The organism is Ciceribacter thiooxidans (assembly GCF_014126615.1).
GTDB lineage: Bacteria > Pseudomonadota > Alphaproteobacteria > Rhizobiales > Rhizobiaceae > Allorhizobium > Allorhizobium thiooxidans.
Genome location: NZ_CP059896.1, coordinates 170,764 through 225,000 on the forward strand (window position 1 = coordinate 170,764; position 54,237 = coordinate 225,000).

General features: G+C 61.4%; 56 protein-coding genes and 1 tRNA gene (2 of these 57 cut by a window edge). 30 read left to right on the forward strand and 27 right to left on the reverse strand.

Annotated elements, in window-relative coordinates:
* Positions 1-649 carry the 5' portion of a hydroxyacylglutathione hydrolase gene (gloB, locus tag H4I97_RS00755; RefSeq protein WP_182306079.1) on the reverse strand. It extends 122 nt beyond the left edge of the window, so only the first 649 of its 771 coding nucleotides appear in the window; its start codon is at positions 647-649; its stop codon lies beyond the left edge, outside the window.
* Positions 650-732: 83 nt separating this feature from the next.
* On the opposite strand from gloB, the gene H4I97_RS00760 reads away from it, so the two are divergent.
* From H4I97_RS00760 to H4I97_RS00770, 3 genes are all read left to right on the forward strand, one after another.
* Positions 733-1,482: a class I SAM-dependent methyltransferase gene (locus H4I97_RS00760; RefSeq protein WP_182306080.1), complete on the forward strand. Its 750-nt coding sequence runs from the start codon at positions 733-735 to the stop codon at positions 1,480-1,482.
* 123 nt (positions 1,483-1,605) lie between these two features.
* Positions 1,606-2,700, forward strand: a complete 1,095-nt coding sequence (gene hisC, locus H4I97_RS00765; RefSeq protein ID WP_182306081.1) for a histidinol-phosphate transaminase — start codon at positions 1,606-1,608, stop codon at positions 2,698-2,700.
* Positions 2,700-3,632, forward strand: coding sequence for a prephenate/arogenate dehydrogenase family protein (locus H4I97_RS00770; protein WP_182306082.1), 933 nt, complete (start codon positions 2,700-2,702; stop codon positions 3,630-3,632). Before hisC ends, H4I97_RS00770 begins: the two co-directional genes overlap by 1 nt.
* Before the next feature lie 3 nt (positions 3,633-3,635).
* On the opposite strand, the gene H4I97_RS00775 is transcribed toward H4I97_RS00770, so the two are convergent.
* Positions 3,636-4,655 (reverse strand): DUF2125 domain-containing protein, encoded by a 1,020-nt coding sequence (locus H4I97_RS00775; RefSeq protein WP_182306083.1) that lies wholly within the window; start codon positions 4,653-4,655, stop codon positions 3,636-3,638.
* Between the two features lie 38 nt (positions 4,656-4,693).
* Between H4I97_RS00775 and H4I97_RS00780 the strand changes: the two genes are divergently transcribed.
* Positions 4,694-5,233, forward strand: coding sequence for a gamma-glutamylcyclotransferase (locus tag H4I97_RS00780; protein ID WP_182306084.1), 540 nt, complete (start codon positions 4,694-4,696; stop codon positions 5,231-5,233).
* 26 nt (positions 5,234-5,259) lie between these two features.
* Here H4I97_RS00780 and H4I97_RS00785 read toward each other — a convergent pair whose 3' ends face one another.
* The 4 genes from H4I97_RS00785 to ftsE all read right to left on the reverse strand — a co-directional run bounded on the left by H4I97_RS00785 (position 5,260) and on the right by ftsE (position 8,592).
* Entirely contained in the window at positions 5,260-6,066 is an 807-nt protein-coding gene (locus tag H4I97_RS00785) for a lysophospholipid acyltransferase family protein (protein WP_182306085.1), read from the reverse strand.
* Between the two features lie 74 nt (positions 6,067-6,140).
* Entirely contained in the window at positions 6,141-6,851 is a 711-nt protein-coding gene (locus H4I97_RS00790; protein WP_244658686.1) for a YdcF family protein, read from the reverse strand.
* Positions 6,852-6,932: 81 nt separating this feature from the next.
* Positions 6,933-7,940, reverse strand: coding sequence for a cell division protein FtsX (locus H4I97_RS00795; protein WP_182306087.1), 1,008 nt, complete (start codon positions 7,938-7,940; stop codon positions 6,933-6,935).
* The gene (gene ftsE / locus H4I97_RS00800) at positions 7,933-8,592 is read right to left on the reverse strand and encodes a cell division ATP-binding protein FtsE (RefSeq protein WP_129333825.1); all 660 of its coding nucleotides are present in this window, start codon (positions 8,590-8,592) and stop codon (positions 7,933-7,935) included. Before ftsE ends, H4I97_RS00795 begins: the two co-directional genes overlap by 8 nt.
* A 198-nt stretch (positions 8,593-8,790) precedes the next feature.
* Between ftsE and H4I97_RS00805 the strand changes: the two genes are divergently transcribed.
* The 3 genes from H4I97_RS00805 (at position 8,791) to H4I97_RS00815 (ending at position 10,583) form a co-directional block, all read left to right on the forward strand.
* Positions 8,791-9,477, forward strand: a complete 687-nt coding sequence (locus H4I97_RS00805; protein WP_182306088.1) for a hypothetical protein — start codon at positions 8,791-8,793, stop codon at positions 9,475-9,477.
* Between the two features lie 74 nt (positions 9,478-9,551).
* A complete protein-coding gene (gene hpt / locus H4I97_RS00810; RefSeq protein ID WP_182306089.1) occupies positions 9,552-10,106 on the forward strand; it encodes a hypoxanthine phosphoribosyltransferase in 555 nt (184 codons plus the stop codon).
* A gap of 117 nt (positions 10,107-10,223) precedes the next feature.
* Positions 10,224-10,583 carry a response regulator gene (locus H4I97_RS00815; protein WP_182306090.1) on the forward strand — a complete coding sequence of 120 codons (360 nt, stop codon included), beginning with the start codon at positions 10,224-10,226 and terminating at the stop codon, positions 10,581-10,583.
* Positions 10,584-10,601: 18 nt separating this feature from the next.
* Here H4I97_RS00815 and H4I97_RS00820 read toward each other — a convergent pair whose 3' ends face one another.
* From H4I97_RS00820 to argH, 4 genes are all read right to left on the reverse strand, one after another.
* Positions 10,602-13,199, reverse strand: coding sequence for a TIGR02302 family protein (locus H4I97_RS00820; RefSeq protein ID WP_182306091.1), 2,598 nt, complete (start codon positions 13,197-13,199; stop codon positions 10,602-10,604).
* A 148-nt stretch (positions 13,200-13,347) separates the two neighbouring features.
* Positions 13,348-14,616, reverse strand: coding sequence for a diaminopimelate decarboxylase (lysA, locus tag H4I97_RS00825; RefSeq protein WP_182306092.1), 1,269 nt, complete (start codon positions 14,614-14,616; stop codon positions 13,348-13,350).
* A gap of 12 nt (positions 14,617-14,628) precedes the next feature.
* Positions 14,629-14,787: an LPS translocon maturation chaperone LptM gene (gene lptM, locus H4I97_RS00830; RefSeq protein ID WP_244658811.1), complete on the reverse strand. Its 159-nt coding sequence runs from the start codon at positions 14,785-14,787 to the stop codon at positions 14,629-14,631.
* Positions 14,788-14,917: 130 nt separating this feature from the next.
* A complete protein-coding gene (gene argH, locus H4I97_RS00835; RefSeq protein WP_182306094.1) occupies positions 14,918-16,321 on the reverse strand; it encodes an argininosuccinate lyase in 1,404 nt (467 codons plus the stop codon).
* Between the two features lie 24 nt (positions 16,322-16,345).
* Between argH and tlpA the strand changes: the two genes are divergently transcribed.
* Positions 16,346-17,008, forward strand: a complete 663-nt coding sequence (tlpA, locus tag H4I97_RS00840; RefSeq protein ID WP_182306095.1) for a thiol:disulfide interchange protein TlpA — start codon at positions 16,346-16,348, stop codon at positions 17,006-17,008.
* A 26-nt stretch (positions 17,009-17,034) separates the two neighbouring features.
* Here tlpA and H4I97_RS00845 read toward each other — a convergent pair whose 3' ends face one another.
* From H4I97_RS00845 to H4I97_RS00875, 7 genes are all read right to left on the reverse strand, one after another.
* Complete coding sequence (locus H4I97_RS00845; RefSeq protein WP_182306096.1) at positions 17,035-17,916, reverse strand: 3-hydroxybutyryl-CoA dehydrogenase; 882 nt, start codon at positions 17,914-17,916, stop codon at positions 17,035-17,037.
* A 129-nt stretch (positions 17,917-18,045) separates the two neighbouring features.
* The gene (locus tag H4I97_RS00850) at positions 18,046-18,975 is read right to left on the reverse strand and encodes an electron transfer flavoprotein subunit alpha/FixB family protein (protein WP_182306097.1); all 930 of its coding nucleotides are present in this window, start codon (positions 18,973-18,975) and stop codon (positions 18,046-18,048) included.
* A 25-nt stretch (positions 18,976-19,000) separates the two neighbouring features.
* On the reverse strand, positions 19,001-19,750 hold the full coding sequence (locus H4I97_RS00855; RefSeq protein ID WP_182306098.1) for an electron transfer flavoprotein subunit beta/FixA family protein: 750 nt from the start codon (positions 19,748-19,750) through the stop codon (positions 19,001-19,003).
* Positions 19,751-19,941: 191 nt separating this feature from the next.
* Positions 19,942-20,706: a rhomboid family intramembrane serine protease gene (locus H4I97_RS00860; RefSeq protein ID WP_182306099.1), complete on the reverse strand. Its 765-nt coding sequence runs from the start codon at positions 20,704-20,706 to the stop codon at positions 19,942-19,944.
* Positions 20,707-20,723: 17 nt separating this feature from the next.
* Positions 20,724-21,302, reverse strand: a complete 579-nt coding sequence (locus H4I97_RS00865; RefSeq protein WP_182306100.1) for a cob(I)yrinic acid a,c-diamide adenosyltransferase — start codon at positions 21,300-21,302, stop codon at positions 20,724-20,726.
* A 14-nt stretch (positions 21,303-21,316) separates the two neighbouring features.
* The gene (locus tag H4I97_RS00870) at positions 21,317-21,514 is read right to left on the reverse strand and encodes a twin transmembrane helix small protein (protein WP_182306101.1); all 198 of its coding nucleotides are present in this window, start codon (positions 21,512-21,514) and stop codon (positions 21,317-21,319) included.
* Between the two features lie 28 nt (positions 21,515-21,542).
* On the reverse strand, positions 21,543-22,376 hold the full coding sequence (locus tag H4I97_RS00875; protein ID WP_182306102.1) for an SDR family oxidoreductase: 834 nt from the start codon (positions 22,374-22,376) through the stop codon (positions 21,543-21,545).
* An 81-nt stretch (positions 22,377-22,457) separates the two neighbouring features.
* On the opposite strand from H4I97_RS00875, the gene H4I97_RS00880 reads away from it, so the two are divergent.
* Positions 22,458-23,357, forward strand: a complete 900-nt coding sequence (locus tag H4I97_RS00880; RefSeq protein ID WP_182306103.1) for a YihY/virulence factor BrkB family protein — start codon at positions 22,458-22,460, stop codon at positions 23,355-23,357.
* On the opposite strand, the gene gluQRS is transcribed toward H4I97_RS00880, so the two are convergent.
* Positions 23,322-24,206 (reverse strand): tRNA glutamyl-Q(34) synthetase GluQRS, encoded by an 885-nt coding sequence (gluQRS, locus tag H4I97_RS00885; RefSeq protein ID WP_182306104.1) that lies wholly within the window; start codon positions 24,204-24,206, stop codon positions 23,322-23,324. The two genes, H4I97_RS00880 and gluQRS, sit on opposite strands and share 36 nt — an antisense overlap.
* Before the next feature lie 53 nt (positions 24,207-24,259).
* Here gluQRS and H4I97_RS00890 point away from each other — a divergent pair, with 53 nt between their 5' ends.
* Positions 24,260-24,910: a DNA-3-methyladenine glycosylase family protein gene (locus H4I97_RS00890; protein ID WP_182306105.1), complete on the forward strand. Its 651-nt coding sequence runs from the start codon at positions 24,260-24,262 to the stop codon at positions 24,908-24,910.
* A 136-nt stretch (positions 24,911-25,046) separates the two neighbouring features.
* A complete protein-coding gene (locus H4I97_RS00895) occupies positions 25,047-25,604 on the forward strand; it encodes an HNH endonuclease (RefSeq protein ID WP_182306106.1) in 558 nt (185 codons plus the stop codon).
* 3 nt (positions 25,605-25,607) lie between these two features.
* Here H4I97_RS00895 and H4I97_RS00900 read toward each other — a convergent pair whose 3' ends face one another.
* Positions 25,608-26,123, reverse strand: a complete 516-nt coding sequence (locus tag H4I97_RS00900) for a disulfide bond formation protein B (protein ID WP_182306107.1) — start codon at positions 26,121-26,123, stop codon at positions 25,608-25,610.
* Positions 26,124-26,135: 12 nt separating this feature from the next.
* Positions 26,136-26,717, reverse strand: a complete 582-nt coding sequence (locus H4I97_RS00905; RefSeq protein WP_182306108.1) for a YqaA family protein — start codon at positions 26,715-26,717, stop codon at positions 26,136-26,138.
* A gap of 188 nt (positions 26,718-26,905) precedes the next feature.
* Between H4I97_RS00905 and H4I97_RS00910 the strand changes: the two genes are divergently transcribed.
* Together H4I97_RS00910 and H4I97_RS00915 are read left to right on the forward strand one after the other, a co-directional pair.
* Positions 26,906-26,990 (forward strand) — tRNA-Leu (locus tag H4I97_RS00910).
* Between the two features lie 180 nt (positions 26,991-27,170).
* Positions 27,171-28,811, forward strand: a complete 1,641-nt coding sequence (locus H4I97_RS00915) for an AMP-binding protein (RefSeq protein WP_182306109.1) — start codon at positions 27,171-27,173, stop codon at positions 28,809-28,811.
* Positions 28,812-28,817: 6 nt separating this feature from the next.
* Here H4I97_RS00915 and H4I97_RS00920 read toward each other — a convergent pair whose 3' ends face one another.
* From H4I97_RS00920 to secA, 3 genes are all read right to left on the reverse strand, one after another.
* Positions 28,818-30,098, reverse strand: coding sequence for a GNAT family N-acetyltransferase (locus H4I97_RS00920; RefSeq protein ID WP_182306110.1), 1,281 nt, complete (start codon positions 30,096-30,098; stop codon positions 28,818-28,820).
* Positions 30,095-31,513 carry a lipopolysaccharide biosynthesis protein gene (locus H4I97_RS00925; RefSeq protein WP_182306111.1) on the reverse strand — a complete coding sequence of 473 codons (1,419 nt, stop codon included), beginning with the start codon at positions 31,511-31,513 and terminating at the stop codon, positions 30,095-30,097. The genes H4I97_RS00920 and H4I97_RS00925 overlap by 4 nt, the downstream gene beginning before the upstream one ends.
* Before the next feature lie 145 nt (positions 31,514-31,658).
* On the reverse strand, positions 31,659-34,385 hold the full coding sequence (secA, locus tag H4I97_RS00930; protein WP_182306112.1) for a preprotein translocase subunit SecA: 2,727 nt from the start codon (positions 34,383-34,385) through the stop codon (positions 31,659-31,661).
* A 243-nt stretch (positions 34,386-34,628) separates the two neighbouring features.
* Here secA and H4I97_RS00935 point away from each other — a divergent pair, with 243 nt between their 5' ends.
* From H4I97_RS00935 to H4I97_RS00960, 6 genes are all read left to right on the forward strand, one after another.
* The gene (locus H4I97_RS00935) at positions 34,629-35,471 is read left to right on the forward strand and encodes a peptidylprolyl isomerase (protein WP_182306113.1); all 843 of its coding nucleotides are present in this window, start codon (positions 34,629-34,631) and stop codon (positions 35,469-35,471) included.
* A gap of 79 nt (positions 35,472-35,550) precedes the next feature.
* Positions 35,551-36,792: a bifunctional glutamate N-acetyltransferase/amino-acid acetyltransferase ArgJ gene (gene argJ, locus H4I97_RS00940; RefSeq protein WP_182306114.1), complete on the forward strand. Its 1,242-nt coding sequence runs from the start codon at positions 35,551-35,553 to the stop codon at positions 36,790-36,792.
* Positions 36,793-36,800: 8 nt separating this feature from the next.
* On the forward strand, positions 36,801-37,580 hold the full coding sequence (locus tag H4I97_RS00945; RefSeq protein WP_182306115.1) for a GNAT family N-acetyltransferase: 780 nt from the start codon (positions 36,801-36,803) through the stop codon (positions 37,578-37,580).
* Positions 37,577-37,990: an 8-oxo-dGTP diphosphatase MutT gene (gene mutT / locus H4I97_RS00950; RefSeq protein WP_182306116.1), complete on the forward strand. Its 414-nt coding sequence runs from the start codon at positions 37,577-37,579 to the stop codon at positions 37,988-37,990. The genes H4I97_RS00945 and mutT overlap by 4 nt, the downstream gene beginning before the upstream one ends.
* A 96-nt stretch (positions 37,991-38,086) precedes the next feature.
* Positions 38,087-38,407, forward strand: a complete 321-nt coding sequence (locus H4I97_RS00955) for a hypothetical protein (RefSeq protein WP_182306117.1) — start codon at positions 38,087-38,089, stop codon at positions 38,405-38,407.
* Between the two features lie 41 nt (positions 38,408-38,448).
* A complete protein-coding gene (locus H4I97_RS00960; protein ID WP_182306118.1) occupies positions 38,449-38,622 on the forward strand; it encodes a Flp family type IVb pilin in 174 nt (57 codons plus the stop codon).
* A 5-nt stretch (positions 38,623-38,627) separates the two neighbouring features.
* Here H4I97_RS00960 and H4I97_RS00965 read toward each other — a convergent pair whose 3' ends face one another.
* A complete protein-coding gene (locus H4I97_RS00965) occupies positions 38,628-39,503 on the reverse strand; it encodes a methyltransferase domain-containing protein (protein WP_182306119.1) in 876 nt (291 codons plus the stop codon).
* Between the two features lie 62 nt (positions 39,504-39,565).
* On the opposite strand from H4I97_RS00965, the gene H4I97_RS00970 reads away from it, so the two are divergent.
* From H4I97_RS00970 to H4I97_RS00985, 4 genes are read left to right on the forward strand one after another with little or no spacing between them, the layout of a single operon-like run.
* On the forward strand, positions 39,566-40,342 hold the full coding sequence (locus tag H4I97_RS00970) for a ComF family protein (RefSeq protein ID WP_182306120.1): 777 nt from the start codon (positions 39,566-39,568) through the stop codon (positions 40,340-40,342).
* A 46-nt stretch (positions 40,343-40,388) separates the two neighbouring features.
* Complete coding sequence (gene grxC, locus H4I97_RS00975) at positions 40,389-40,646, forward strand: glutaredoxin 3 (protein WP_182306121.1); 258 nt, start codon at positions 40,389-40,391, stop codon at positions 40,644-40,646.
* Between the two features lie 13 nt (positions 40,647-40,659).
* Positions 40,660-41,517, forward strand: a complete 858-nt coding sequence (locus H4I97_RS00980; protein WP_182307502.1) for a carbon-nitrogen hydrolase family protein — start codon at positions 40,660-40,662, stop codon at positions 41,515-41,517.
* The gene (locus H4I97_RS00985) at positions 41,514-41,942 is read left to right on the forward strand and encodes a DUF1178 family protein (protein ID WP_182306122.1); all 429 of its coding nucleotides are present in this window, start codon (positions 41,514-41,516) and stop codon (positions 41,940-41,942) included. The genes H4I97_RS00980 and H4I97_RS00985 overlap by 4 nt, the downstream gene beginning before the upstream one ends.
* Positions 41,943-42,007: 65 nt before the next feature.
* On the opposite strand, the gene H4I97_RS00990 is transcribed toward H4I97_RS00985, so the two are convergent.
* Both H4I97_RS00990 and ubiG read right to left on the reverse strand, forming a co-directional pair.
* Positions 42,008-42,559 (reverse strand): DUF924 family protein, encoded by a 552-nt coding sequence (locus H4I97_RS00990; RefSeq protein WP_182306123.1) that lies wholly within the window; start codon positions 42,557-42,559, stop codon positions 42,008-42,010.
* The gene (gene ubiG / locus H4I97_RS00995) at positions 42,556-43,320 is read right to left on the reverse strand and encodes a bifunctional 2-polyprenyl-6-hydroxyphenol methylase/3-demethylubiquinol 3-O-methyltransferase UbiG (RefSeq protein ID WP_182306124.1); all 765 of its coding nucleotides are present in this window, start codon (positions 43,318-43,320) and stop codon (positions 42,556-42,558) included. The genes H4I97_RS00990 and ubiG overlap by 4 nt, the downstream gene beginning before the upstream one ends.
* 187 nt (positions 43,321-43,507) lie before the next feature.
* On the opposite strand from ubiG, the gene H4I97_RS01000 reads away from it, so the two are divergent.
* From H4I97_RS01000 to clpB, 7 genes are all read left to right on the forward strand, one after another.
* On the forward strand, positions 43,508-44,224 hold the full coding sequence (locus H4I97_RS01000; RefSeq protein ID WP_182306125.1) for an SH3 domain-containing protein: 717 nt from the start codon (positions 43,508-43,510) through the stop codon (positions 44,222-44,224).
* A 397-nt stretch (positions 44,225-44,621) separates the two neighbouring features.
* A complete protein-coding gene (locus tag H4I97_RS01005) occupies positions 44,622-45,896 on the forward strand; it encodes an aspartate kinase (protein ID WP_182306126.1) in 1,275 nt (424 codons plus the stop codon).
* Between the two features lie 87 nt (positions 45,897-45,983).
* On the forward strand, positions 45,984-48,251 hold the full coding sequence (gene ptsP / locus H4I97_RS01010) for a phosphoenolpyruvate--protein phosphotransferase (protein ID WP_182306127.1): 2,268 nt from the start codon (positions 45,984-45,986) through the stop codon (positions 48,249-48,251).
* 21 nt (positions 48,252-48,272) lie between these two features.
* Positions 48,273-49,352, forward strand: coding sequence for a peptide chain release factor 1 (gene prfA, locus H4I97_RS01015; RefSeq protein ID WP_182306128.1), 1,080 nt, complete (start codon positions 48,273-48,275; stop codon positions 49,350-49,352).
* Positions 49,349-50,233: a peptide chain release factor N(5)-glutamine methyltransferase gene (prmC, locus tag H4I97_RS01020; protein ID WP_182306129.1), complete on the forward strand. Its 885-nt coding sequence runs from the start codon at positions 49,349-49,351 to the stop codon at positions 50,231-50,233. Before prfA ends, prmC begins: the two co-directional genes overlap by 4 nt.
* Positions 50,234-50,539: 306 nt before the next feature.
* On the forward strand, positions 50,540-51,181 hold the full coding sequence (locus H4I97_RS01025; protein ID WP_182306130.1) for a DUF4167 domain-containing protein: 642 nt from the start codon (positions 50,540-50,542) through the stop codon (positions 51,179-51,181).
* A gap of 207 nt (positions 51,182-51,388) precedes the next feature.
* The gene (clpB, locus tag H4I97_RS01030) at positions 51,389-53,992 is read left to right on the forward strand and encodes an ATP-dependent chaperone ClpB (RefSeq protein ID WP_182306131.1); all 2,604 of its coding nucleotides are present in this window, start codon (positions 51,389-51,391) and stop codon (positions 53,990-53,992) included.
* A gap of 80 nt (positions 53,993-54,072) precedes the next feature.
* Here the strand turns inward: clpB and H4I97_RS01035 are convergent, their stop codons facing one another.
* Positions 54,073-54,237 carry the 3' end of a M23 family metallopeptidase gene (locus tag H4I97_RS01035; RefSeq protein WP_182306132.1) on the reverse strand. Its footprint extends 1,773 nt past the window's final position, so the window shows 165 of its 1,938 coding nt (coding positions 1,774-1,938); its start codon lies beyond the right edge, outside the window; the stop codon is at positions 54,073-54,075.

Below are 54,237 nucleotides of genomic sequence, written 5' to 3' on the forward strand. Positions count from 1 at the left end.
CCAGCCCCATGGTCGTCGGAATCGTAAATTTGCCTTCAGCGCGCAGCCTCTCGATCTCGCTGGCTCGCGCTTTCAGGCGCTCGTTGTCTGGATCGATCGTAAGTGCAAACCGGGCGTTCGCCAGTGTGTACTCGTGGCCGAAGTAGACAGCTGTTTCGTCGGGCAACGCTGCAAGCTTCTGCAGAGAGTGCCACATGTCGGCCGCCGGGCGTTCGAAGAGCCGGCCACAGCCGAGCGCAAACAGGGTGTCTGCAGCGAACAGCAGCTTGCTGTCGGGAAGATGATAGCAGACATGGCCGGCCGTGTGGCCAGGCGTTTCGATCACCTGAACGACATGGCCTCCGAAATCGAACGAATCGCCATCACCCACCGCACGGTCTATGCCAGGGATGGCCACGGCTTCGTCGCGCGGCCCTATGATCTCGCAGTGATAGCGGTCCTTGAGTGCGAGATTGGCCTCGACATGATCTCCGTGGTGATGCGTTGTCAAAATGTGAGTGATGTTCCAGCCTCGCCGATCCGCCATGGCGACGATCGGAGCATACTCGGGGGCGTCGATCGACGCCGTCAGATTGCTCTCGTGGCAGTGGAGAAGGGCACCGAAATTATCGCTGCGGCAAAGAAAGATTTCGAGTTCCAACGCTTTCATGGGATCCGCCCGTCTCTGCTTCGTCGCGCGGAATGTAACGTCTTTGGCCTTGAAGTCCAATCAGCGGCTGATATCAATTGCGCATGCACGTCGATATCGTCGATCTCCGCCAGTTCTATCATTCGCGCCTCGGGCGGATGGCCGAGCATTCGATCGCGATGGCGCTCGCGTCGCTCTGGAGCCGCCTGCCGCAGGAGCGGCTCGTGGGGCTCGGCTACTGCGTCCCGTTCCTGGACCGTTTCCGGGCCGATACGGAACGGACCTTTGCCTTCATGCCGGCTGGACAAGGGGCGGTAAACTGGCCCGTCGGTGAACCGTCCGCTACAGCGCTTGTCTTCGAAGAGGAGTTACCGCTTCCGGATTCCTCCGTCGATCGCGTGCTGATGGTGCACTCTCTCGAATTCGTCGAGGATCCGCGCGAGACGCTCAAGGAGATCTGGCGCGTGCTGGCGCCGGGCGGTCGGCTGGTGATCGTGGTGCCGAACCGCCGTGGCGTCTGGGCGCGGATGGAACATACGCCGTTCGGCTCCGGGCGCCCGTATTCGCGCGGCCAGCTGACGACCTTGCTGCGAGAGACGAACTTCACCCCCGGAGCGAGCGCGGAGGCCTTGTTCTTCCCGCCGTCGAAGATAAGAGCCGTCCTGCGCCTCAGGCGGAACTTCGAACGGGTCGGTCGCTTCATCTGGCCGGCCTTCTCCGGGGTCATCATCGTCGAGGCTCAGAAGCGACTGTACCAGGGCCTTCCGGTGAAGGCGCGTGTCTCTCGCCGTGTCTTTGCTCCCGCGCTGGCGCCGCGCGGCGTACCCACCGCCCGGATGCCGGCAGACATCTAGGCGCTCGGTGACGGGCGTCAAACCCTCGACAAACGCTGGTTTCCGTTCTAATGGCTCTGAACCCGAAGACCACGCCTCCGCGCGGTATTTTTCACCTTTGCCAGCAGTCTGACGAGCAGCGACATGACCAAGCCTACGCCGCGTCCCGGAATCCTCGATATTGCCGCCTATGTGCCGGGCAAGGAGCATGCGCCGGGAGTCGAGCGTGTGTTCAAGCTTTCGTCCAACGAGACGCCTCTCGGGCCTAGCCCGAGGGCGATCGAAGCCTTCAAGGAAAGCGCCGGCCATCTCGAGCTTTATCCTGACGGGCAGGCAACGGCGCTGCGCGAGGCGATCGCCGAGGTCCATGGCCTGAACATGGCGAACATTCTCTGCGGCAACGGCTCGGATGAGTTGCTCGGGCTTCTCTGCCATGTCTATCTCGGTCCCGGCGACGAGGGCATCATCACAGAGCACGGTTTTCTCGTCTACAAGATCCAGATCATGGGCGCCGGCGCGACCCCGGTGGTCGTCAAGGAGCGGGATTGCACCGTTGACGTGGACGCCATCCTAGCTGCCGTCACCGAGAAGACGAAGATCGTCTTTATCGCCAATCCCGGCAATCCGACAGGAACCTATGTTCCGGTCAGCGAAATCCGACGCCTTCAGGCGGCATTGCCGGCGCATGTCATTCTGGTCCTTGACGCAGCGTATGCGGAGTATGTGCGCCGCAACGATTACGAAGCCGGCATAGAGCTTGTTTCGGGCAATCGAAACGTCGTCATGACCCGCACCTTTTCGAAGGTCTACGGGCTTGCAGCACTGCGCATCGGCTGGATATACGCCCCGACGGAGATCATCGATGCGATGAACCGCGTGCGTGGTCCCTTCAATCTGAATGCCCCGGCGATCGCCGCAGGCGCTGCCGCGATCAGAGACCAGGCGTTCGTGGAAACGGCCGTGACCTACAATCGGCTCTGGCTGGAGAAGGTGGCGGTGGCTCTGACGGAGATTGGCCTTGATGTCACGCCTTCAGTCGCCAATTTCGTGCTCATTCATTTCCCGGATGTGGACGGCAAGCGGGCGACAGAGGCAGATAACTTCCTTACCCGCCGTGGCTACATCCTGCGTGCCGTCCGAGGGTACGGGTTTGCGAATTCGCTCAGGATGACGATCGGCAGCGAAGAAGCCAATCTCGGTGTGATCGACGCACTCCGTGAGTTCATGGGGCGCGCTTGATGACTGACGTGCATTTCGACAAAATCGCGCTCATCGGCATAGGTCTCATCGGCTCCTCCATCGCACGGGACGTGAAGGATCAAGGATTGGCCCGCGAGATCGTGATCTCGACGCGCTCGGCGGAGACGCTGAAGCGGGCCGAGGAACTGGCACTTGGTGACAATTACACGCTTTCCGCCGCCGAAGCGGTCGAGGGTGCAGACCTCGTTGTCGTCTCCGTTCCGGTAGGAGCCTCGGAGAGCGTTGCAAGGCAGATCGCGCAGCACCTGAAGCCCGGCGCGATGGTCACCGATGTAGGGTCGACAAAGGCGTCAGTCATCGCGCAGATGGCCCCACACATGCCGTCGGGTATCCACTTCATACCCGGACATCCGATCGCCGGCACCGAAAAATCCGGTCCTGACGCGGGGTTCCTCGGCCTTTTCAAGGGACGCTGGTGCATCCTGACCCCAATTCCGGAAACGGACGCCGGCGCTCTCGCGCGTCTCAGGGCCTTTTGGGAGGCGCTGGGATCCAGGGTGGACGAGATGGACCCGCAGCACCATGACAAGGTGCTCGCAATCGTTTCCCATCTGCCGCACATCATCGCCTACAACATCGTCGGCACGGCGGACGACCTGGAGACGGTTACGGAATCGGAAGTGATCAAGTATTCCGCGTCGGGTTTCCGCGATTTTACCCGCCTTGCTGCATCCGATCCCACCATGTGGCGCGACGTCTGCCTGCATAACCGCGACGCCATCCTCGAAATGCTTGCGCGGTTTTCGGAAGACCTCGCCTACCTGCAGCGAGCCATCCGTTGGGGCGAAGGCGACAAGCTGTTCGAGCTCTTCACCCGCACGCGGGCAATCCGTCGTTCGATCGTGGAGGCGGGGCAAGACGTCGACGCACCCGACTTCGGCCGACACGCCCTGGACGAGAAGAAGAGCTGATCTTCAGAGCGCCGGCAGGACACCGATCGGTATGATCCCGACGGAAACGACGCCCTCACGCAGGGTCAATTCGACGGATCCGGAATCCTTGCCTCCAAAAACGGCCGTCAGCACCTTTGCTGCATTGTCGAAATCGTTCGTGGACTCGGGGAAGGCGACCGTGAGTGCGTCTTTCCAGCCCTCGACCTTCTCAAGCTCGAGGTGAAGCTTTCCCGAGAGATTGCCATCGTCGCCGATAGACAAAGGGCCGTTGGCAGTCATTACGCGCCCTTCTCCGAGGTCGATCACAAGTCGGCGGATTTCGCCCTTGCTCCCGTAAAGTTCGGCCGCAGTCGTATCCCGTACCGGATCGAGAAGGGCGGCCTTGCCGAGCATCGTCACGTCGAAGCTGGCGGAGACGGGCGGCAGAGCAAGTGGTGTTGCGTTCGGCATGAGAATGCTTGTGTTCTTCACCAGTGCGGCGGCATCAAGATCTTCTCCATTACGCCGGATATGGAACTCACCATGGTCGCTTCGTATGGTGGCGGTATTACCGTTCGCCACCGTCGTGACATCGACCTTCAAGCCCTCTGTGACCAGCGACGAGCGAGACAGGCCGTCAAACCAGGCGCTGACGCTGGAGTGTAGCCTCTCCCATTCCGCTGAGAAGGAGAAGCCGAGGGCTGATCGCAGTTCTGCCGGGCCATCCATCTCCCAGACGAAGTGACTGGGCGCGTAGACCTGGGCTGCGGAGCGGAACGCGCCGAGAGACGCGGAGACACCGTTGAAACGGTCGTCGACGGTAACGGACGAGCAGAAGAGGCCAATTCGAAAGGGATAGCCACGGATATCCATGTCGTTGCAACGAACCTCGGCGCCTGCGGCGTTGTGACCGTCGAGGAGTTCCGAAACGCGCTGTCGCATCACGGTTGCGGCGAGCATCCAGCCTCCGCTATAGACGGCTGCCGCGATGACGACGAGTACGCCGAGCAGGACGACTTTTCGCGTCACAGCTGTCTGACCGGATCGGGTTGACGATGCCATCGGGCACTCCATGATGGGAAGAGTTCGAACACAATGAGATGATGCCGGATATGGACGAATTTTGGGTCTTTGGCTACGGATCGCTGATGTGGAATCCGGGCTTCCCTTTCGAGGAGCGAGTGCAGGGTCGCGCCTTCGGCTATCGGCGCTCGCTCTGCGTCCGTTCATGGGTGCACCGGGGAACCGAAGAGCGCCCCGGTCTGGTGCTGGGGCTCGATCGTGGCGGCTCCTGCCGCGGCGTGGCCTTTCGTGTCGCGCCGCCGGAGTGGAGCGCTACGCTCGAATATCTACGCGAACGTGAACTCGTCACCCATGTCTACCGCGAGCGTTCGATGCCAATAGCGCTTGATGATGGTCGCGCCATCTCGGCAGTCACCTATGTAGTGGACCGCAGCCATCGGCAATATGCCGGTGCGATGACGGTCGCCGAGGCCGCGGACACTGTGCGCCACGCAGTCGGGCAATCCGGTCCCAATCAGGTCTACGTCGCAAATACTGTTGCCCATCTGCAGGAAATGGGCATTCGGGACCACTGGTTGGAGCAGGTTTTGGCGGCGATCAGTCGTCCGACCGCCTGAGCGTCCAGTGGAGCCGCCGACGCCCCTCAGCGGCGCTCGCCGGTCTCCGTCGCTTGCTTCTCGAGTTCCTTGAGACGGTGCTTCGCCGTCGGTGGCAGCGGAACATGCGGGTTCTCTCTCGCGGTCTCGACCAGCAACTCGTCGCTTGCCGCTTCGAGGACATGCATGAGTCTCTCGAAGAATGCGTCCGGATCGAGACCGGGTTCGATCGGAGGCAGGATACGCACTTTGAAGTGGCCGGGGAAACGAAGGAATTTGCGCCGCGGCCAGAAGAGACCCGGATGCATCGCCACCGGTACGACCGGCACCTGAAGATCGCGGTAAAGCCGGGCGATACCGTATTTGTATTCCGGATGCGCGCCGGGCGCGCGGCGCGTTCCCTCCGGATAGATGATGAGCTGGCGGCCGTTGCGCATTTCGTCAGCGGTCCGTGCCATAACGGCCGCCATGACCTTGCCGCGTGCGCCGCGGTTCACCGGGATCATCCGCTGCTTCTTCGCATACCAGCCGAAGAGGGGAATCCAGAGAAGCTCTCGCTTCAGGATGTAGACCGGATCGTCGAGCCAGGGCAGCAAGGCGAAGGTGTCCCAGAACGACTGATGTTTCGGTGCCAGGATGTATCCGCCCTTCGGGATGTTCTCGAGCCCTTCGATGGTGAATGTCGTGCCGACGATCGTCTTCATCAGCCAATGGCAGGACAGCGCCCAGTTCTTCGGAATGGAGAATGCCTTCTTGCGCGGCATCACGAAGTAGACCGGCGAAAGCACGATCATCCGCACGATGAGATTCAGATAGAAGGCAGTATTGAAGAGAATGGAACGCAAGGCGATCATGAAAGGCTTCCCGCGGCGTGGTTGCGACGTGCCTATACGAAATCAGCTCCGAGAGAAAGCGTCCGGTGCCGTTATCATTGGACTGATCTGGCGAGCGTCGCGCTCGAGCGCAGGCCGTCTCCCATGCTCCAGCCCACCAGACCGCGTGCGAAGGCAACCAAGGTCTTCCCGTATTCTGCAAGCAGTGTGCGTAGAACGCTGGGGTTCGCAAACCAGTTCGTGGTCTTGAGATCGGAATTCACGACCGGATAGGCGATGAATTCCGTCGCGCGGTCGACACGTTGGAGCTCCATGAGGCTGCGTGGCATATGGTAGTTGTTGGTTACGACGAGAACCCGGGAGTAGCCGCGGTCATGGATCCAGTGAGATATTTCGTTGGCGTTGCCGATCGTGTCGAGCGCCTGGTAGCCAATGTCGACGCAGCAGTCGAAGAGATCGTTGGGACTTTGTGTCATCCGCCGGATCTGGGATGGCGTCGTCGCCGGATGAACCCCGGAGATGAGCAGGCGTTTGCCCGAGCCGCGGCGGAGGAGGTCGACCGCCTGATCGATCCGTTGATATCCGCCGGTCAGGACGACGATCGCATCCGCGCGGGGATCCGCGGGCGGTTTCAGTGTCGTCACATGATCGGCAAAGCGCAGGAAGCCAGCGACGACGAGGGCGCAGGCGAATATGGCGACGATGCCGCCATAGCGCAGAATGCGACGCAACGGTCCACGCCGCGCGAAGAGGCCGTGCGCGGGACGCTGCCGCGGCATCTTCGGACTTGCTGTGATCCGTGACATCCGACCCATCGTCATATGTTGTGCATACCGCCCTTTTGCCATGGCGAACAGGCGGCTTTGTGGCAAGTCAACAGACTTTCCTCAGTCGCTGATCAGTCCGTCCGTGCGCGCCGGATCCGAGCGGATCAGATCGATTTCATAAATGGTCCTGATAACGGTGAAGCGAGCGGTCAGGGTCGTCAGCAACGCAATGACGATCATCGTGGCGAAGATGCCCAGGTACCCCATGACGCCGATGCTGAAGGTGCCGAAGAGCGCCGCCGTCTGGTCGCTTTCGGGCGTGGCGAGCGAGCGGCTCTGCCAGTAGCTTGCCAGCGCAAAGAGCATTGCTGCCGCGAGACCTCCCGCGGCAGCTCCCTTGAGGCTGATCTTCAGGAAATGCTTTTGAAATTCCTGCGCCACGAAGGAGCCTTCTGCGCCCACGAAATGCAGGACCTCGATGATGTGACGATTACCAGAGAGCGCTCCGCGAGTCGCGAAGACAACGGTCAGCACCATGGCGACGAAGACGAGCAGCAGAATGCCCGAACCGACGAGGACGGTGGTCCGCGCCATCGAGACGAGGCGATCCACCCAGGTGCGGTGATCGTCCAGAAAGGCCTGCGGTACTTCCTCCTTGAGCAGCGCGCGCATGGCAGCGAAGTCCGGCGGATGTGTCTCGTCGATGGTGATGATGACGAGCCGCGGTACCGGAAGATCATTGATGTCCAGTCCGCTGCCGAGCCAGGGTTCGAGGAGACGGGCCGTCGCGTCGTCGTCCATGATCGTGCCGTCCCTGGTGCCGACGAAGGTCAAGGCAAGGTCGCGGGCGCGGACCAGTGCCTTATTCATGTCTAGACCGTCCTCGGGCTTGATCTGGATCGTGATCTCGCGCGAGATCTGGCTTTGCCAGCCGGCGGCCGTCGCACGCACCATGCTGACGGCGCCGAGCGTCAGGCAGGCGAGAAAGGCCATGATGGCGATTACCACCATCAGAGCATTGCCCTGTATGTTGGAGGCCGGCAGGATCGGAGCAGTGGGCCGGACGTGCATCTCCGTCCGGCGCGGCGGCTGCTTGCTGCGGGGAAGCGGGCTTTGCGGATCAGTCATAGATTTCCAGCCGTCCATCGGTGAGGATCATGCGGCGTGCGTCGATCTGGTCCATCAATGCAAAATCATGCGTCGCGATGACGACCGCTGTGCCGAGGCGATTGAGCTCGAGAAAGAGGCTCAGCAGACGCCGCGCCATCGGTGGATCGACATTCCCCGTGGGTTCGTCGGCAAGCAGGATTTCGGGGCGGTCGATCAGTGCTCGGGCGATCGCTACGCGCTGCTTTTCACCGCCGGAGAGGACCGGGGGCAACACGTTGATGCGCTCACCGAGGCCCACCCATTTCAGGAGCTCGATGACATCGTTGCGATATGCGGCTTCGTCCTTGCCCCGGACTCTCAAGGGCAGAGCGACGTTCTCGTAGGTCGTGAGGTGGTCGAGAAGCTGGAAATCCTGAAAGACGATTCCGACGCGCCGCCTCAGCATCGGCAGCTCGCTGCGCGGAATCTGCGTCACATCGCGACCGAAGCTGCGGATCAACCCGCGCGTCGGCTGTAGCGACATGAAAAGCAGGCGCAATAGGGTCGTCTTGCCGGCGCCCGAGGGACCGGTCAGGAACTGGAAGGAGCGCTTGGGGATGTCGAAGGTGAGATCCCTCAGGATCTCCGGTCCCATTCCATAGCGCAGGCCGACGTTTTCGAAATGAATCAACGGACAGGTCCGGTCTGACAGTGCTCGAGTTCTGGCGACTTGTTAACGCGCTCGGTTAACAGACGGTAAACTGGCGTCGAAAGACGGCCTTCCAGGCAGATCTTTGCGAAGCATTAACCATTCAAATTTACGACTGGAGAGGATTCGTTTCAATGGCCTGTTTTGCGGCGCCTTGATGGGCCGCGCAGCGAGGGCAAGATGAGCGCATTCCGCAATCACAGACGGACGGCCGAGGCGACCATTGACCTGCTGCCGCCGGAGCGTCCCGCCCGAGGAGCACGCACCTCGCTGGGCCGCACGTCCGTGACAGAGATCGCCGACGCACAATTCGTCACCGTCGCGAAGAACATTCGCACCGCAGGCACCAAAAGCTGGTGCAACGACAATCACGATAACCGGCCTATAAGCCCCGCTTCTCGAAAGCGGTCCTTTTTTCCCGCCTTGGCTGACAGCGTCCTCGGCGGTGTAGAAGGAGCACTCGGACGGCTGTCCGACCGAAACTTTGCGTTGCTGGTCGCGCTTGTGTTCGGCGCCGTCTTCACAGCCGCCGGTCTGGTGGCTTCTCCGGAGGGGAGTTCGCCGGTTCGCGCCGCTGCGCTCGACATCACGCATGTCACGCTGACGCCCCAGGATGCAAACGGCATGCAGGTGCTGCTCGTCAATGCGATCATCGAAAACCATGGTTCGAAACAGCGACCGATGCCGAGGGTCCGGGCGGATCTGCTTTCCGGCGGGCAAGTCGTGGCCAGTACATTCATCGATACCTCCATCGGATCTATCGGTGCGGGAGAGAGCCGGGGTCTTGCCGCACGCCTCAGGCATCCCGGTGGAAAATTGCCGGAACTGAAGCTTTCTTTCGCGGACGAGGATGCCCGCAGCATCTGATTGTGTTATCGCGGGTCCGCAAGCATGTCGGCACGACCATGTCGCCGACGGTCTTCCATCTCATGGAGTGAAGTATGCCCGTCGTCCGCGGAAAGAACATCGAGCCCCTGTACACGGCCGAGCAGATTGCCGAGCGAAACCGTGAGCTCGCGGCGGAAATTGCCAACGGCCCCTGCGAGGACCTTCTGGTCATCTCCATTCTCAAGGGCTCCTTCATCTTCGCTGCCGATCTCATTCGGGCACTGCATGATGCCGGACTTGCACCTGAGGTCGAGTTCATCACGCTGTCCAGCTATGGCACAGGTACCGTGTCCCAAGGGGTGCGGATCATCAAGGACATCGACAGCGACGTTCATGGTCGCAACGTCCTGCTGATCGACGACATTCTGGAATCGGGGCGCACGCTGCTGTTTGCCAAGACGCTGATGTACGAGCGCGGTGCTCGCAACGTCTCTATCGCGGTTCTCCTGGACAAGAAGGTGAAGCGCAAGGAGGTGTTCGAGGCTGACTACGTCGGGTTCGAGTGCCCGGATTACTTCGTCGTCGGCTACGGTATGGACGTGGCCTATGCGTTCCGCGAACTGCCCTTCGTCGGTGTCGTGACCGGTGATGCGGAAGGCGACGCCTAGCACGCCTCTACAAAGTTCCTGTTAACCATCTCGCCGTCACCGGTCGTTTTCGTTTACCGATCGCAAAGGAAACTCTGGTGACTTGCAGCGATATGAATGGATGACGGGAGCATGCCCATGGCAAGGATTCTGATAACGGAAGACGAGGATTCGCTGCGCTCGTTCGTCGCCCGTGCACTGCGACTCGACGGGCATGACACCGCAGAGGCCGCCGACGGTGCCGAAGGTTTGGAAAGACTCGGTGACGGCGCTTTCGATCTCCTGCTATCCGATATCCGCATGCCGGTGATGGACGGCATCGAACTCGCGCATCGTGCCTCGTCGGCATTTCCGGACCTGAAGATATTGCTGATGACCGGCTATGCCGAGCAGCGCGAGCGCGCTGACGATCTGATGACGAAGGTGGTCGATGTGGTCGATAAACCGTTCTCGCTTCTCGACATTCGTAAGGCGGTCGCCCAGGCACTTGCGGTCTAAGAACGTGACGTCGACGTCCTATTGTACGTCGAGCAATCGTTCCAGATAGCGTCGCTCCAGCTCGGGACTGAGATTGTCTCCGAGCTTCTGGCGTATGGCCTCCAGGATCTCCCGTGCTCGCTGGACATCGATCTCGTCCGGGACTTTGACGTCGTCGCCGAATTCCGGACCGTCGGTCGGACGCGGACGCCCGAGCGGGTCGCGCCCGGCCTGGTTGCCCTGCTGCGTTCCCTGGCCCTGACCCTGGTTGCGCATCGCCTGCATCATCTGTCCCATCATGTCGCGCGCACCCTGGCGCAGCGCTTCGAGCGCCTTGCCCTGTCCTTCCACCGCCCGTTCGCCCTGGCCCTGGCCCAGAGCTTCCCCAGCGCCGCGCATTTCACGTTCTGCTTGGCCAAAACCTTCACCCGGCTTCACGCCCAAGTCGCTCAGGCCTTTCTGCAGGTCTCCGAGCTTGCGCCCGAGCGCATCCTGTTGTGCCCGCAGGTTCTTCAGGGCCTCGCGTAGCTGCTCAGCAGTCATGTTGTCGGTCGGTGAGGGCTGGCCGCCCGGCTGCTGCCTGGGGTCTTCGGTGAGCTCGCCGTCCTCACCGTCGCCGGGGTCGCCACGCTGCATGCGATCCTTCAGCGCCTGATCGAGCTTGAAGGTCTGCTCCATGAGTTTCTGCTGCTCCTGCATTAGTTCGCCGAGCTTGTCGATCTGCTGCTGCACCTCGCTGTTCTGCTGCTGGTTGCCCTGTTGCGGCCGTGCGGTCTGAAGATTGTTCATCATCCGCTGCAATTGAGACAACATGTCCTGCGCAGCATCACGGTTGCCTGAGCGGGCAAGATTCTCGATCTGGTTCAGCATGTTCTCCAGGTCGCGCTGGCGCAGGACGTTTTGCGCCGATTGCTGCTGGTTCTCCGAGCCGGTATTGGGCTGCCGCTCGGCCATCGCTTTCATGAAGTCCTGCATCGCGGCGCGAAGCTCGTCCATGAGTTTCTTGATCTCTTCATCAGGGGCGTTGCGTTCGAGCGCGTCCTGCAGTGCCTGCTGCGCCTCCCGCAGCTTTCGTTCGGCCAGCGAGAGATCGCCGTCGTCAATTCCAAGAGCGATCTCCCAGAGATAGTCGGCGGTGCCCTTCAGATCCTCCGATGTGCGTGCGAGCTTCATCCGCGCCTGAGCCGACTGGATCAGCAGAAAATGCGTGAGATTCGGAATCGTCTCATCCGCCCTGACAGACAAGGCTTCGTTGAGCGCAATTGCCTTCGGAAGATCGCGGGTATCCAGCGCGAAGACCTGCCGTTCCTCGGCGACGGCTGCAGCAAGCGGCTTGGCGAAGTCCCGCGAGGGCAACGTCATCTCGAAGGGAGCGCTACGTCCCGTCTGACCGGCACCGTCCCGGGCGACCAGCGTGATCTTTACCTTCCGTCCGGCCAACGGGTGCTCCGTCAGGTTCCTGCTCGATGTGCCCTTCGGGTCGCGCGGGTTCCGGCGTGGCAGATTGAGTTTGTATTCGGGTAGCGGGTAGAGCGGCGTCGCGTCGGGTTTGGCCACGGTCGGCTCGATCTCGGCGTGCGCGTCGACGAGGCCGTAGTCGTCATGCCCCTTGAAGGCGATCTCGAGAGCGCCATTGACGCTGCGTCGCGGCGTTCCGTCGAAGGCAATCTGCGGCGGTTGGTCAGGTGTAACCTCGACGGTCCACCGGCTAGGCCCTACGGCCAGCATGCCGCTTTCGGTCAGTTCCGCCTCGTAGGTCTGTCCGACCGCTTGGACAGCTTCGGATGCCGGTTCCCCGGCAGGGTTACCAGCCTTTCCTGCGCCGAGCGGCACGGCCTCGACCGCCTTCACGGGCTGAAAGCTGACCTGTTCTTCGCCGCTGCCTCCGCTCACCCGGATCGTCATTCTGGAGTGGCGGGGGACGCTGACCGCAGGAGGTGCTCCGCGGTCCTCGCCGGAGTCGCGGCGGGTCAGGAAAACCGGTGCCCTGCCAGTATAGGCAGGCGGCGTGATCCAGGCATCGATGCGGAGGTCCGGGGCCGCCGCACCGGCGGTCGACCAGCGGAAAGCGTCGGCAATCGTGCCGGCTCCGTTGGAACCGGAGTAAGCGAAAGCCGTCACCAGGAGCAAGACAGGGATGGTCCGCAGCGCAAACCGGTCGTGACGCGCGATGTCGGGGCGTGGGGTGCCGGCGTCGAGAGAAGCGATCGTCTCGGCCATGCGCCTTTGGTGTTCGCTCCAGAGCGCCCGCGCAAACAGTGTTTCGAAGGCTGGAATGTCATCCTGCGCGGCGACAGGCTGATGCGGGAGATGATTTCGCTCCTCAAGCAGTCGGTCTGCCTCATCGGCCCGTGGCCACCGCAGTTTCGCAAAATGCAACAGGGATGCCAGGAAACCGAATGTGAGAACGAAGACCGTGGCGAGACGCAGCCAATCGGGAAAGATGCGGTAGAGGCCGAGCCAGCCGAAAGAGACGAACAGTGCCGCGAAGCCGAGCACCGGGAGGAAAAGCGGTATGACGCGTTCGATGAAGAGGACGAGGCGCGCGACTGCGCGCTTCGCGCGCACGCGGCGCGCAAGCCTGAGATCGGTTCCAGGAAGTGTCGTGCTCTCTCGTTCAGGCGGAGCAGCGTTCATCCGTACGGTTCTCACTCGGCGTCGATCGTCCTGCCGACAATTCTGCAGCCACGGACTTGGCGAGGTCCAAGGATAGCATTCTTTGTGGCGAAGACGAGGGCAAAGCGCCGCTGCCCGCTATTTTCGCAGGAATGGCGTTCTCGTGGTGTCAGTCGAGCCAAGCAGGAAGCGAATCGAGCCGGATCAGGTCTTCGAAGCTCGGGCGCGGACGTATAACGTGGAATTCATCGCCCCTGACGAGCACCTCGGGGATCAGGCGCCGGCTGTTGTAGGTGCCCGCCTGGACGGCGCCATAGGCGCCGGCCGAGCCGACTGCCAGCAGATCGCCGCTGCGGGGCATCGCCATTTCGCGATCAAGTGCGAGATAATCCCCGGTTTCGCAGACAGGACCGACCACGTCGGCGCGGATCCTCGGCGCACTGGCCGCGGAGAGCACGACGGGGCGTATCTCGTGGTGCGCGTCATAGAGCGTCGGGCGGATGAGATCGTTCATCGCAGCGTCGACGATAACGAAGGTCTTGTCGCCGCCGTCCTTCACGTAGACGACCTCGGTCACGAGGATACCCGCGTTGCCGACGATCAGCCGTCCGGGCTCGGTGACTATGCGGCATCCGAGGTCACTCAGTTGCTCCTTAACGATCCTCGCGTAAGCGTCCGGCTCCGGCGGCGGATTGTTGTCGTCGTGATAGGGGATGCCGAGACCGCCGCCGATGTCCACGTGGTCGATCGCGTGTCCGTCGGCACGAAGCGTCGCTACCAGTTCCTTCAGCAAGCGGAAGGCATCCTGGAACGGCTGCAACTCGGTGATCTGGCTGCCGATATGCATGTCGATACCGGTGACCTTGATGCCGGGAAGCAAGGCGGCATGGGCGTAAACTGCCTGCGCGCGATCGTAGGAGATGCCGAACTTGTTTTCTTTCTTGCCGGTCGAAATCTTGGCGTGCGTCCGCGCGTCGACATCCGGATTAATCCGGAACGAGACATGCGCCACCTTGCCGGCCTTCTGTGCCCGCTGGTTCAGCACTTCGAGTTCGGGTTCGGATTCGACGTTGAAGCAGTAGATCCCCGCTTCCAACGCGAGATCCATCTCGTGCACCGTCTTGCCGACGCCGGAGAACATGATGCGTTCGCCCGGAATGCCGGCCGCCAGCGCACGCCTCAGCTCGCCTTCCGAGACCACGTCAACGCCGGCGCCGAGGCGCCCGAGTGTCTTGAGTACGGCCTGGTTCGAATTCGCCTTCATGGCGAAGCAGACCATGGAGTCGGTGCCTTCGAACGCCTTGGAGAAGACCCGGTAATGACGCTCCAAGGTCGCCGTCGAGTAGCAGTAGAAGGGCGTGCCGACCGCGGCGGCAATTGCCGGAACGGGGACGTTCTCGGCGTATAGAACGCCATCACGATATTCGAAGTGATTCACGACGGGGACCTGTCAGAGAAGAGGATCGAGCACAAAGGGATCGTCCGGAACAGCGGCCTGCTGTTTGGTCGACTGCCTGTTCTGTTCGGCAGCCGGCATGTTCGGCGGGTCGAGGTCGGCCTTGCGGCCGCAGCCGGAAAGCGTCACGGCTGCCGCAGCCATCATACCCATCGTCACGAACAAGTTTCGAAGCGCCCTAGCCATCACTTTGCCCAACCGGAAGAACCAATATCTAGCCTCTATCGAAAAAGCGGGGTCTTGTGCACCCTCAATCTCGTGATGGCAACGCAAAGGACAGTGATCAGTTGCGCTGGCGCCACCAGGCGATCTGCTTGCGCACCTCGCTCGGGGCCGTTCCACCGTAGCTCTTGCGGCTGGCGACAGAGGCTTCCACCGTCAGCACGTCGAAGACATCGGCTGTGATCGCCGGGTTGATCGCCTGCAACTCGTCGAGTGAAAGTTCTGCCAGATCGCAGCCCTTGGCCTCGGCGAGAGCCACGGCGCGGCCGGTCACGTGATGAGCCTCGCGGAACGGCAGCCCGGCTTCCCGCACCAGCCAGTCGGCGAGGTCGGTTGCCGTGGAGTAGCCCGCGCCGGCCGCCGCCTTCATCCGGTCCGTCCGGACGGTCATGTCGCGCACCATACCGGTCATCGCCGCGACGGCGAGCTCCAGGCTTTCTGCCGCATCGAAGACCTGCTCCTTGTCTTCCTGCATGTCCTTCGAATAGGCGAGAGGTAGGCCCTTCATTACGGTAAGGAGTGCGACGAGCGATCCGTTGATCCGACCCGTCTTGGCGCGCACGAGCTCGGCGGCGTCCGGATTCTTCTTCTGCGGCATGATCGACGAACCCGTCGAGAAGGCATCCGAAAGCCGGACGAAGCCGAACTGCGGCGTGGACCAGATCACGATCTCCTCGGCCAGACGCGAGAGATGCGTGGCCGTAATCGAGGCCATCGCGAGGAATTCGAGTGCGAAGTCGCGATCGGACACGGTGTCGATCGAGTTGCGGGTCGGTTCGCGGAAGCCCAGCGCTTTGGCGGTCATGTGCCGGTCGATGTTGTAACCGGTACCGGCGAGCGCTGCGGCCCCAATGGGGCTTTCATCGAGGTGCTCGATCGCGTGCCGCACGCGCTGCCGGTCACGGCCGAACATTTCGACGTAGGCCATGCAGTGGTGGCCGAAGGTGACCGGCTGGGCTGTCTGAAGGTGGGTGAAGCCGGGCATCACCGTCTCGGCATGTTCTTCCGCTCTGTCGAGGAAGGCGTCGATGAGGGCGGTCAAAGCCTTTTCCGTCTTCTGCAGTTCTTCCTTTACCCAGAGACGGAAATCGAGCGCCACCTGGTCATTGCGCGAACGGGCTGTGTGAAGGCGTCCCGCTGCGGGACCGATCAAGTCGGCAAGACGGCCCTCCACGTTCATGTGAATGTCTTCGAGGCGGCGCGAGAACTCGAAACGGCCGCTTTCGATCTCTGACAGGATCGTGTTCAGTCCGTGAACGATCTTGTCTTTGTCTTCCGCCGTGATGATGCCCTGATGGGCAAGCATGGTCGCGTGCGCTATTGAGCCGCGGATGTCCTGGGCATAAAGCTTCTTGTCGAAGTCGATGGAGGCATTTATCTCCTCCATGATGGCCGCGGGCCCCGAGGCGAAACGTCCGCCCCACATCTGGTTGGAGGTCAGCGTGTCCTTGGTGTCCTCGGCCATTTGGTGCCCATCCCGGAGATGTTGATGACAGAAAAAAGACCCCTCGGACTTCCTTCCGCCAAACTGGTTGCGATTGCGGCGGTTGCCGGCATTTTGGCCGGCGCGGCAGCGGTATACGTGAAGCAGACCATGTCTGGCAATGGCGAGGTTGCTGCGGAGACGGGCCAGTGCGAGGGGGCGGTCGACAGGGCGGCGGGCCTTGGCTCCGTCACGAAAGGGGAGGTCGCCGCGATGACCGCGGTCACGGAACCACGTTCGGTTGCCGGCCTGACATTCAAGAACGCAGCTGAAAGGGACGTGACCCTTGAGGACTTTGCCGGAAAGACAGTTCTCCTCAACGTCTGGGCCACGTGGTGCATACCCTGTCGTGAAGAAATGCCGGCGTTGAATGGTCTTCAGGAGAAAATGGGCGGCAAGGACTTCGAGGTCGTGGCCGTCAACATCGACACTGGTGACGCCGAGAAGCCGAAGGCCTTTCTTGCCGAGACGGGCGTCGACAAGCTCGGGCTTTATCGCGACAACACGATGGGCGTCTTCAATGCCCTGAAGAAGCAGGGGCTGGCCTTCGGATTGCCGGTAACTCTGCTGGTCGACGAAAAGGGATGCCTTCTGGGCTCCATGAACGGTCCAGCCGCGTGGGACAGTGGTGACGCGCAGGCACTGATTGCGGCCGCCGTTAAGCTCTGAAAAATCTTCCGACCGGCGGGCCGGTCTCAACGTGTCGGGATCGGTGTCTCGCCGCGATAGTCGTAGAATCCGCGACCGGACTTGCGTCCGAGCCATCCGGCCTCGACATATTTCACCAGCAGCGGGCAGGGGCGATACTTGCTGTCGGCCAGACCGTCGTGCAGGACCTGCATGATGGAAAGACAGGTATCCAGGCCGATGAAGTCCGCTAGCTGCAGCGGGCCCATCGGGTGATTGGCGCCAAGCCGCATGGCGGTGTCGATCGCTTCCACCGAGCCGACACCTTCGTAAAGCGTATAAATCGCCTCGTTGATCATCGGCAGCAGGATGCGGTTGACGATGAATGCGGGAAAATCTTCAGCGACCGTGATCGTCTTGTCGAGCGACTGAGCGAAGGCCTTCGCCGTCGCGAAGGTCGTTTCATCGGTAGCAATGCCGCGCACGAGTTCCACCAGCTTCATCACCGGAACCGGGTTCATGAAGTGGATCCCCATGAAACGCTCGGGGCGATCGGTCGCGGCGGCAAGTCTCGTGATGGAGAGCGACGACGTATTGGTGGCGAGGAGGGCCTCCGGTTTGAGCACCGGGCAGATCTGGGCGAAGATCTTGCGCTTGACCGTTTCGTCCTCGGTTGCGGCTTCGATGACCATGTCCGCAGGTGCGAGGTCGTTTATGTCGGTCGTGCCGGAGATGCGCGTCATGGCGGCCTTCCGGTCCTCGTCGGAGAGCTTGCCGTTGTTGACCTGGCGGGCGAGGTTGCCGTTGACGGTCGCAAGACCCGCCTCGATCCTTTCCCTCGAAAGATCGTAGACAGTGACCTTGTAGCCGGCGAGCGCGCTGACCTGAACGATCCCGCAGCCCATCTGGCCTGCACCTACAACGCCCAAGCTCTTGATTGCCGTTCCCATCGCGCTCTCCTCGCCGCACTCTGTCCCACAAGAATCTGCCGGGCCGATAGTATCGACCCGGCAAAAACTGATAGACGTGCTTGCTCGATTTTTCCAGTCCTTTCGCAAGTGCGAAGGGATGGGTTTCGGTTAAAGCGCCTTTTCGAGTTCGGGAAGAATCTCGAAGAGGTCTCCGACCAGGCCGTAGTCGGCGACCTGGAAGATCGGAGCTTCTTCATCTTTGTTGATGGCGACGATCACCTTCGAGTCCTTCATGCCGGCGAGATGCTGGATGGCGCCGGAGATGCCGCAAGCGATGTAGAGCTCCGGAGCAACGACCTTGCCGGTCTGGCCGACCTGCCAGTCGTTCGGCGCGTAACCGGCATCGACCGCCGCACGCGAGGCGCCGACGGCGGCGCCGAGCTTGTCGGCCACCGGAAGGATCACTTCCTTGAACTTTTCCGAGGAGCCGAGCGCACGACCGCCGGAGATGATGATCTTCGCGGAGGTGAGTTCGGGACGGTCGGAGGAAGAAAGCGCATCGCCGACGAAGGTCGAGAGGCCGGGATTTGCGGCAGCCGCGACCGTTTCCACGGAAGCCGATCCGCCTTCGCCGGTGGCCGTGAAGGAGGCCGTGCGCACGGTGATGACCTTCTTGGCGTCCGCCGACTGGACCGTCTGGATGGCGTTGCCGGCATAAATCGGACGCTTGAAGGTGTCGGACGAAACGACCTCGATGATTTCCGAGATCTGTGCGACGTCGAGCAGTGCGGCGACGCGCGGCATGACGTTCTTGCCGATCGAGGTCGCAGGCGCCACGATGGCGTCGTAGCTGCCCGCCAGCGACACGATGAGCGCCGCAAGCGGTTCCGCCAGATTGTTCGCAAGCGATGCATCGTCGGCAAGCAGGACCTTGGAGACGCCGGAGAGCTTTGCCGCGGCATCGGCAGCAGCTTTCGCACCGGAGCCGGCGACGAGCACGTGGACGTCACCGCCGATCTTGGCGGCGGCGGTCAGAGCCTTGGCGGTCTGGTCGGACAGGGTTGCGTTGTCGTGTTCTGCCAGAAGAAGAATGGCCATGTTATAAATCTCCTCTCCGGGTCCGTTAGAGCACGCCGGCTTCGTTCTTGAGCTTGTCGACCAGCTCGGCGACTGTCTTGACCTTCACGCCGGCCTTGCGTCCGCCGGGCTCCTCGGTCTTCAGCACCTTGAGACGCGGCGTGGTATCGACGCCGAAGTCCGCGGGGGTCTTCTTGTCGAGCGGCTTCTTCTTTGCCTTCATGATGTTCGGCAGCGAGGCATAGCGCGGTTCGTTCAGGCGCAGGTCCGTCGTGACGACGGCCGGCAGCTTGACCTCGATCGTCTGAAGGCCGCCATCGACCTCGCGGGTCACTTTGGCTGAGCCGTCACCGATTTCGACCTTGGAGGCGAATGTCGCCTGGGGCCAGCCGAGGAGGGCCGACAGCATCTGGCCGGTCTGGTTGGAATCATCGTCGATCGCCTGCTTGCCGGTGATGACGAGGCCGGGCTGTTCCGCTTCGATCACGCCCTTCAGGATCTTGGCGACGGCGAGCGGCTCGACGGCATCGTCGGTCTCAACCAGCACGGCGCGATCGGCGCCCATGGCAAGTCCGGTGCGGAGCGTTTCTTCGGCCTTGGCCGGACCGATGGAGACGACGACGATTTCCGAAGCCTTGCCGGCTTCCTTCAGGCGCAGAGCCTCTTCCACCGCGATCTCGTCGAACGGGTTCATCGACATCTTCACGTTGGCGAGCTCGACGCCCGATCCATCGGGCTTTACACGGATCTTGACGTTGTAGTCGACGACCCGCTTGACGGTCACGAGTATCTTCATGGGTTCCTTCCTTCGCTGCTTTCCGCCGGAAAATGCGCCTGAAAGCGGTCCTCCGATTGTCGGTTGGCGACATCGATACGCATTTTTTCTCCAAACACAACGTCCCGTATCCGGTTCGTGGCATCTGTCCGCATGAATAAGTTACGTTTACGTTTACGTCAACTTTCACGACACTAACTCTGCTACACCTTTCACCCGATGGAGTCTCGTGTGTCGCCCTGCACGGGTGTCGGCGCGGCGGAATGCTGTTCTATCGCCTTCGGCGTGACGATTGCACGATCGAAGAGAGGCACTCCCGGGCGTCGCATGAAGACCACAAGCAATGCGCCGGCGGCGATGCCTCCGACATGGGCACCCCAGGATACGTTGTCGTCCCGACTGAGGCCGAGCATCCAGAACTGCTGACCGATCCAGAAGAGGAGCGGTATGAAGGCCGGAAGCGGCAGGGGAAAACGAAAGAGGACGAGAACCCAGATCCGGACTCGCGGGTGCAGCAGCACATAGGCGGAGACGACGCCGGCGATCGCGCCGGAGGCACCGATCAGCGGGCTTTGCGATGCGGGTATCAGTGCGCCATGTGCGAAAGCGCCGGCGACTGCGCAGAGAAGATAGAAGAGCAGGAAACGGACGTGGCCGAGCGCGTCCTCGACATTGTCGCCGAACACCCAGAGGAACAGCATGTTGGTGGCAAGGTGCACGACATTGCCATGCAGGAAGGCATAGGTGATCGACGTGAGCAGGCTCGGGACGAGAACAAGGGACGGATCGAGCACTGCATTGCCGAAGACCACCGCCGGAATAAAGCCGAGACCGAGGGCGCTTGCCTGAACGACGTCTTCCGTGGCCAACGGACCCGTCAGGAGCCAGATCGCGATGTTGAGAACGATCAGTCCGTGGGTCACGTATTGCCGCTTTATATGCTTCAGGCCGTTGCGATCATGCAGGGGAACGAACATCGGCGGCCCTTATCGCGTCAGCGGTGCTTGCCCGGCACCCAGAGAATGTCGTTCCTGCCGCCTGCGTTTGCAAACCGGGCGGCGACGAAGAGGAAATCCGAAAGACGGTTGACGTACTTGAGCGCCGGAGCACCGACCGTCTCCCCTTCGCATCGCGAGAGCTCGACCATGATCCGTTCGGCGCGGCGCGCCACCGTGCGAGCGAGATGAAGATGAGCGGCTGCGGGCGTCCCGCCCGGCAGGATGAAGGATTTCAGCGGATCGAGCCCGGCATTCAGCTGGTCGATCTCGTGCTCGAGACGAGCAACCTGTTCCTCGATCACCCGCAGGGGGTCGTAGGGCAGTGCCTCGCCGGTTTCCGGTGCAGCGAGATCCGCGCCCAGATCGAAGAGGTCGTTCTGGACGCGCATGAGTATGGCGTCGAGGTCAGGTGTTGCCGCCGTATGAAGCCGTGCAACGCCGATCGCCGAGTTCGTTTCGTCGACGGTACCGTAGGCCTCGACCCGCAGATCATGCTTTTGACGGCGCGGGCCACTGACCAGAGCGGTCGTGCCGTCGTCGCCGGTTCGGGTATAGATCTTGTTCAGTCTGACCATGTTTCCAGTTCCCGTCAGCGTCCGCCACCCGTCAGCCAGAGGGTGACCATGATGAGTACGATCGCCACCGCCTGCAACAGAATTCGCATGCGCATCAGCCGGTTCGAACGATTACCGCTGCCGCCTTTCATCATGTTCGCCAGACCTCGGATCAGGACGACGACGACGAGGCCCATGATGATCAACGTGAGTGTTGTTGTGAAGGCGGACATTTTTCCTCTTTGGCCCTTCGGCTTGGTATCAGCTGAGCGACCGCATCAGCTTGTAGAAAAGATCGGCGGGAAGGAGTCGTTTGAGCATAGCGCCCTGCCGGGCGGGTGTCGTGACAAGATAATGCGGGCGCGGCCGCCTGGCGGTCAAGGCGTGCTTAAGGGCCGCGTAGACGGCCTCCGGTCCAAGCTTGTGTCGATTGACAGGTCCTGAACCGTCGAGTCGCGCAAGCTGTCGCTGGTAGTCTTCGGCGTGCACAGAGCCTTCGAGATCGATGCTTTCACGTATGTGGGCGAGTGCGTTTGCGGTGAATCGCGATTCGATCGGGCCAGGTTCGATCAGGCTCACATGAATGCCGCTTCCTTCGACTTCCATCCGCAGCGTGAGGCTGAGCCCCTCCAGGGCGTATTTCGAGGCCGTGTAGGCGCCACGGAAACGATAGGGCAGAATCCCGAGGATGGAGGAGCACTGTACGATCCGGCCGTGTCCTTGCCGGCGCATGAGCGGAACGATCCGGCGCGTGAGTTCATGCCAACCGAAGACATTCGTCTCGAACTGCCGCCGGAGTGCTTCGGTCGGCAAGTCTTCGACCGCGCCGGGTTGGCCATAGGCGCCGTTGTTGAAGAGTGCGTCTATGCGTCCGCCGGTCCTTCTTTCGACTTCCTGTACCAGTGCGGCGATGCTCGGGCCGTCGGTGTAGTCCATCAACAGGGCTTCGATCCCGGCGGTTTCGAGGGGGACGAGATCGGCCGGCTTGCGGACGGTCGCGAAGACCCGCCATCCGTCGTCGCGCAGTGCTCGCGCGCAGTAAGCACCGATACCTGAGGAACAGCCGGTAACGATGATCGAGGGGCGGTTCGCCATGGATTGTTTCCTGTACAATGCCGCGGAGGTTTCCCATATTCGCTTTCGGGTGACAACCGGCACTGACGATCGGGAGACGAAATGCCAGCATTCCTGCGCATGCTCTACAAGGTGAGCTTCGATGCGCTGAAGCATTTTTCCGAGGATGACGGCTGGGCGATGGCAAGTCACGTGGCGCTCTCCGCACTGCTCGCAGTCTTTCCCTTCCTGATCTTTGGAACCGCGGTTGCGGGCTTTTTCGGTGCCGATACGTTCGCCGACACGGCGATCCACCTCATTTTCGACACCTGGCCAGAAGCCATTGCCAGGCCGCTTGCCGAACAGGTTCTGCAAGTCCTCACCGTGCCGCGCGGCCTTCTCACGATCTCGGTGTTGGCCGCTGCCTACTTCGCATCCAACGGGGTCGAGGCGTTGAGGGTGTCGCTCAACCGCGCCTACCGGGTGACGGAGGATCGCTCGTGGTATGTCACGCGCCTCGTCAGCTTCGCCTATGTGATCGGCGGGGTCGTGGTCCTGGCGATCGTCAGCGCGCTTCTCGTTGCCGTCCCTATTGCCCTCGCCTTCGCGAGCAAGTGGTTTCCGCTGCTGGAAGATTTCCTCGTCACCGTCGCCAACTGGAGGGTATATGGAACCCTGTTCCTGCTTGCCGCCGGCCTGATGATCTTTCACCTCGGGTTGCCGGCCGGGCACCGACGGCTGAGGGATGTCGCACCCGGCGTCCTGCTCACTCTGGTGCTGTGGCTCGTCGGAGCACTGGCTTTCGCGTCCTATCTCGCCACCTTCGCCAATTACGCAGCAACCTACGCCGGTTTGGCGTCGGTCATGGTGGTGCTCGTCTTTCTCTACATGGTCGGCGCAATCTTCATCATCGGCGCGGAATTCAACGCCGCGCTCCTGAAGTACGACGTGCTCTCCGGCCGACGCATGGCGAATGCCCGCCGCCGCTCACGCAAGGCCGACCAGCCGTCGGACGTCGGCTGACGTCAACCCCCGCGCCCTCAGTGCCGCGAGAGCGGTGTCGCCCGCACTCTTGGAGAGTTTGCGGCCGTCGGCGCCGAGGACCAGCCGGTGGTGATGGTAGACGGGGGCGGTCAGTCCAAGCAGTTCCTGCAGAAGCCTGTGCACGGCGGTCGCGTGGAAAAGATCGAGTCCCCGGACCACATGGGTAACGCCCTGCAGCGCATCGTCGACGGTGACAGACAGGTGATAGCTCGACGGCGCGTCCGATCGCCACAGGACGATGTCGCCCCAGTCCTCCGGACGTGCGGCGATGTGGCCCTTCGGCCCATGGCCCGTCTCCGTCCAGGTCAGCCTTCTTCCGAGTTTTGCCGTCGCCTTCGCTATGTCGAGACGCCAGGCATGCCGACAACCGTCGGCGAGAAGACGCTCTCTGTCGGTCGCGAGCCGTTCCCTGTCGGTTGGTGGGTAAATCGGCGCACCGTCCGGATCGCGCGGCCAAGGCCGGCCGTGTTGCTCGGTCTCGAAGACGTAAGCCTTTACCTCGCCGCGTGTCATGAATGCCGGGTAGGCCAGACCGAGATCGATCAGTTTCTGCAGGGCCTGCCGATACTCACCGAGATGCTGGGATTGGCGTCGCACCGGTTCTTCCCATGAGACCCCCAACCAGGTCAGATCATCGAGGATTGCCGTCTCGAATTCCGGCGTGCAACGGGATAGATCGATGTCCTCGATCCTCAGCAGGAGCCGTCCGTCGGCAGCCCTTGCCATATCCTGATTGAGCAGAGCCGAGAGCGCATGGCCGAGATGAAGGCGCCCGTTTGGGCTCGGGGCGAAGCGAAAGACGGACCTTTGATTGTCGACGACGGTCATGCTCTTTTCTGGCACGAACGGTGCGCCGCCGCCAAGAGGAGCAAGGTAGACGAATGAGGATCATCCGGACTGCGGAAGACGTCGAATACGGTCTTGCAGAATTGTGCCGCATCGATCCCCGTCTCCGTCTGCTTCGGAGTGCCGTCGATGCCTTGCCACTTCGTCTCCTGGAGCCGGGGTTTGCAGGTCTCGCACAGATCGTCGTTTCGCAGATGGTGTCGAGGGCCAGTGCCGACGCGATATGGGGACGCCTCGTCAGGGCGACCGGTGTGCCGACGGCACAAAATTATCTGTCGCTCGATCCGATCGCCGTCGGGCGGCTCGGCCTGTCGCGGGCGAAGGCCGAGACGTTACGCCTGGTTGCGGAGGCAGTTGTTGCCGGCGAACTCGACCTCGGCTCCTTCGCCGGCCGCGATGCGGAGGAGGTCGTCGGTGTCCTCACCTCGTATCGAGGCGTCGGCCCTTGGACGGCGGAAGTCTACCTCATGTTCTGCGCCGGACATCCAGATGTCTTTCCAGCGGGCGATGTCGCCCTGAGAATCGCAGTCGGCAGGGCCTTCGGACATAGCGACCGTCCCTCCACGCGTGCGGTAGCCCTGATGGCGGAAGCCTGGCGGCCATGGCGCTCTGTCGCCGCCCGGCTTTTCTGGGCATATTATGCGGGAGACTCCGCGCCTCTTCCCGGCATCATTCCGTCCGTTTGACGGGACCTGCAACCCGGCTTGCTTCCTCATTGGGCGAAACGCCGCATTCTGTAGCGGGTGCGTTATTCCGCTTCACAATCCTGTAACAACGGACCTAATATACAAGGGTGGATGCCGAATCGCTCAGGAGACGCCCTTGACGATTGCAGTCTCGCCCCAGTCCTTGCCGGCGCTCGTGCTGAATGCCGACTACAGACCGCTGAGTTACTATCCCTTGTCGCTATGGTCCTGGCAGGACGCGATCAAGGCAGTCTTCCTTGACCGCGTCAACATCATAGCGGAGTACGAACACTCGGTTTCTTCCCCCAGCTTTTCGATGCGGGTGCCGAGCGTCGTCAGCCTGAAGACCTATGTCCAGCCGTCGCGCAATCCGGCATTTACCCGCTTCAACGTCTTCCTGCGTGATCGTTTCGAGTGTCAGTACTGCGGCTCCACCGACGACCTGACCTTCGATCATGTCATCCCGCGCGCCCACGGCGGCGAGACGACGTGGGAGAACGTCGTCGCGGCCTGCTCGCCGTGCAATCTCCGCAAGGGCAGCAAGCTGCCGAGACAGGCGCAGATGTTCCCGGCCCAGAAGCCATACCGTCCCACGGTGCAGGATCTGCACAACAACGGCCGGCTCTTCCCGCCGAACTATCTGCATGAAAGCTGGGTCGACTACCTCTACTGGGACTCCGAATTGCAGCCCTGACCGTCAGTGCCGCTTGCCGAAGACACCCCACGCTGCGATCGCCGCAAGGATTGCGCTTCCGACCACGTTCCAGCCTGCAAAGGAAAGTCCGAGCACGCGCAGCGTAGCTTCTGTGCAGGACGGGCCCTTCACGCTGTTGAGCTGGTTCAAGATGTCACCGGAGCCGGCGGCGGGAGCCGCTCCGCCGACGGAACAGCTTGCCGGTCCTTCCCAGAAGCCCCACTCGACGCCGGAATGATAGACACCGAGGCCGCCGCCGACGATCATCAGGATCATGATGATCGCAAGCAGGCTGCGCGTGATCCAGGACGGCAGGTTCAGGACACCCGCCAGTACCGCCAGAATTCCGACGGGAATGCCGATATAGTAGGGATTTCGCTGGAGAAGGCAGAGGGCACACGGAATGTAGCCGCCGATATGCTCGAAGGCGAGCGCGGAGCCGACGACGAAAGCCATTCCGAGGGTCAGAATCGCGGCGATTGCTGTTTCGGAGCGTGCGAGCGAGGCAGAAGTATTCATTGTTCGATTCCGTCAGAAGGCGAATTTCACCAGGTAGAAGCCACCCAGAAGCAGCGCCATGAACAGGGTGAAAAGAAGACCGAGATATTTTTCGATGAAGACGCGGATCGGTTCGCCGTAGCGACCGAGCAACCAGGCGACCAGGAAGAAGCGCGCCGAACGGCCGATAATGCTGACCACCATGAAGACGAAGAAATTAAGTCCTGTCGCTCCGGAAAAGATGGTCAGTACCTTGTAAGGGAAAGGAGTGATTGCAGCAAAAAGCACGCCCCAGCCGCCCCAGGTGTTGTACCATTCGGCGATCCGGTTGAATGAGTTTTCCGCGCCGTAGAGGGCCAGGATAGGCTGGCCGACAAGCTCGTAGAGGAACATGCCGATCGCATAACCGACAACCGCGCCGAGCACGGAAGCGAAGGTGCTGACGAGGGCGAGCCGAATCCAGTGCGTCGGCTTGGCGACCACCATCGGGATCAGCAGAACGTCCGGTGGAATAGGGAAGAAAGAGCTTTCGGCAAAGGAGACGCCGAACAGGGCTTTCTCCGCATGGCGTGTTGCCGCCAGCGACATGGTCCAATCGTAGAGGCGACGCAGCATTCGCGGTTTCCTGATCCTCGGATCGAGCGGTTTTATGCAAGTGTGCCTAAGCTGTAAATGCCTCCACATTGCGGCGCATCATCTCGCCCGTAAACATTCCCGTGAACAGCTTTGGCGAAAAAGGCGTTGACCGCCTCGGCCTGCTTCGTATAGTCCGGCGCTGTTCTACTGAGGTATGACGCTTCTGTGCCCCATTGGCGGAACTGGTAGACGCGCTCGACTCAAAATCGAGTTCCGAAAGGAGTGCTGGTTCGATTCCGGCATGGGGCACCATTCACTTTCAGGCCGGATGGACCATTGAATTTCGCCGCGCTTGTGTAGGTCAGGCGAAATTCGGCAACAATTCGGCCGGACGATCTGCCCAGCCGGCGGTCCGGTGCAACGGTCCGCCTTTCTCGTTGTGCATGTGCGAAACGAATGCTAGCAGTTCCCGATGTGAGACGGGATACCGGCATGTTTCTGCCAGCAAGCAGTTCTTACGAAAGCATCCTCCGCGACTTCTCCTGGAAGATACCCGGGGACTTCAATATTGGACGCGCCGTCAGCGATGACTGGGCGGCGCGCGACCCCGAGCGGGTCTGTCTGGAACACTTCAGCCCCGACGGCAATCATCAATCGATGACCTATCGAGAGCTTTCCGAGCGTTCCGCAGCCTTTGCCCACGCCCTGCATTCGCTCGGCGTCTCTATGGGCGACCGCGTGGCGCTGTTGCTACCGCAGTCCTTCGAGACGGTTGTCGCTCATGTCTCGATTTACAAGGTCGGTGCGATCGCACTGCCGCTGGCTCTTCTCTTCGGTGAAGAGGCGCTCGAATTTCGTCTCCAGGTGTCCGGCGCCAAGGTGGTGGTTACCAACAATTTCGGCCTTTTGCGCCTCGCGCCGATACGCGGGCGCCTGCCTGAACTCAAGCACGTGATCTCGATCGACGAGGGTGGTGCCCCGACCCTTTCCTTCGCCCAGCTGATCGACGATCACCCCCCCGTCTTCGAGGTTCTGGCGAGTGGTCCAGACAAGCCTGCGATGATGATCTTCACGTCTGGGACAACCGGGTCGCCAAAGGGTGCCCTGCACGGTCACCGTGTTCTTGCTGGGCATATGCCGGGTTTTCAAATGGCGCACGCGTTTCCACCGCAGCCGGGAGACAAGATGTGGACGCCGGCGGACTGGGCCTGGGCTGGAGGCCTGCTGAACGCCCTGCTGCCGGCGCTGCTTCTCGGGATACCGGTGGTTTCGTCGCTCGCGCAGAAATTCGACCCGCACATGGCGTTCCGCATCATGGCGGAGATGAAGGTGCGCAACGCCTTCATTCCGCCAACCGCCCTGCGGCTGATGAAGGCGGTCGAGAATCCGCGAGACAGATACGATCTTGTTCTGCGGAGTATCGGCAGTGCGGGCGAAGCTCTCGGACGAGAGACCTACGAGTGGGTGAAGTCGGCGCTCGGGATCGTGCCCAACGAGTTCTACGGCCAGACGGAGTGTAACTTCGTTCTCTCGTCGGCGGCTCATCTCGGAATCAGCAAGGCCGGTGCAATCGGACGGCCGGTGCCTGGTCATGATGTTGCAATCATCGATCCGGAAGGAAACGTTCTTCCGGCCGGCGCGGCCGGGCAGATTGCGGTCCGCCGTCCGGATCCGGTGATGTTTCTCGAATACTGGCAGAAGCCGGAAGCGACCGCGGCCAAGTTCGTTGGCGAGTGGATGACGACCGGCGACATGGGCCGGATAGATGAAGAGGGTTATTTCTTTTTTCTCGGTCGTGATGACGATGTCATCACCTCATCCGGATACCGGATCGGTCCCAGCGAGATCGAGGATTGCCTCCTCGGGCATCCCGCCGTCCAGCTCGCGGCCGTGATCGGCAAGCCGGATCCGCTGCGCACGGAGATCGTCAAGGCCTTTGTCGTTCTCAGGCCCGGTCATGTCCCGGGTCCAGAGTTGGCAGCCGATCTTCGCTTGTGGGTCAAGCAGCGTTTGTCGATGCACGAATATCCCCGCGAGGTCACCTTCGTGGACGAGTTGCCGCTGACGACGTCGGGCAAGGTGATCCGGCGGCTTCTGCGTGAGCAGGACATCGCTGGTTTCGCTGCGGAATAAGGCGCCTCAGCGATCACCAAATCGGCGCGACAGGATCTTGTCGCGCAGCATCCGTGCGAGATTGCGGGTATTTCTGTAAAGATGAAGTTGCGTCGCCACCTGCCGGACGTCACGGTCGGAGTTGCGGTTGAGACCGATGACCACCGTCGCCATCTCCTCACGTTCCCGCCACATGCGGTGCAGCATGGTCTGCTCGGCCTCGGTGGAGGAATCCGTGCGCACGATGTTGGCGTCTTCCAGGTGCCAGACGGTCAGGTCCGCGGCAAGCAATTTGCCGGGTGAGAAGCGGGCATAATCCTCGTCGAACGTGGTTTTCCAGGTGTAGGCCTCGCCGGCCATGATGAAGACGATCATCGAGGCGACCGCTTTGCCGTCGAGGTCGAGAGTGTGAATGCGCACAGCGTCGACCTCGGCAAGGTTGCTGATGGCTTCACGCGCGAAGGCGGAACGATAACGATCGTTCAGGAGCGCCGTCCGTTTTTTCCCTTTCCAGCCCTTTGCCTCGAGCGACAGGAACTCCTCCATGCGCAGCCGGATCTCTTCGGGCTGTCGGGCGACATCGTAGAGAAGTTCGCCCTCCTGGGCGAGCAACCGGCGCTGCCGGCGGATGTCCTTCAGGTGACCACGGGAGATAGCATTCCTGAGGTAGGTGTTGCCGTCCTCATAGCTCTCGAGCATCGGGCGCTCGGAAGGATTGGTGATCGTCAGGGGCAGGTCCCGGCTGAGAGCCAGCGCTCTCGCAAGCTTGGCAAACGGGCCGTTGACGCGAAGGCTGGGCAGGACGAGGACTCCGGGGAGTTTTGCCTCCTGAGCGGCGAGCGCCTCGAAGAGGTTGTCAATCGTCTCCGCAGCATCCTCCGTGTCGACGAGCGGCGTTCCGAGCGGACCGAAGTCGTTGGCCCAGACCCGGATGATCGAAGGGCCGACGGAGAAGCCCGGCTTCTCGATGGAGAACGGCATCAACAGGCGCATGCGGCTACGCGCGCCAACCTCGTCGCGAATGATGGCGATGCGGATCTGCCGATCCTCAAGCCGTGGCATCGCCGGCGCAAGGAAGCGGGCAGCGAAAAAGACATTGGGTTCCATGGCTCGATAGGTGAGGAAGTCCAGTTCTTCCTGCAGATCGTAGCCCATGCGGCCGGGGTAGAGCGCAAGGTGGCGTCCCGGGCGTCCGACAGCGACACGCACGTCGGCGGCGACGCCCGGACGTCCGTCCACGGAGAGTGTCCCGGGAGGGACGCTGTCGGGACCATTCTTGCTGTCGTTGAAGATCGGCGGCTGCATCATGATCGTGACGGCCTTGTTCTGTCCAGGATTGCCAGAGGATTGGCGAATGCGAAAAGTACGATACCGAGCGAAGTGCGCACGGCGACATGGAGGAGAAGCGCTTCGACCATCATGGCCGCGGCAGTGGCAGAAGCCGCACCCACCAAGCCGAAGAGCGGGATCAGAATAACATTCAATGCGATGTTTGTCGTGAGCGCGATCACGTAAAGCCACACACAAAGGCCTTGCCGGCCGGCCATCGTCAGCAGCACTTCTCCGGGCCCGACCACCGCCTTCGAGAGGATGCCCGCGAGGAGGATCGCCATGAGGACGTAGCCGGAGGTGAATGCCTCGCCGAATAGCATCAGAAGAAACCTTCCGAAGAGTAACACGGCGCAACCCATCAGAAGCGACGGCCAGAAGCTCCAGCGAACGGTGTTGCCGGCGAAGACCGCGAGTTGCCGTATGTCCGACTGCGCCATCATGGCCGAGAACCTTGGCGCCACGACCGTCTTTATGGCGAAATAGACGAACTGCACGAGCGCCATGGTCTTGGACGCGGCGAAATAGACGGCAACCTGTTCCGGATCGAGGTAGAGACCGACGATGACCACATCCGAGTTGGTCAGGAGAAAGGAAAATCCCTCGATCAGGAAGATCGGGATTGCAACCTTAAACCAAACGAGAAAGTCAATCTTTGCCGTATTGAACACGAAGCGTTTCCGCAATCTCCACTCGATAACCGCGAACTGGCAGAGGGAGGTGACATAGGTGGCAAGTAATGCTGCCTGCATGGCCGTGGTCGCCGTGTGCGGCGCGCCGAAGAGAACTGCGACCACCATGAAGAGCAGGATAAGGGTCGGACGGATGAGATAGGTCGGGCTCAGGGCTCCGATGGTCCAGTGGTTGGCACGGGCGGTGCCTTCGAGGACGTCCCCCAAAGCAATCATCGGCAGGGTGGCGAGGCCGAAGATCAGCGGCATGACATAATAGGTTTCGATCCGTTCGCCCGCAAACTGCAGGAGCAGGATGCCGGCGATGGCAAGCAGGCTTGCCATGAACATCGAGAAGCGCCGCGCAGTGTGGGTCAGCCCACGGATGCTGTCATACTCGCCCAGCGCCTGGTACTGTGGCAGGAAACGGATGATCGTCGCGTGGAAGCCGAGGCAGGAGAGATTGCCGGCGAGCACGACCAGAACCCACACGAAAACGAATATGCCGTATTCGAACTCACCCATGATCCGGGCCTGGATGATCTGGGAAACAAGGGCAATCGCGGCGCTGACGACGCGGATCGCAAAGGCGATGAGCGCCTTGCGCCGGGACTGGGCGTTGTCGTCGTCGCTCAGCAGCACGCTCTCCAGCCGCCTGAACGCCGGATGCAGGCTGCTCGGCAGTACTTTTTCCGCAAACTGGATCACTGCCGGGATCGACACGCTATACTCACCGATGACGCAATACTGACCGGCGCATTGTGCCTAGTCAGGGTTAAAAAACGGTTCCTCCGTCGCGCACGGGTGTCTCGCCATAATGCAGAAAGGCGGCCCGAGAGCCGCCTTCCAGAGTTTTTGTTCCTGCCTCTTACGCCTGTTCGAAGGCGCCGTGGCAATGCTTGTACTTCTTTCCCGAGCCGCAAGGGCACGCCTCGTTGCGACCGACCTTACCCCAAGTGGATGGGTCCTTGGGATCGCGGTTTTCCGGAGCCACGTAGTCGGGCGCCGCCAGGAGGGCGCCTGCAGAGCCGCCCTCGTTGAAGTCGTCCTCGCCGGTCGTCGCGTCGATATGATGGCCTTCCATCTCGGGAACCGACGGCGGCGGCGCTTCACGCACCAGTTCGACCCGCATCATCTGCGTCGTTACGGCTTCGCGGAGATTTGCAAGCAGTGCCTGGAAGAGTTCGAAGGCCTCGGCCTTATATTCCTGCAGCGGATCACGCTGGGCGTAGCCGCGGAAACCGACCACAGAACGCAGATGGTCGAGATTGACAATATGCTCGCGCCAGAGCTGGTCGATCGTCTGGAGCACCACGGAGCGTTCGACATAATGCATGATCTCTGGACCGAAACGTTCGGCCTTGTCGGCGACAGCCTTGTCCGCGGCGTCGGTAATACGTGCGAGGATATCGTCGTCAGCGATGCCTTCCTCTTTCCCCCATTCCTCGATCGGAAGGTCGAGATTGAGGAGCTGTGCAACGGCCGCCTTGAGGCCTGCCGTGTCCCATTGCTCGGCATAGGCCCGTTCGGGAATGTGGAGACTTACAAGCGACTCGATGACGTCATTGCGCATGTCGGCGATGGTTGCCGAGACATCCGGAGAATCCATGAGCTCAATACGCTGCTCGAAGATGACCTTACGCTGGTCGTTTAGAACGTCGTCGTATTTCAGAAGATTTTTGCGGATATCGAAGTTCCGCGCCTCGACCTTCTTCTGCGCGCGCTCGAGTGCCTTGTTGATCCAGGGGTGGACGATCGCCTCGCCTTCCTTCAGCCCCAGCTTCTGCAGCATTCCGTCCATCCGGTCGGAACCGAAGATGCGCATCAGGTCATCCTGGAGCGACAGATAGAACTTGGAGCGGCCGGGGTCGCCCTGGCGGCCGGAACGACCGCGCAGCTGATTGTCGATGCGGCGGCTCTCGTGCCGCTCGCTCGCGATGACATAAAGGCCGCCCGCTTCAAGCGCCTTCTGCTTGAGCCGAGCGACCTCGTCCGTGATTTCCGCGACTTTGGCGTCGCGTTCCGGGCCGGCCTCCATCTCAGCCGTTTCGCGCTCGATCCGCATCTCGAGGTTGCCACCGAGCTGGATGTCGGTGCCGCGGCCGGCCATGTTCGTTGCGATGGTCACCGCACCCGGCACGCCCGCCTGGCTGACGATATAGGCTTCCTGCTCATGGTAGCGCGCGTTGAGCACGGAGAAATCCTGAAAACCGGATTGCTTCAGCAAGGCGGCAAGCAGTTCCGACTTCTCGATCGAGGTAGTGCCGACAAGGACCGGCTGTCCGCGTCCGTTGGCCGTCTTGATCTCTTCAATGATTGCCCGGAACTTCTCCTCGGCGGTCCGGTAGACCTCGTCGTCCTCGTCTACGCGCTGGATGGGGAGGTTCGTCGGAACCTCGACCACGTCGAGGCCGTAGATATTGGCGAATTCTTCCGCTTCGGTTGCCGCCGTGCCGGTCATGCCGGCAAGCTTGCCATACATGCGGAAATAGTTCTGGAAGGTGATCGAGGCCAGGGTCTGGTTTTCGGGCTGGATCTGCACCTTTTCCTTGGCTTCCAGCGCCTGGTGCTGTCCTTCCGAATAGCGTCGGCCAGGCATCATTCGGCCGGTGAACTCGTCGATGATGACGACCTCGTCGTTGCGGACGATGTAGTCCTTGTCGCGCGTGAAGAGCTTGTGCGCTTTCAGCGCATTGTTGATATGATGGACGATCGCGACGTTTTCGACGTCGTACAGCGAAGCACCCTTCAGAAGGTTGGCTTCCCGGAGCAGGTTTTCCAGCTTCTCGGTGCCGACCTCGGAGAAATTCGCCGAGCGCTGCTTTTCGTCGATCTCGTAGTCTTCCTCGGACAACAGCGGAATGAAGGCATCGATCGTCGTGTATAGATCGGAGCGGTCATCGAGCGGGCCGGAGATGATGAGCGGCGTGCGTGCTTCATCGACCAGGATCGAGTCCACTTCGTCGACGATGGCGTAGTTATGGCCGCGCTGCACCATCTGCGAGCGCTCGTATTTCATGTTGTCGCGGAGATAATCGAAACCGAGTTCGTTATTCGTCGCGTAGGTGATGTCGCAGGCGTAGGCTGCCCGCCGTTCCTCGTCCGACAGCCCGTGCACGATCACGCCGGTGGTCATGCCGAGGAAGCTGTAGAGCTTGCCCATCGTCGTCGAGTCGCGCTTGGCGAGGTAGTCGTTGACGGTAACGACGTGAACACCCTTGCCTGCGAGTGCATTCAGATAAACGGCAAGCGTCGCAACGAGGGTCTTGCCTTCACCCGTCTTCATTTCAGCGATGGAATTGTCGTTCAGGATCATCGCGCCGATGAGCTGAACATCGAACGGGCGCAGCCCGAGCGTTCGGCGTGCGGCTTCGCGGGCGACTGCGAAAGCGGGGACGAGAAGATCCTCGAGGTTTTTGCCCGCGGCAAGCTGTTCGCGGAACTCTGCCGTCTTGGCGGCAAGCGCTCCGTCGTCCAGAGCCTTCATGCTGTCTTCGAGAGCGTTTATCGCCGCGACCTTCGGCTGGTAGGAGCGGATACGGCGATCGTTTGCCGAGCCGAACAGTTTGCGGGCGAGCCCACCAAGACTGACCATCAGCGTGGTCCTTTCTGACACTTCGTCACATATTGCGTGCGCACTCGCCGGCACCCGATCACGGACGAAATGGAGTGCCGCCACCGGAAACTTCACTGGACGCGAGGTTGCGTGACAGATAAGAGGGGGGTCGAATGATGTCAACGGGACAGGTTGCTGCGGAGGCGTTGGTTTCCGGCGTATCCGACAACTTTTCGCCCGATTCAATCGGTTTGAAGCGGTACCCTATTCGAAAGGTCTGTCATGTCTCGCTATCATAAACTTGCCCTTGCTGCATGCGTGGCGCTCGTGGGCCTTAAGGTACCTGCTTTTGCCGAGGACGCCCTGGTGGCGAAGGTCGGCAACCTCGAGATCCGTCAATCCGAGCTCGATATTGCGCTGGCAAATCTCGATCCGCAGCTGTCGCAGCTTCCGGACGAGCAGAAGAAGGTTGCCGCCCTTTCGAGCGCCATCGACGTCAAGCTTCTGGCAGGCAACGCCACGGCCGAGGGCCTGAAGGATGACCCCGCCTACCAGCAGCGCATGCAGTTCATCGCCGAACGGGAGCTCCATAACCTGTATTTCAAGAAGCACGTGGTCGATGCCGTAACCGACGACGAGGTCAAGGCACGCTACGAGAAGGAGATCGCCGCTCTCCCGAAGCAGGAAGAGGTTCGTGCACGGCACATCCTCGTGAAGACCGAAGACGAGGCGAAGGCCGTCATCGCCGAACTCGACAAGGGCAAGGATTTCGTCGAGCTTGCGAAGGAGAAATCCACTGACCCGAACAAGTCGGAAGGTGGCGACCTCGGTTACTTCACCAAGGGGCGGATGGTACCGGAATTCGAACAGGCTGCGTTCGCCATGGAGAAGGGCACTTACTCGAAGACCCCGGTCAAGACACAGTTCGGCTTTCATGTGATCAAGGTCGAGGACAAGCGCGACGCGCCGCCGCCGGCCTACGAAGATGTCGCGCAGCAGGTTCGCCAACTCGTCATGCGCGACAAGTATCTCGAACTGATTGCCAAGGCGAAGGCCGACCAGAAGGTCGAGATCGTCGATGAGACCCTGCGCAAGGGCTATGAAGACGTGAACAAGCAGCCGTAATCGCGGCAATGGTCTTTCGGCCCGCGCAGGTAGCGCGGGCCTTCCCTTTTGTGCTTCGTATTATTCAGGCCGCAAAGAAATGTCTGCCACCGTTTCCCCGCTTGCTCCCAAATCCTACCCTGTCATGCCGCCTGTCAGAGGTGTCCGCATGGCGACTGCGGCAGCCGGCATCAAGTACAAGAACCGCACCGACGTCCTTCTGATGGCCTTCGACAAGCCCGCAGCGGTTGCCGGCGTATTCACGAAATCGAAGTGCCCGTCGGCGCCGGTCGATTTCTGCCGCTCGAATCTCTCTCATGGCGTCGCACTCGGCGTGGTCGTCAACTCCGGCAATGCGAATGCATTCACGGGGATGAAGGGCAGGGAGGCGACGACGCTTACCGCGAAGTCGGCGGCCGCGGCGCTTGGATGCGGAGAGAATGAGATCTATCTCGCCTCCACGGGCGTCATCGGCGAGCCGCTCGATGCGACCAAGTTCTCCGGCGTCCTCGGCGACATGGCGAAGAGCGCGACCGGCGATTTCTGGCTGGAAGCGGCCAAGGCGATCATGACGACCGACACCTATCCGAAGGTGGCGACCCGGACGGCGAAAATCGATGGTGTCGACGTGACGATCAACGGCATCGCCAAGGGCGCCGGCATGATTGCGCCGGACATGGCGACGATGCTGTCTTTCGTGGTCACCGATGCGGACATTGCAGCGCCTGCGCTGCAGGCTTTGTTGTCTGCCGGCGTCGGACCGACGTTCAATTCCGTAACGGTCGACAGTGACACCTCGACCTCGGACACGCTGATGCTTTTTGCGACCGGCGCCGCCGCCGCGGACGGACAGCTGCGCGTCGAATCTGCAGACGACGCCCGCCTTGCCGGCTTCAGGGTTGCCCTCAACGACCTTCTCAAGGATCTGGCGTTGCAGGTGGTCCGCGATGGCGAAGGTGCCCGAAAGATGATCGCGATCACCGTCACCGGCGCCGAGAACGACGTTGCTGCGAAGCGCATCGGCCTGTCGGTCGCCAACTCTCCGCTGGTCAAGACGGCGGTTGCCGGTGAAGATGCGAACTGGGGCCGCGTGGTCATGGCTGTCGGCAAATCCGGTGAAATGGCCGATCGTGACCGGCTCGCCATCTGGTTCGGCGATGTTCGCGTGGCAGTCAATGGCGAGCGTGATCCCGCTTACTCCGAAGCGGCTGCAAGCGCCGTGATGAAGGAGAACGATGTCGCAATCCGGGTCGATATCGGTCTCGGCAGCGGCCAGGCGACCGTCTGGACGTGCGATCTCACAAAGGAATATGTCGCGATCAACGGCGATTACCGGAGTTGATGGCGCGGATGCAAGCGGAGCGACAGCAGGCGAATCTTCCGCTCGTGCGGCGGCTGGAAGCGGTCAGTTTCCGCGCTTGGCCTGCCGCTTCCGTACAGTATGACGGCAGCTGGCAGGTCCGGCTGACCGGCGGACATCCGTCGAAACGGCTGAATTGCGTGGTCGCGCTGGATCCGTCCGACAGTCGCGACATTGCGCTGCGGCTCGAGCGCGCCGCGCGGAAGTTCGACGCCTATGGCCGCCCGCTGGTGGTGCGGGAAACGCCACTGACACCCAAGCCGCTCGTGGAACATCTGATCGCAGAGGGCTGGACCTGTTTCGAGGAGGTCGTCACCCAGACGGTCGATCTAACTGCTCTGGATATTCCCGATACGCTGGATCACCTGCCGACCCAGGATGTCGGGCGTTTCGTCGACGCCAGTCTTGCACTTCAGGGCCAAGACCCTGCGCTGAAGCCGGTCCTTGCCGAAGTCATCAATTCCATCAAGCCCACGGTCGGCATGTTCCTGATCGAGGACCCCAACGCGGGTCCGGTCGCCTCGCTCCTTTGCGTGCAGGATAATGATCTTGCCGGCATTCTGCTCTTTGCTGTGTCGGACAAGCATCGCCGGCGTGGTGTCGGCATGGAAGTCCTTTCGTCCGCACTCCGCTGGGCGCGGATGCGTGGCGCGCGCATGGCCTGGCTTCAGGTTTCCACGGACAACGAGGCGGCCCTCTCGCTCTATGCGCGGCTCGGCTTCGTTGAGGCGTACCGTTACCGCTACTGGTCCAAGGATGGTTCGCAATGAATGGCGGACCCAAACCGATCCTGCTGGTCGCCGCCTGTGCGCTCGTGGACACGGACGGGCGAATTTTGCTGGCCCAGCGTCCCGAAGGAAAATCGCTCGCGGGTCTCTGGGAGTTTCCCGGCGGCAAGGTCGAGGCAGGGGAAACGCCCGAGGAGACACTCGTGCGCGAGCTCGACGAGGAACTGGGGATCACCACCCGCATTCCGTGCCTGGCGCCACTCACGTTCGCAAGCCACAGCTATGACAGCTTTCACCTGTTGATGCCGCTCTTCATCTGCCGCCGCTATGACGGTATTGCCCATGGCAGGGAGGGGCAGGCGGTCAAATGGGTCCGTCCGCAAGCGTTGCGCGATTATCCGATGCCCCCGGCCGACGAGCCGCTCATCCCCTTTCTGCAGGACTTGCTGTAGTCCGTCGAAGTTCTTGCAGTTGTTCTTAACGAAAAGTTTATAACCCTCAGGCATGGATAGAACTGTTCATGCGGTAAAGTGTGCGTGGGGCATATCATGGCAAACGAGGATTTCTGGAAGACCGTCGGGTCTGGAGAACGGTCTTCGCAAAAAGCCAGGAAGACGGGTGTTTTGAACATTGCACTGCTGTTCGGAACAGCGGCGATTGCGCTGTCGCTCATCCTCACGCCTATGCTTGCGGGGAACTCGGAAAGAAAGAGTCTGGCATTCACGCCGGATGACTACGACAACATAACGACGGGCTCGATCAGCAAGACAGGGCCGGGCAAGCGATACACGATACGCAGGAGCGTCCTGCAAGAGACGCCGGGCTCCGTCTGCATCATCGACCGTTATGGTGCGGGGGACGGCTGCTGAGCGAATTCCGATCCGGAGACGTTCGGCAAAATGGGGGAAGCATGCGCCTGCTGAGAAATCTGGTTGCCGACAACACCGGCGCGACGGCCGTCGAATACGGACTGATCGCAGCAATAATCTCCGTGGCCTTGCTCACCGGCTACGGTGCGTTCACCGGCGCTCTGATGAACGTCTTCGAGACGATCACCACAACTATAAACGCGGCGGGGACCTGACCGGGTCAGTCGTGTTTCGGGGTGGCGAGCGCGTCCGCCAGCCTCATCTTCGCCGAGCCGGGCTTCAGCGGCTTTTGCTGGCTTTCATGCGGTGCCCAGCCCGAGACGTAGATGAAGACGAAGGTTGCACGGATACGCCCGTCGGGGTCTGCGTAGCGTTCCGCGTATTTCTCCGCGGCGCGCAGGAAGAAAGCCCTGCCAAGCGGTCTGCGGCTACGGTCAACGAGCGGATTTGCCATCCCCATGGCCTTGAGATCCCGCATAAGTCCGAAAATCGAATCGTAGCGGACCGTATAGGTCTGTGCATCGATGACAGGAAGCGCGAATCCGGCTCGCTGCATCAACGCACCGATGTCGCGGATGTCCGCAAACGGGATGACACGTGGACTGGCTCCACCCGAGAGTTCAATTTCCGTCGCCAGGAGGACGTCGCGCAGTTCGGCGAGCGTTCCCGCGCCGGGAATGGCTGCCAGAAAGAGTCCGTCGGGCTTCAACGCCTTGCGGATCTGTATGAGAACGCCGGGCGTGTCGTTGGTGACATGAAGTGCAAGCGGCGACAAAACCAGGTTGACGGACTGTTCGTCGAGCGGCACTTGCTCCAGCGGTGCTTCGGTCAAGGCTTCGCCCGATTGGGCGAAACTCGAATGTGTTTCAACGCGCACGAGTTCGCCGATCTTGCCGGTTTCCATGCACGCTCTCGCGGTCGTACCGCTTGCTCCGTGCAGCTCGACCGCCTGCTCGAAACGGCGTTCGACCAGAGAGAGTCTTTCAGCGAGTTCATGGGCCGCGACCTGCAGCAGGAAATCCGCCCCGTCTGTATGCCGCACATGGGCGCGGCGGCGATTTTCGGTCACCAGGTCGAGATCGAAGAGTTTGTCCATGGCACTGTCCGGCTGAAACTATGCGTGTGGTAAAGGCGCCCGCAAGGGCCTAATGTCAACCTATGGACGCTCATATAGCGCAATCTGCAGGCCGGTTAAGAGCGCCGCCCCTTGCGACGTTCGCGACATTCGTTCGCGATCTCGTTTACCCGCCGTCCTGCGCCCATTGTGGGATTCGGGTCGCCGGCCACGGTGCGCTTTGCGCGAAGTGCTGGACCTCGATAGGGTTCATTGAGCGCCCTTTCTGCGAAGTTCTGGGTACGCCGTTTCCCTACGACCACGGAGAGGGAGCGCTCTCCCCGGAAGCAATCGCCGATCCTCCCGCCTTCGACCGCTTGCGTTCCGTTGCGATCCATGACGGCATCGTCCGTGAGCTGGTGCACAGCCTCAAGTACCGGGACCGCCTCGATCTCGCGCCTGTTATCGCTCGCTGGATGGTGCGTGCCGGCGCCCCGGAGCTTGCCGTGTGCGACGCTGTTCTTGCCGTCCCGTTGCATCGGACACGACTCTTCACACGCAAGTTCAACCAGTCCGCGGAGTTGGCTCGGCACATAGCCCGGTCGATCGATAAGCCGTTTCTCGCATCCGCCGTTCTGCGCGTGAAGCGTACTGCCCAGCAGGTCGGGCTCAGCGTGAACGCACGCGCCGATAACGTGCGCGGCGCTTTTGCAATCGCATCCGGCTGCGAGACCGACGTCTTTGGACGTCGACTCGTCCTGATTGACGACGTCTTCACGACCGGGGCAACGGTCTCTGCAGTTACCAGGATTCTGAAACGAGCCGGAGCGGCTGACGTCTCAGTTTTAACCTTTGCAAGGGCATTGTCCGATCCTATATGACGCTACCACGACATTCAGTTCGGCCCCGGTGGCTTCGGAGAAAAGCATGGCATCTGTGACGATCTACACACGCCAATTCTGTGGCTACTGCGCACGCGCCAAGGCGCTGCTCGAATCGAAAGGTGTCGCCTATGTCGAGCATGACGCGACAGGCAGGCCAGAGGTGCGGGAAGAGATGATCGCCAAGTCGAACGGAGGCATGACCTTCCCGCAGATATTCATTGGTGACAAGCATGTGGGCGGTTGCGACGATCTTTATGCACTCAATCGGGCCGGCAAGCTCGACGCGATGCTGGCAAACTAGGGAGCGTGAAGCGATGACGTTCAAGGCCGCTGCAGTCCAGATGTGCTCCGGGGTGAACCCGGACAAGAATGCCGACGCCATGGCCCGTCTCGTGCGCGAGGCCGCGGGACACGGCGCAACGTACGTGCAGACACCCGAAATGACCGGCGCGGTGCAACGCGATCGCCAGGGACTTGCGTCCGTCCTGCGCGACGAGGATACCGACATTATTGTCAAGACGGCGGCGAGCCTCGCGAAAGAGCTGAAGATTCATCTGCACGTCGGCTCGACGGCCATCGCGCTTCCCGACGGAAAGATCGCTAATCGCGCTTTTCTGTTCGGACCGGACGGTCGCAAGATCTGCTCCTATGACAAGATCCACATGTTCGACGTCGATCTCGACAATGGAGAGAGCTGGCGCGAAAGTGCCGTCTATCGTCCGGGTTCGGAAGCTCGCGTGGTGGAATTGCCGTTCGCACGGCTCGGTTTCGCGATCTGCTACGATTTGCGTTTCCCAGCGCTCTTTCGCACCGAGGCGGTGGCCGGTGCCGACGTGCTGACCGTTCCTGCAGCGTTCACGCGCCAGACCGGAGAAGCTCACTGGGAAGTGCTGCTGCGTGCCCGCGCCATCGAGAACGGCGCCTTCGTGATCGCTGCTGCGCAAGCCGGGGTTCATGAGGACGGTCGCGAGACTTTCGGCCATTCCATGATCGTCGACCCCTGGGGCAGGGTCCTGGCGTCTGCTGCCGGGACAGGCGAGGCAATCGTGCTCGCTGATATCGACGTGGTTGCGGTGAAGGCCGCGCGCGCGAAGATTCCGAACCTCAAGAACGCTCGAGAGTTCACGCTCGAAACGTCACCTTTATCCGCCAAGGAGGGCGTGACTGTTTGATTCGCTACTCGCTTCGCTGTGACAACGCCCACGAATTCGAGGGATGGTTCTCGGAGAGCGCCGACTACGAAAGGCAGCAGGCGCTCGGTCTGGTGAACTGTCCCGCTTGCGGCTCTGCAAAGGTGTCGAAACTGCTGATGGCACCCTCTGTGTCCACCGCGCGCAAGAGGGAGGCGGCTCATGCGCTCGTGGCGACCACTGAGCAGCGAGAGGCCCTTCAAAAATTGAAGGAGGCGGTCGCGGCCATTCGCGCCAACAGCGAGGACGTCGGGGAGCGTTTCCCGGAGGAAGCGCGCAAAATTCACTACGGAGAAGCCGATGCGCGCGGACTCGTCGGCCAGGCGTCACCTGCGGAGGTCAGGGCGCTGGTCGAAGAGGGGATAGAGGTCGCTCCGATCCCTGTTCTTCCCGATGAAGTGAACTGACGGTAGGTTCCGGCAACCCGACGAAGATGCCGAATTGCCGAGGGCAGTCTCGCTCACGATTGACCTCAGCCCTTGAAGCCCCCGCCGTCCAGGTAGGCTTGTTCTTGGGGCATTGTCTCGCGACCGAGTGCGGCGTTGCGATGGGGAAACCGCCCGAAACGTGCGATTATATCCCGATGTTCGATGGCGTACGGGAGTGTGCGCTCGTCGCCGCAGCGGTCTCGGTGTTCCGTGAAGAGGCGGACGCTGAGGCTCTGGTCCGCCGGGTCTTCCGAATGCTCGAACGGAAGATAGAAGAAGATAGCCAGCGTCGCATCCACCTGCCGGTCAAAGCCGGCCGCAAGCGCCCGCCGCGCTACCGCACGGGCGAGGCCGTCTGTTGCGAAGGCATGTCCCGTACCACGGTAGAGATTGCGCGGAAACTGGTCGAGAAGCAGGAGCAGTGCAAGCGAGCCTTCGGCGCTTTCCTCCCAAGCGGACAACTCACCCCGCGCGGCCTGCATGTGCAGCTCGGCATAGTGAAGCATGATCGCAGCGTCCAGTGCAGCGTCGCGGGCAAACCACTTGTCGTAACCTTGACCGTTCCAGAATGCGACGACGTCGGCCGGCGACATCATGGTCGCGCCTCCCGTACAGCAGGCCGCGCCGCCAGCACCATGTAGTTGACGTCGGTGTCCGGCGAAAGGCGCCATTGGTTCTGCAAGGGATTGAAGAAGACGCCCGTTCGCTCAAGCAGGTTCATTCCGCTCTGTTGAAGGGGTGCCTCCAATTCTTCGGGGCGCACCAGCTTCTCATATTGGTGCGTTCCGCGAGGAAGCCAGCCGAGGACGTATTCCGCGCCGACAATCGCGAGCGCGGCGGCCTTGAGTGTGCGGTTGATCGTCGAAATCAACATGAGGCCGCCCGGCTTCACCATCGAGGCACATGTGGTGATGAAGAAATCGACGTCTGCAACGTGTTCGACGACTTCCATGTTCAGTACGACGTCGAAACGCTCATCGGCGGCTGCCAGCGACTCTGCCGTCACGGCGCGGTAATCGACGGTGGTTCCCGTCTGCTCGGCATGGGTGCGGGCGATGCCGATATTTCTCTCAGAAGCATCTGCCCCAAGGACGGTCGCGCCCATCCGTGCGACTGGCTCGGAGAGCAGGCCGCCGCCGCAACCGATATCGAGAATTCGCAGTCCCTGCAGTGGCTGGTGGCTTTTCGGATCTCGTCCGAAATGTTCAGCGACCTTGTCGCGAATGTAGGTCAATCGCACCGGGTTGATCTTGTGCAGCGGTTTGAACTTGCCGGTGGGGTCCCACCATTCCGCAGCCATTGCCGAAAAACGGTCGACCTCGACCTGATCGATGGTGGTGCGCGCCTGTTCGGTCATTTGCCGATCTCCATGAATTCCGAAGAAATCAAGTCGGACGATCGACTGCGGATGTCAAGTCCACGGTATCTGCCGAACGTGGCGCGCCGGAGCTTGCCTCAATACAGCCGGAAAGGCGGAACATCCACAATGCCGGAACGTTACCGTTTCGATACGCATAGGCCCCATTGGGGCTCAGGAGACGCTCATGAAGAAACTATCGCTACTTGTGGTGGCCGCCTTGGGAGCCTTTGGCTTGCCGGCGCTTGCGGAAGCGGCGCCCGCTTACTCGACGGCGGACGTCAATATGCGCTCGGGTCCCAGTACCCAATACCCGCCTGTGTTGGTTATTCCTTACGGCAGTAGTGTCGACATCCGCGGATGTCTGAGCTCGCAGGCCTGGTGCGACGTCGACTACCGCGGGATCCGTGGGTGGGTGTCAGGGAGTTACCTGCAGGCGACCTATGAGCAGCGCCGCGTCTATGTCGGGCCGAGCTACTACGAGCCGCTCGGCATTCCGACCGTAATGTTCAGCATCGACACCTACTGGGACCGCCACTATCGAGATCGGGACTTCTATCGTCATCGGGATGAATGGCGGGACGGCTACTACCGCCCGACAGTTCGCCGCGATGATTATCGTCGTCCGCCGCCGCCGCGATGGAACGACGACGAGGATGAGGACTACGGTTGGCGCGAGCCGTCCCGGCGTGTCCGCGAGAAACGGCGAGACCCGCCGCCACCTCCCGCGCCGCGGGTCATGCGTGACGAGGAACGTGCGCGGGCGGTCTACGAACGCAAGATGCGTCACCTGCCGCCGCGCGACCGCGGGGAAATGATCCAGGAGAGAAACAAGAAACGGTCCCAGGGTGAGCAACGCGTCCGTTGCAACTGGGGAATGCTTGCCTGCCAGTCGCACGATTGACAACAGGACCTGCGCGGTCACCACCGTGATCGCGCAGGTTTTCGTTTGAAGCGTATGCTCCGACGAAGCGCTCCGTGGATACGAGTCGTCCCGGGCGCTCTTTCTATATTTCGGCAGAGTCGCGCTGCCCGGGTTTTCCAGGCTTACCGCTCGCCTCTTCTTTCCTTCGCCACGACAGTTCGCCCCCTCGTCTCGATCCCGAACGACGTAACTCTCTCTCGGCGTGGTCGGGCTCGGTCGACACGAAACCCCTTGACCCGTGGGCATTTCCGGCCACGGGGCCATTGAACTTCCGAGGGGATTTGGCTATGAGACCGCAACTCGCCCGTGCCCTGCGCCCGGGTGCATCTTCAGCGGTGCCGGTCGGTACCCAATATTCGTGACGGTAGTTTAGGCAATGGCTCGCATCGTGATGAAATTCGGCGGAACTTCCGTCGCCAATCTCGAACGTATTCACAATGTCGCACGGCATGTGAAACGTGAGGTTGACGCCGGCCACGAAGTGGCCGTTGTCGTTTCGGCGATGTCGGGCAAGACGAACGAGCTGGTCGATTGGGTGCGTAACGTGCCCAAGGTCGCAGGCGCCGACTCGCCTTTCTATGATGCGCGCGAATACGATGCGGTCGTCGCTTCGGGAGAGCAGGTAACTTCCGGTCTGCTTGCGATCGCCTTGCAGTCGATGGGTGTCAATGCACGTTCCTGGCAGGGTTGGCAGATTCCGATCAAGACGGATAACGCGCACGGCGCCGCCCGCATTCAGGAGATCGACGGCTCGGACATTGTTCGCCGGATGGGTGAAGGGCAGGTCGCCGTCGTCGCGGGTTTCCAGGGCATCGGCCCCGACAATCGTATCTCGACGCTCGGCCGCGGCGGTTCCGATACCTCGGCGGTTGCGATTGCCGCGGCGGTGAAAGCCGATCGTTGCGACATCTACACGGATGTCGACGGCGTCTATACGACGGATCCTCGTGTCGAGCCGAAAGCACGCCGACTGAAGAAGATCGCCTTCGAAGAAATGTTAGAGATGGCGTCGCTGGGCGCGAAGGTGCTGCAGGTGCGCTCGGTCGAGCTCGCCATGGTGCACAAGGTTCGAACCTTCGTGCGTTCGAGTTTCGAGGACCCGGATGCACCGGGAATGGGCGACCTTCTCAACCCGCCCGGTACGTTGATTTGCGATGAGGAAGAGATCGTGGAACAGGAAGTTGTCACCGGCATTGCGTATGCCAAGGATGAAGCGCAAATCTCGCTGCGCCGCGTCGCCGACCGGCCGGGCGTTTCCGCCGCGATTTTCGGTCCGCTTGCCGAAGCGCACATCAACGTCGACATGATCGTGCAGAATATCTCCGAGGACGGAACGCGGACCGATATGACCTTCACGGTTCCCTCCGGCGACGTCGACAAGGCGCTCGCTGTTCTCGGCGACAACAGGGAGCAGATCGGTTACGACGTGGTCCAGAGCGAATCGGGACTGGTCAAGGTCTCGGTTATCGGTATCGGCATGCGCAGCCATGCCGGCGTGGCGGCCACCGCGTTCAAGTCACTCGCCGAAAAGGGGATCAACATCAAGGCGATAACCACGTCGGAGATCAAGATTTCCATCCTGATCGACGGCCCCTATGCCGAACTCGCGGTCCGGACTTTGCATTCCTGCTACGGCCTCGATAAGAATTGATTCCGCTGAGGCGGTTTGCCACTCTCGACGATTGACGCGGGTGGTGGACCGCCCCGTCCATAGACCGTTTTCGGGAGCATGCGCGCGATGAGAGACCTGTCTGCCGGTCCACGCGTTCTTCTCAAACGGCTCCGCGAACTGATGGCGGAGCCGCTTGAGCCACAGGAGCGCCTTGACCGGATTGTTCGTCAGATCGCGAGCAATATGGTGGCGGAAGTGTGCTCCGTCTACGTCCTGCGCTCAGATGGTGTTCTCGAACTCTACGCCACCGAGGGTCTGAACAAGGACGCCGTACACCTTGCCCAGTTGAAAATGGGGCAGGGGCTTGTCGGAACCATCGCGGCGAGCGCCCAATCGCTCAATCTTTCCGATGCGCAGGCCCACCCGGCGTTCCGCTACCTGCCCGAGACGGGCGAAGAAATCTATCACTCCTTTCTCGGCGTGCCGATTCTGAGGGCTGGCCGCAGTCTTGGCGTCCTCGTGGTTCAGAACAAGGCACAACGGAACTACCGGGAGGACGAACTTGAAGCGCTCGAGACGACAGCCATGGTGCTGGCCGAAATGATCGCGACAGGCGAGCTGAAGAAGATCACGAGGCCTGGTCTGGAACTCGATCTGACGCGGGCGGTGACCATCGAAGGCGACAGCTACGGCGAGGGGATCGGGCTCGGTTATGTCGTGTTGCATGAGCCGCGCATCGTGGTGACCAACCTTCTCAACGAAGACAGCGAGAAGGAAATCCGCCGGCTAGCCGATGCACTGGGGTCGCTGCGCATCTCGATCGACGACATGCTGTCACGGCGCGAAGTCGCAATGGAAGGTGAGCACCGCGAGGTGCTCGAGACGTATCGCATGTTCGCCCACGATCAGGGCTGGGTCCGCCGCATGGAAGAGGCGATCCACAACGGTCTGACCGCCGAAGCGGCGGTCGAGAAGGTGCAGAGCGACACCAAGGCGCGCATGATCCGTCTGACGGATCCCTATCTTCGGGAGCGGATGCACGACTTCGACGACCTAGCCAACCGCCTGCTGCGGCAGCTGACCGGTTTTTCGTCGCGAAGCACATCGGAAGGTTTTCCGGCCGACGCCATCATTCTTGCGCGCGCGATGGGCGCTGCGGAGCTGCTGGACTATCCACGCAGCCATATTCGCGGTCTGGTCCTCGAGGAGGGGGCCGTGACCAGCCACGTAGTGATCGTCGCCCGCGCGATGGGCATTCCGGTCGTCGGCCAGGCGGCGGGTGCGGTGGCTCTCGCCGAAAACGGCGATCCGGTCATCATCGACGGAGACGACGGCAAGGTCCACGTCCGGCCGATGGCGGACCTGCAGAAGGCATATGAGGAGAAGGTGAGGCTGCGTGCCCGTCGACAGGAACAGTTCCGTGCTCTGCGCGACGTCGAGCCGCTGACAAAGGACGGCAAGCGTATCCTCCTCCAGATGAACGCCGGCCTTCTCGTTGATCTGCCGCAACTGACGGCCTCGGGGGCCGAAGGCATTGGGCTGTTCCGCACCGAGCTCCAGTTCATGATCTCTTCCACGATGCCGAAGGCGGAAGAGCAGGAGAATTTCTACCGCAACGTCCTGCGTCAGGCCGAAGGGAGGACGGTGACCTTCCGCACGCTCGACATCGGCGGCGACAAGGTCGTGCCCTATTTCCGCTCGCAGGAGGAAGAGAATCCGGCGCTCGGCTGGCGCGCGATACGCCTCTCGCTCGACCGGCCCGGGCTGTTGCGCACCCAGCTCAGGGCTCTCTTGAAGGCTTCTGCCGGCGCAGAACTCAAAATGATGCTGCCGATGGTGACCGAAGTCTCTGAAATACGAGCGGTTCGTGAGCTGATGCAGAAGGAGATTCAGCATTTGTCCAAGTTCGGGCATCAGCTGCCGAAACGTTTGCAGTTCGGTGTCATGCTCGAGGTTCCAGCGCTGTTGTGGCAACTGGAGGAACTGATGGAGGAGGTGGACTTCGTCTCCGTCGGCTCCAACGACCTCTTCCAGTTCTCGATGGCGGTCGATCGTGGCAATGCTCGCGTGGCGGAGCGTTTCGACGTGCTCGGTCGACCGTTTCTGCGCATTCTTCGCGACATTGTCCGAGCTGCCGACAAGGCGGGAACACCGCTGACGTTGTGCGGCGAGATGGCCGGCAAGCCGCTGAGCGCGATGGCCCTTCTCGGACTCGGATTTCGCTCGATCTCGATGTCGGCGACATCGATTGGTCCGATCAAGGCGATGCTTCTGGCGCTGGACGTCGACCGTTTGAGCCAGTTGCTCGAAACTGCCCTCGACGACCACCATACGCATCTGCCCGTGCGCGACATCCTCACCGGATTCGCGGAAGACAACAACATTCCCCTTTGAATGACCTGCCTGGAGTAGAGAGTGGCAAAGCTACCTGTCGATAAGATGCGTGAGCTCGAGCGCCGATTCGGTGAGATCGAAGCTCGCATGTCGGCTGGGCCGGCCGCGGACGTCTATGTCAAGCTTGCCTCGGAATATGCCGAATTGCAGCCCGTTGTCCGCAAGATCCGCGAATATGAAGCGGCGCTTACCGAACTGGCTGGCCTACGATCGATGCTGGCGGACAAATCGACCGATCGCGAGATGCGCGCTCTTGCAGAGATAGAGCTGCCGGAGGTCGAGGAGCGCATCGCAGCGCTCGAGACGGATATTCAGATCCTTCTGCTGCCGAAGGATGCGGCAGATGAAAAGAGCGCCATCCTCGAGATTCGCGCCGGGACCGGCGGTTCGGAAGCGGCGCTTTTTGCTGGTGACCTTTTCCGGATGTATGAACGATTTGCCAGCTCAAAGGGCTGGAAGGTCGAGGTTCTGTCGGCCAGCGAAGGCGAGGCGGGCGGCTACAAGGAAATCATCGCTTCGATCACCGGTCGCGGCGCATTTTCGAAATTGAAATTCGAATCCGGCGTCCATCGCGTGCAGCGCGTTCCGGAAACGGAGGCGAGCGGACGCATTCACACCTCCGCAGCAACGGTTGCGGTGCTGCCGGAGGCGGAGGAGATTGACGTAGAGATTCGGCCGGAAGACATCCGAATCGATACGATGCGCTCGTCCGGGGCCGGGGGGCAGCACGTCAACACCACCGACTCGGCGGTTCGTATCACGCACCTGCCGACCGGCCTGGTGGTCACGAGTTCCGAGAAATCTCAGCACCAGAACCGCGCGAAAGCGATGCAGGTCCTGCGTTTCAGACTCTATGATATGGAACGTCAGCGGAGCGAGAGCGAACGCTCGGCGGACCGCAGGAGCCAGGTGGGATCCGGCGACCGGTCAGAGCGTATTCGCACCTACAATTTTCCTCAGGGCCGGGTCACCGATCACCGTATCAATCTCACCCTCTACAAGCTGGACAGGATGATGGAGGGAGACATCGACGAAATCGTCGACGCCCTGATTGCGGACTACCAGGCCGGCCAGCTTGCGCAACTCGGCGAGCAGTCGTGAGCGGGGATCGAGACACCGCAAGTGCGCTGATTGCCGAAGCAAGGCGGTGTTTTGCCGAGGCGAACCTCGCCGATCCGGCGACTGACGCGCGTGTTCTCGTCGCGGGCGCTCTCGGTCTATCGCTCTCCGACATCCTGATGCGTGGCGACGTTGTGATCTCTCTCGAGCAGGCCGAGGACGTGCGTGCAGCCATCGCCCGGCGTTGCAAACATGAGCCTGTTCACCGTATTCTAGGGCACCGGGCGTTTTACGGACTGGACCTGCAGCTCTCTCCGGCAACGCTGGAGCCTCGGCCGGATACCGAGGTTCTGGTCGACTGCGTATTGCCTCACCTGAAGCGGACGATCGCCGAAAAAGGCGCAGCGCAGCTGCTCGATGTCGGCGTTGGAACAGGTGCCATCTCGCTCGCCCTGCTCAAGGAATGTCCGCAGGCTCGCGCTGTCGGAAGCGATATTTCCGAAGGGGCTCTTTCAACGGCGGAACGCAATGCCTACATCAATGGTGTAGCCGAGCGGTTTGAGACCGTGCGCAGCGCATGGTTCGCTTGCATTGAGGGAAGGTTCGACATCATCGTGTCAAATCCGCCCTATATTCCGACAGGCGTGGTCGCAGAGCTGGATCCGGAGGTCCGGGACTACGATCCGTTGGCGGCGCTGGACGGTGGTCAAGACGGCCTTGACGCCTATCGCGCGTTGGCGGTTGGAGCGGGTGCTTTCCTGGAACCGTGCGGCGTGGTGGCCGTCGAGATTGGCTACGACCAGAAGAAAAGCGTGACTGCACTCTTCGAAGCCGCAGGTTTTTGCCTTGTTGAGGCACGTCGCGATTATGGCGGTAATGACCGTGTTCTTCTGTTCACGACGCGAAATTGCTGCGGGTGCTAAGTTGTTTCCGACTTGCGAAGAAAACGCTTGGTTTTCCGGAGGAAGCGGGCTAGGTTGCGGGCACGCAGCGGGCAGCGGGGAATGAACAGAGATTCGTTCGGGTCTGGGGCGGCTTCGATTTCGGCTCCTTTGGAGTTTCGCGAAGCGAGCAATTCCCGTTGCGTGATCAGTTAATTTGGCTTTCACCAGCGGCAGATGAAGCAATGGCGCACCATGCCCGCGGCACGCGGAGCTTTGATCCGGTCTAACCAGATGCGGCAGCGTAGCCAATCTATCAGCAATCTAGAGAATTCAGGTGAATAATCGATGAGGCCAGGACAGCAGAACAAGCGTGGTCGCGGGCGTGGCGGCAACGGCGGTGGCGGCAACTTCAATCGCAAGGGCGCCAATCCGCTGACGCGGACCTATGACAGCTCCGGTCCTGATGTGAAGATTCGTGGTACCGCCCAGCACATCGCGGAAAAGTACGCCGCGCTTGCTCGTGACGCCCAGAGCTCCGGTGACCGTGTCATGGCAGAGAATTACCTGCAACATGCCGAGCACTATAACCGCATTATTGCAGCCGCTCAGGCACAGATGCAGGAGCGTTTCCAGCGCGACGACCGCGGGGACTACGCTGACCGCGACGTCGACGACATGGACATCCTTGACGAACCGACCGTTCAAAATGCAGCTCCGGCGCAGGCTGCGCCGCGTCCGGTCGAGATTGCCGGAAGCGGCCCGCAACCCGTGATCGAAGGAACACCGGTGGAGGTCAGTGCTGCCGAGGAGGCCGCAGAGGAAGGCGGGGAGCAACGGCAGTCTCGTCGTCGCAATTCCGGCTCGCGTCCGCGACGGCAGCGTCGCGGTGGTGCCGGGGCGCAAGGAGAGGACGCCGGCGACGCGGGATCGGCCAGCGCCGAGCCGACTTCGGAAAAGCCGGAACTGGCCGCTGCCGCTTCCGAATAGACGACGTCTATTGTTGAACGATGAAGTATCGAGGAACTCCGGCCCGTGGCCGGAGTTTTTCGTTTAAGTTCCTCTTTAAAGGCCGAAATTCTCTCCCCATATCTCGATCACAAGGGTGGAGACGCCCGGGGTTCGCCTGTTCAGGGGACCCGATCCTTAACCGCTGCATTGTGCCGTTACGGGCAATGCAGCTCGTGGAGATAGGCGATGAATATCGAGAAATATTCCGAGCGCGTTCGCGGCTTCCTGCAGTCGGCACAGACCTATGCACTGTCGGAAGGCCACCAGCAATTTACGGCCGAACACGTCCTCAAGGTCCTTCTGGACGACGATCAGGGCATGGCGGCATCTCTCATCACGCGCGCCGGCGGCGATCCGAAGGAAGCGCGCCTGGCCAATGAATTGGCCCTGTCCAAGCTTCCGAAGGTTTCCGGTGGCGGTGGCCAGGTCTACCTTTCGCAACCGCTCGCCAAGGTGTTTTCGACGGCCGAAGAAGCGGCAAAAAAGGCCGGTGACAGTTTCGTCACCGTCGAACGCCTGTTGCTGGCTCTGGCAATCGAGCCGTCTGCGTCAACTTCAGCCAGCCTGAAGAAAGCCGGTGTCACGGCGGCGACCCTCAATCAGGTCATAAACGACATCCGTAAGGGTCGCACAGCCGACACGGCGAGTGCCGAGCAGGGTTTCGATGCCCTGAAGAAGTATGCCCGCGACCTCACAGACGAGGCCCGTGACGGCAAGCTCGATCCGGTCATCGGCCGCGACGACGAGATCCGCCGCACCATTCAGGTGCTCTCTCGCCGGACGAAGAACAATCCGGTCCTGATCGGTGAACCCGGCGTCGGCAAGACGGCGATCGCGGAAGGTCTGGCTCTGCGTATCGTCAACGGCGACGTTCCGGAAAGTCTCAAGGACAAGCGGCTGATGGCGCTCGATATGGGAGCGCTGATCGCCGGCGCGAAATATCGCGGTGAGTTCGAGGAGCGGCTCAAGGCCGTCTTGAACGAGGTTCAGGCGGAGAGCGGCCAGATCATCCTCTTCATCGACGAAATGCACACGCTGGTCGGCGCGGGCAAGGCCGACGGGGCCATGGATGCCTCCAACCTCCTGAAGCCGGCGCTGGCGCGCGGTGAGTTGCACTGCGTCGGCGCGACCACGCTCGATGAATACCGCAAGCATGTCGAAAAGGATGCGGCGCTCGCGCGTCGTTTCCAGCCGGTCATGGTCGACGAGCCGACGGTCGAGGACACCATCTCGATCCTGCGCGGGCTCAAGGAAAAGTACGAACAACACCACAAGGTTCGTATTTCGGACTCCGCCATCGTCGCGGCGGCGACCTTGTCGAACCGCTACATCACCGACCGGTTCCTGCCTGACAAGGCAATCGACCTCATGGACGAGGCGGCGTCTCGGCTCAGGATGCAGGTCGACTCCAAGCCTGAGGAACTCGATGAACTCGATCGCCGAATCATCCAGCTGAAGATCGAGCGTGAAGCGCTGAAGAAGGAGACGGACTCTTCTTCTGCCGATCGCCTCAAGAGGCTGGAAAGCGAACTCGCTTCGCTCGAGGAGCAGTCGGATGCCCTGACCGCTCGCTGGCAGGCGGAGAAGAGCAAGCTCGGCCTTGCTGCAGACCTCAAGCGGCAGCTCGACGAGGCGCGCAACGAGCTGGCGATCGCCCAGCGCAAGGGCGAGTTCCAGCAGGCCGGGGAACTGGCCTACGGGGTGATCCCGAAGCTGGAAAAGGAACTCGCCGAGGCCGAAACTCAGGACGGCAGTGCCCGTGAGAGCATGGTCCAGGAGGTTGTCACGCCGGACAATATCGCCCATGTCATTTCGCGCTGGACCGGTATTCCCGTCGACAAGATGCTGGAAGGCGAACGGGAGAAACTGCTTCGCATGGAGGACGAGCTCGCCAAGTGGGTTGTCGGCCAGGGTGATGCGGTGCAGGCGGTTTCGCGTGCCGTTCGTCGCTCACGCGCCGGGTTGCAGGACCCGAACCGGCCGATCGGTTCCTTCATCTTCCTCGGCCCTACGGGCGTTGGGAAGACGGAGCTCACCAAGTCGCTTGCCCGGTTCCTCTTCGATGACGAAACTGCACTGGTGCGTATCGACATGTCGGAATACATGGAGAAGCATTCGGTCGCCCGCCTCATCGGTGCGCCTCCCGGCTACGTCGGATACGAGGAAGGCGGCGCGCTGACCGAATCCGTGCGGCGCAGGCCCTATCAGGTCGTCCTCTTCGACGAGATCGAGAAGGCGCATCCCGATGTGTTCAACGTGCTCCTGCAGGTTCTCGACGATGGACGCCTGACCGACGGCCAGGGCCGGACTGTGGATTTCAAGAACACGATCATCATCATGACGTCAAATCTCGGGGCGGAATACCTGACCAACCTGCCGGAAGGTTCCGATACGGATCAGGTCCGCGACCAGGTGATGGACGTGGTCAAGGCATCGTTCCGGCCGGAATTCCTCAACCGTGTCGACGAGATCATTCTTTTCCATCGCCTGCAGCGGACGGAAATGGGCGCGATCGTCGACATCCAGATGAAGCGGCTCTTAGCACTTCTCGCCGAGCGCAAGATCACCGTCGAACTGGGTGAGGATGCCCGCAACTGGCTCGCCGACAAGGGTTACGACCCGGTCTACGGCGCGCGGCCGCTGAAGCGGGTGATCCAGAAATACGTTCAGGATCCGTTGGCCGAGCAGATTCTCTCGGGGAGGATTCCGGACAACTCGAACGTTGCGATTGCGGCGGGATCGGATCGCCTGCTGTTTGACGTCCGGCAGCTCGCCGATGAGGCCGCGTAAGCGGTGAATGAGTGCAGGACAAGGAAATGGCGGCTCATGAGCCGCCATTTCTGTAAGTTCCTCCAGTCGCTCGCCCGTTTTCAGCGGGCGGCCAGCTGCTTCTGCCGCTCGACGTTGCCGAGCAGCGCATCGATGCGCTGGCGCTCGACTTCGAATTTTGCGAGCGCTTCTCCCGTGAGGGATTTCCCGCCCGGAAGGCGGACCTTCAACGGGTCCACCTTGGTGCCGTTGACGATCAGCTCGTA

What these genes read in the sequence shown, in the direction of transcription:
- H4I97_RS00760 (WP_182306080.1), top strand. Translation starts at nt 733, where the DNA reads ATGCACGTCGATATCGTCGATCTCCGCCAGTTCTATCATTCGCGCCTC.
- hisC (WP_182306081.1), top strand. Translation starts at nt 1,606, where the DNA reads ATGACCAAGCCTACGCCGCGTCCCGGAATCCTCGATATTGCCGCCTAT.
- H4I97_RS00770 (WP_182306082.1), top strand. Translation starts at nt 2,700, where the DNA reads ATGACTGACGTGCATTTCGACAAAATCGCGCTCATCGGCATAGGTCTC.
- H4I97_RS00775 (WP_182306083.1), bottom strand. Translation starts at nt 4,655, where the DNA reads ATGGCATCGTCAACCCGATCCGGTCAGACAGCTGTGACGCGAAAAGTC.
- H4I97_RS00780 (WP_182306084.1), top strand. Translation starts at nt 4,694, where the DNA reads ATGATGCCGGATATGGACGAATTTTGGGTCTTTGGCTACGGATCGCTG.
- H4I97_RS00785 (WP_182306085.1), bottom strand. Translation starts at nt 6,066, where the DNA reads ATGATCGCCTTGCGTTCCATTCTCTTCAATACTGCCTTCTATCTGAAT.
- H4I97_RS00790 (WP_244658686.1), bottom strand. Translation starts at nt 6,851, where the DNA reads ATGTCACGGATCACAGCAAGTCCGAAGATGCCGCGGCAGCGTCCCGCG.
- H4I97_RS00795 (WP_182306087.1), bottom strand. Translation starts at nt 7,940, where the DNA reads ATGACTGATCCGCAAAGCCCGCTTCCCCGCAGCAAGCAGCCGCCGCGC.
- H4I97_RS00805 (WP_182306088.1), top strand. Translation starts at nt 8,791, where the DNA reads ATGAGCGCATTCCGCAATCACAGACGGACGGCCGAGGCGACCATTGAC.
- hpt (WP_182306089.1), top strand. Translation starts at nt 9,552, where the DNA reads ATGCCCGTCGTCCGCGGAAAGAACATCGAGCCCCTGTACACGGCCGAG.
- H4I97_RS00815 (WP_182306090.1), top strand. Translation starts at nt 10,224, where the DNA reads ATGGCAAGGATTCTGATAACGGAAGACGAGGATTCGCTGCGCTCGTTC.
- H4I97_RS00820 (WP_182306091.1), bottom strand. Translation starts at nt 13,199, where the DNA reads ATGAACGCTGCTCCGCCTGAACGAGAGAGCACGACACTTCCTGGAACC.
- lptM (WP_244658811.1), bottom strand. Translation starts at nt 14,787, where the DNA reads ATGGGTATGATGGCTGCGGCAGCCGTGACGCTTTCCGGCTGCGGCCGC.
- argH (WP_182306094.1), bottom strand. Translation starts at nt 16,321, where the DNA reads ATGGCCGAGGACACCAAGGACACGCTGACCTCCAACCAGATGTGGGGC.
- tlpA (WP_182306095.1), top strand. Translation starts at nt 16,346, where the DNA reads ATGACAGAAAAAAGACCCCTCGGACTTCCTTCCGCCAAACTGGTTGCG.
- H4I97_RS00845 (WP_182306096.1), bottom strand. Translation starts at nt 17,916, where the DNA reads ATGGGAACGGCAATCAAGAGCTTGGGCGTTGTAGGTGCAGGCCAGATG.
- H4I97_RS00850 (WP_182306097.1), bottom strand. Translation starts at nt 18,975, where the DNA reads ATGGCCATTCTTCTTCTGGCAGAACACGACAACGCAACCCTGTCCGAC.
- H4I97_RS00855 (WP_182306098.1), bottom strand. Translation starts at nt 19,750, where the DNA reads ATGAAGATACTCGTGACCGTCAAGCGGGTCGTCGACTACAACGTCAAG.
- H4I97_RS00860 (WP_182306099.1), bottom strand. Translation starts at nt 20,706, where the DNA reads ATGTTCGTTCCCCTGCATGATCGCAACGGCCTGAAGCATATAAAGCGG.
- H4I97_RS00865 (WP_182306100.1), bottom strand. Translation starts at nt 21,302, where the DNA reads ATGGTCAGACTGAACAAGATCTATACCCGAACCGGCGACGACGGCACG.
- H4I97_RS00870 (WP_182306101.1), bottom strand. Translation starts at nt 21,514, where the DNA reads ATGTCCGCCTTCACAACAACACTCACGTTGATCATCATGGGCCTCGTC.
- H4I97_RS00875 (WP_182306102.1), bottom strand. Translation starts at nt 22,376, where the DNA reads ATGGCGAACCGCCCCTCGATCATCGTTACCGGCTGTTCCTCAGGTATC.
- H4I97_RS00880 (WP_182306103.1), top strand. Translation starts at nt 22,458, where the DNA reads ATGCCAGCATTCCTGCGCATGCTCTACAAGGTGAGCTTCGATGCGCTG.
- gluQRS (WP_182306104.1), bottom strand. Translation starts at nt 24,206, where the DNA reads ATGACCGTCGTCGACAATCAAAGGTCCGTCTTTCGCTTCGCCCCGAGC.
- H4I97_RS00890 (WP_182306105.1), top strand. Translation starts at nt 24,260, where the DNA reads ATGAGGATCATCCGGACTGCGGAAGACGTCGAATACGGTCTTGCAGAA.
- H4I97_RS00900 (WP_182306107.1), bottom strand. Translation starts at nt 26,123, where the DNA reads ATGAATACTTCTGCCTCGCTCGCACGCTCCGAAACAGCAATCGCCGCG.
- H4I97_RS00905 (WP_182306108.1), bottom strand. Translation starts at nt 26,717, where the DNA reads ATGCTGCGTCGCCTCTACGATTGGACCATGTCGCTGGCGGCAACACGC.
- H4I97_RS00915 (WP_182306109.1), top strand. Translation starts at nt 27,171, where the DNA reads ATGTTTCTGCCAGCAAGCAGTTCTTACGAAAGCATCCTCCGCGACTTC.
- H4I97_RS00920 (WP_182306110.1), bottom strand. Translation starts at nt 30,098, where the DNA reads ATGATGCAGCCGCCGATCTTCAACGACAGCAAGAATGGTCCCGACAGC.
- secA (WP_182306112.1), bottom strand. Translation starts at nt 34,385, where the DNA reads ATGGTCAGTCTTGGTGGGCTCGCCCGCAAACTGTTCGGCTCGGCAAAC.
- H4I97_RS00935 (WP_182306113.1), top strand. Translation starts at nt 34,629, where the DNA reads ATGTCTCGCTATCATAAACTTGCCCTTGCTGCATGCGTGGCGCTCGTG.
- argJ (WP_182306114.1), top strand. Translation starts at nt 35,551, where the DNA reads ATGTCTGCCACCGTTTCCCCGCTTGCTCCCAAATCCTACCCTGTCATG.
- H4I97_RS00945 (WP_182306115.1), top strand. Translation starts at nt 36,801, where the DNA reads ATGCAAGCGGAGCGACAGCAGGCGAATCTTCCGCTCGTGCGGCGGCTG.
- mutT (WP_182306116.1), top strand. Translation starts at nt 37,577, where the DNA reads ATGAATGGCGGACCCAAACCGATCCTGCTGGTCGCCGCCTGTGCGCTC.
- H4I97_RS00955 (WP_182306117.1), top strand. Translation starts at nt 38,087, where the DNA reads ATGGCAAACGAGGATTTCTGGAAGACCGTCGGGTCTGGAGAACGGTCT.
- H4I97_RS00960 (WP_182306118.1), top strand. Translation starts at nt 38,449, where the DNA reads ATGCGCCTGCTGAGAAATCTGGTTGCCGACAACACCGGCGCGACGGCC.
- H4I97_RS00965 (WP_182306119.1), bottom strand. Translation starts at nt 39,503, where the DNA reads ATGGACAAACTCTTCGATCTCGACCTGGTGACCGAAAATCGCCGCCGC.
- H4I97_RS00970 (WP_182306120.1), top strand. Translation starts at nt 39,566, where the DNA reads ATGGACGCTCATATAGCGCAATCTGCAGGCCGGTTAAGAGCGCCGCCC.
- grxC (WP_182306121.1), top strand. Translation starts at nt 40,389, where the DNA reads ATGGCATCTGTGACGATCTACACACGCCAATTCTGTGGCTACTGCGCA.
- H4I97_RS00980 (WP_182307502.1), top strand. Translation starts at nt 40,660, where the DNA reads ATGACGTTCAAGGCCGCTGCAGTCCAGATGTGCTCCGGGGTGAACCCG.
- H4I97_RS00990 (WP_182306123.1), bottom strand. Translation starts at nt 42,559, where the DNA reads ATGATGTCGCCGGCCGACGTCGTCGCATTCTGGAACGGTCAAGGTTAC.
- ubiG (WP_182306124.1), bottom strand. Translation starts at nt 43,320, where the DNA reads ATGACCGAACAGGCGCGCACCACCATCGATCAGGTCGAGGTCGACCGT.
- H4I97_RS01000 (WP_182306125.1), top strand. Translation starts at nt 43,508, where the DNA reads ATGAAGAAACTATCGCTACTTGTGGTGGCCGCCTTGGGAGCCTTTGGC.
- H4I97_RS01005 (WP_182306126.1), top strand. Translation starts at nt 44,622, where the DNA reads ATGGCTCGCATCGTGATGAAATTCGGCGGAACTTCCGTCGCCAATCTC.
- ptsP (WP_182306127.1), top strand. Translation starts at nt 45,984, where the DNA reads ATGAGAGACCTGTCTGCCGGTCCACGCGTTCTTCTCAAACGGCTCCGC.
- H4I97_RS01025 (WP_182306130.1), top strand. Translation starts at nt 50,540, where the DNA reads ATGAGGCCAGGACAGCAGAACAAGCGTGGTCGCGGGCGTGGCGGCAAC.
- clpB (WP_182306131.1), top strand. Translation starts at nt 51,389, where the DNA reads ATGAATATCGAGAAATATTCCGAGCGCGTTCGCGGCTTCCTGCAGTCG.